The organism is Marinobacter antarcticus (assembly GCF_011049865.1).
GTDB lineage: Bacteria > Pseudomonadota > Gammaproteobacteria > Pseudomonadales > Oleiphilaceae > Marinobacter > Marinobacter antarcticus_A.
In genome coordinates this window covers 1-56,795 of record NZ_DRGY01000137.1, presented here as the reverse complement: position 1 = coordinate 56,795, position 56,795 = coordinate 1, and the positions used below count along the sequence as shown (strand labels likewise).

52 protein-coding genes are annotated in these 56,795 nt (G+C 57.0%); 37 read left to right on the top strand and 15 right to left on the bottom strand.

The window, feature by feature from the left end; translation table 11 throughout:
- On the top strand, positions 1-618 hold a 618-nt coding region (locus tag ENI00_RS16620; protein ID WP_304104767.1), incomplete at its 5' end, for a histone deacetylase family protein.
- 76 nt (positions 619-694) lie between these two features.
- Complete coding sequence (locus tag ENI00_RS16615) at positions 695-967, top strand: HU family DNA-binding protein (protein WP_304104764.1); 273 nt, start codon at positions 695-697, stop codon at positions 965-967.
- On the opposite strand, the gene ENI00_RS16610 is transcribed toward ENI00_RS16615, so the two are convergent.
- From ENI00_RS16610 to gshB, 7 genes are read right to left on the bottom strand one after another with little or no spacing between them, the layout of a single operon-like run.
- The gene (locus ENI00_RS16610; protein ID WP_304104761.1) at positions 948-2,258 is read right to left on the bottom strand and encodes a dihydroorotase; all 1,311 of its coding nucleotides are present in this window, start codon (positions 2,256-2,258) and stop codon (positions 948-950) included. The two genes, ENI00_RS16615 and ENI00_RS16610, sit on opposite strands and share 20 nt — an antisense overlap.
- Positions 2,255-3,277, bottom strand: a complete 1,023-nt coding sequence (locus ENI00_RS16605; RefSeq protein ID WP_304104758.1) for an aspartate carbamoyltransferase catalytic subunit — start codon at positions 3,275-3,277, stop codon at positions 2,255-2,257. The genes ENI00_RS16610 and ENI00_RS16605 overlap by 4 nt, the downstream gene beginning before the upstream one ends.
- Positions 3,278-3,304: 27 nt before the next feature.
- Positions 3,305-3,814 carry a bifunctional pyr operon transcriptional regulator/uracil phosphoribosyltransferase PyrR gene (gene pyrR, locus ENI00_RS16600; protein WP_304104756.1) on the bottom strand — a complete coding sequence of 170 codons (510 nt, stop codon included), beginning with the start codon at positions 3,812-3,814 and terminating at the stop codon, positions 3,305-3,307.
- 15 nt (positions 3,815-3,829) lie between these two features.
- Positions 3,830-4,261: a Holliday junction resolvase RuvX gene (gene ruvX / locus ENI00_RS16595; RefSeq protein ID WP_304104753.1), complete on the bottom strand. Its 432-nt coding sequence runs from the start codon at positions 4,259-4,261 to the stop codon at positions 3,830-3,832.
- Positions 4,254-4,820 carry a YqgE/AlgH family protein gene (locus ENI00_RS16590; RefSeq protein ID WP_304104750.1) on the bottom strand — a complete coding sequence of 189 codons (567 nt, stop codon included), beginning with the start codon at positions 4,818-4,820 and terminating at the stop codon, positions 4,254-4,256. The genes ruvX and ENI00_RS16590 overlap by 8 nt, the downstream gene beginning before the upstream one ends.
- Positions 4,817-5,683, bottom strand: coding sequence for an energy transducer TonB (locus ENI00_RS16585; RefSeq protein ID WP_304104747.1), 867 nt, complete (start codon positions 5,681-5,683; stop codon positions 4,817-4,819). Before ENI00_RS16585 ends, ENI00_RS16590 begins: the two co-directional genes overlap by 4 nt.
- A gap of 45 nt (positions 5,684-5,728) precedes the next feature.
- Entirely contained in the window at positions 5,729-6,682 is a 954-nt protein-coding gene (gene gshB / locus ENI00_RS16580) for a glutathione synthase (RefSeq protein WP_304104744.1), read from the bottom strand.
- Between the two features lie 298 nt (positions 6,683-6,980).
- Between gshB and pilG the strand changes: the two genes are divergently transcribed.
- The 22 genes from pilG (at position 6,981) to ENI00_RS16470 (ending at position 34,542) form a co-directional block, all read left to right on the top strand.
- A complete protein-coding gene (gene pilG / locus ENI00_RS16575; RefSeq protein ID WP_304104742.1) occupies positions 6,981-7,373 on the top strand; it encodes a twitching motility response regulator PilG in 393 nt (130 codons plus the stop codon).
- A 32-nt stretch (positions 7,374-7,405) separates the two neighbouring features.
- Positions 7,406-7,768: a twitching motility response regulator PilH gene (gene pilH / locus ENI00_RS16570; protein WP_304104738.1), complete on the top strand. Its 363-nt coding sequence runs from the start codon at positions 7,406-7,408 to the stop codon at positions 7,766-7,768.
- Positions 7,769-7,788: 20 nt separating this feature from the next.
- On the top strand, positions 7,789-8,334 hold the full coding sequence (locus tag ENI00_RS16565) for a chemotaxis protein CheW (protein ID WP_304104735.1): 546 nt from the start codon (positions 7,789-7,791) through the stop codon (positions 8,332-8,334).
- A gap of 92 nt (positions 8,335-8,426) precedes the next feature.
- Entirely contained in the window at positions 8,427-10,502 is a 2,076-nt protein-coding gene (locus ENI00_RS16560; RefSeq protein ID WP_304104732.1) for a methyl-accepting chemotaxis protein, read from the top strand.
- Between the two features lie 27 nt (positions 10,503-10,529).
- Positions 10,530-11,429 (top strand): CheR family methyltransferase, encoded by a 900-nt coding sequence (locus ENI00_RS16555; RefSeq protein ID WP_304104729.1) that lies wholly within the window; start codon positions 10,530-10,532, stop codon positions 11,427-11,429.
- A gap of 11 nt (positions 11,430-11,440) precedes the next feature.
- Positions 11,441-18,721 (top strand): Hpt domain-containing protein, encoded by a 7,281-nt coding sequence (locus tag ENI00_RS16550; protein ID WP_304104726.1) that lies wholly within the window; start codon positions 11,441-11,443, stop codon positions 18,719-18,721.
- On the top strand, positions 18,721-19,773 hold the full coding sequence (locus ENI00_RS16545) for a chemotaxis protein CheB (RefSeq protein ID WP_304104724.1): 1,053 nt from the start codon (positions 18,721-18,723) through the stop codon (positions 19,771-19,773). Before ENI00_RS16550 ends, ENI00_RS16545 begins: the two co-directional genes overlap by 1 nt.
- A 10-nt stretch (positions 19,774-19,783) precedes the next feature.
- Positions 19,784-20,242, top strand: coding sequence for a chemotaxis protein CheW (locus ENI00_RS16540; RefSeq protein ID WP_304104722.1), 459 nt, complete (start codon positions 19,784-19,786; stop codon positions 20,240-20,242).
- Positions 20,243-20,358: 116 nt separating this feature from the next.
- Entirely contained in the window at positions 20,359-20,850 is a 492-nt protein-coding gene (locus ENI00_RS16535; RefSeq protein ID WP_304104721.1) for a Fur family transcriptional regulator, read from the top strand.
- The gene (gene znuC, locus ENI00_RS16530; RefSeq protein WP_304104720.1) at positions 20,843-21,610 is read left to right on the top strand and encodes a zinc ABC transporter ATP-binding protein ZnuC; all 768 of its coding nucleotides are present in this window, start codon (positions 20,843-20,845) and stop codon (positions 21,608-21,610) included. Before ENI00_RS16535 ends, znuC begins: the two co-directional genes overlap by 8 nt.
- Positions 21,597-22,415, top strand: a complete 819-nt coding sequence (gene znuB, locus ENI00_RS16525; RefSeq protein WP_304104718.1) for a zinc ABC transporter permease subunit ZnuB — start codon at positions 21,597-21,599, stop codon at positions 22,413-22,415. Before znuC ends, znuB begins: the two co-directional genes overlap by 14 nt.
- Positions 22,416-22,526: 111 nt before the next feature.
- On the top strand, positions 22,527-23,594 hold the full coding sequence (locus tag ENI00_RS16520) for a GGDEF domain-containing protein (protein ID WP_304104716.1): 1,068 nt from the start codon (positions 22,527-22,529) through the stop codon (positions 23,592-23,594).
- Between the two features lie 217 nt (positions 23,595-23,811).
- Complete coding sequence (gene folE, locus ENI00_RS16515) at positions 23,812-24,381, top strand: GTP cyclohydrolase I FolE (protein ID WP_304104715.1); 570 nt, start codon at positions 23,812-23,814, stop codon at positions 24,379-24,381.
- Positions 24,382-24,406: 25 nt separating this feature from the next.
- Positions 24,407-24,781 carry a dihydroneopterin triphosphate 2'-epimerase gene (gene folX / locus ENI00_RS16510; RefSeq protein ID WP_304104713.1) on the top strand — a complete coding sequence of 125 codons (375 nt, stop codon included), beginning with the start codon at positions 24,407-24,409 and terminating at the stop codon, positions 24,779-24,781.
- A 23-nt stretch (positions 24,782-24,804) separates the two neighbouring features.
- Entirely contained in the window at positions 24,805-25,242 is a 438-nt protein-coding gene (locus ENI00_RS16505) for a CoA-binding protein (RefSeq protein ID WP_304104711.1), read from the top strand.
- A gap of 102 nt (positions 25,243-25,344) precedes the next feature.
- Positions 25,345-27,612, top strand: a complete 2,268-nt coding sequence (locus tag ENI00_RS16500) for a bifunctional diguanylate cyclase/phosphodiesterase (protein WP_414674277.1) — start codon at positions 25,345-25,347, stop codon at positions 27,610-27,612.
- An 89-nt stretch (positions 27,613-27,701) separates the two neighbouring features.
- The gene (locus tag ENI00_RS16495) at positions 27,702-28,022 is read left to right on the top strand and encodes a hypothetical protein (RefSeq protein WP_304104709.1); all 321 of its coding nucleotides are present in this window, start codon (positions 27,702-27,704) and stop codon (positions 28,020-28,022) included.
- 224 nt (positions 28,023-28,246) lie between these two features.
- Positions 28,247-28,678 (top strand): MerR family transcriptional regulator, encoded by a 432-nt coding sequence (locus ENI00_RS16490; RefSeq protein WP_304104707.1) that lies wholly within the window; start codon positions 28,247-28,249, stop codon positions 28,676-28,678.
- A gap of 6 nt (positions 28,679-28,684) precedes the next feature.
- The gene (locus ENI00_RS16485; protein ID WP_304104705.1) at positions 28,685-31,303 is read left to right on the top strand and encodes a heavy metal translocating P-type ATPase; all 2,619 of its coding nucleotides are present in this window, start codon (positions 28,685-28,687) and stop codon (positions 31,301-31,303) included.
- A gap of 140 nt (positions 31,304-31,443) precedes the next feature.
- A complete protein-coding gene (locus tag ENI00_RS16480; protein WP_304104703.1) occupies positions 31,444-31,893 on the top strand; it encodes a DUF411 domain-containing protein in 450 nt (149 codons plus the stop codon).
- 347 nt (positions 31,894-32,240) lie between these two features.
- Entirely contained in the window at positions 32,241-34,217 is a 1,977-nt protein-coding gene (locus ENI00_RS16475; protein ID WP_304104701.1) for a ribonuclease R family protein, read from the top strand.
- A 112-nt stretch (positions 34,218-34,329) separates the two neighbouring features.
- Complete coding sequence (locus ENI00_RS16470) at positions 34,330-34,542, top strand: hypothetical protein (protein WP_304104699.1); 213 nt, start codon at positions 34,330-34,332, stop codon at positions 34,540-34,542.
- 36 nt (positions 34,543-34,578) lie between these two features.
- Here ENI00_RS16470 and ENI00_RS16465 read toward each other — a convergent pair whose 3' ends face one another.
- Entirely contained in the window at positions 34,579-35,472 is an 894-nt protein-coding gene (locus ENI00_RS16465; protein WP_304104697.1) for an acyltransferase, read from the bottom strand.
- A 163-nt stretch (positions 35,473-35,635) separates the two neighbouring features.
- On the opposite strand from ENI00_RS16465, the gene ENI00_RS16460 reads away from it, so the two are divergent.
- The 4 genes from ENI00_RS16460 to ENI00_RS16445 all read left to right on the top strand — a co-directional run bounded on the left by ENI00_RS16460 (position 35,636) and on the right by ENI00_RS16445 (position 40,125).
- Complete coding sequence (locus ENI00_RS16460) at positions 35,636-36,550, top strand: LysR family transcriptional regulator (protein WP_304104695.1); 915 nt, start codon at positions 35,636-35,638, stop codon at positions 36,548-36,550.
- 221 nt (positions 36,551-36,771) lie between these two features.
- The gene (locus tag ENI00_RS16455; RefSeq protein WP_304104693.1) at positions 36,772-37,983 is read left to right on the top strand and encodes a Bcr/CflA family multidrug efflux MFS transporter; all 1,212 of its coding nucleotides are present in this window, start codon (positions 36,772-36,774) and stop codon (positions 37,981-37,983) included.
- Positions 37,984-38,052: 69 nt separating this feature from the next.
- Entirely contained in the window at positions 38,053-38,550 is a 498-nt protein-coding gene (tpx, locus tag ENI00_RS16450; RefSeq protein ID WP_304104691.1) for a thiol peroxidase, read from the top strand.
- Positions 38,551-38,832: 282 nt separating this feature from the next.
- Positions 38,833-40,125, top strand: coding sequence for an MATE family efflux transporter (locus tag ENI00_RS16445; protein WP_304104777.1), 1,293 nt, complete (start codon positions 38,833-38,835; stop codon positions 40,123-40,125).
- Here the strand turns inward: ENI00_RS16445 and ENI00_RS16440 are convergent.
- Entirely contained in the window at positions 40,111-40,536 is a 426-nt protein-coding gene (locus ENI00_RS16440; protein ID WP_304104775.1) for a thioesterase family protein, read from the bottom strand. The two genes, ENI00_RS16445 and ENI00_RS16440, sit on opposite strands and share 15 nt — an antisense overlap.
- Positions 40,537-40,723: 187 nt before the next feature.
- On the opposite strand from ENI00_RS16440, the gene hmgA reads away from it, so the two are divergent.
- Entirely contained in the window at positions 40,724-42,028 is a 1,305-nt protein-coding gene (gene hmgA, locus ENI00_RS16435; RefSeq protein WP_304104689.1) for a homogentisate 1,2-dioxygenase, read from the top strand.
- A gap of 3 nt (positions 42,029-42,031) precedes the next feature.
- Complete coding sequence (gene fahA, locus ENI00_RS16430; RefSeq protein WP_304104687.1) at positions 42,032-43,333, top strand: fumarylacetoacetase; 1,302 nt, start codon at positions 42,032-42,034, stop codon at positions 43,331-43,333.
- A 26-nt stretch (positions 43,334-43,359) separates the two neighbouring features.
- On the opposite strand, the gene ENI00_RS16425 is transcribed toward fahA, so the two are convergent.
- From ENI00_RS16425 to ENI00_RS16410, 4 genes are read right to left on the bottom strand one after another with little or no spacing between them, the layout of a single operon-like run.
- Positions 43,360-44,661 carry a TRAP transporter large permease gene (locus ENI00_RS16425; protein WP_304104685.1) on the bottom strand — a complete coding sequence of 434 codons (1,302 nt, stop codon included), beginning with the start codon at positions 44,659-44,661 and terminating at the stop codon, positions 43,360-43,362.
- Complete coding sequence (locus ENI00_RS16420) at positions 44,658-45,143, bottom strand: TRAP transporter small permease (RefSeq protein WP_304104683.1); 486 nt, start codon at positions 45,141-45,143, stop codon at positions 44,658-44,660. Before ENI00_RS16420 ends, ENI00_RS16425 begins: the two co-directional genes overlap by 4 nt.
- 27 nt (positions 45,144-45,170) lie before the next feature.
- Positions 45,171-46,187 carry a TRAP transporter substrate-binding protein gene (locus ENI00_RS16415; protein WP_304104681.1) on the bottom strand — a complete coding sequence of 339 codons (1,017 nt, stop codon included), beginning with the start codon at positions 46,185-46,187 and terminating at the stop codon, positions 45,171-45,173.
- A gap of 28 nt (positions 46,188-46,215) precedes the next feature.
- On the bottom strand, positions 46,216-48,552 hold the full coding sequence (locus ENI00_RS16410; RefSeq protein WP_304104680.1) for a cytochrome P450/oxidoreductase: 2,337 nt from the start codon (positions 48,550-48,552) through the stop codon (positions 46,216-46,218).
- A 266-nt stretch (positions 48,553-48,818) separates the two neighbouring features.
- Between ENI00_RS16410 and maiA the strand changes: the two genes are divergently transcribed.
- From maiA to ENI00_RS16395, 3 genes are read left to right on the top strand one after another with little or no spacing between them, the layout of a single operon-like run.
- A complete protein-coding gene (gene maiA / locus ENI00_RS16405) occupies positions 48,819-49,451 on the top strand; it encodes a maleylacetoacetate isomerase (RefSeq protein ID WP_304104677.1) in 633 nt (210 codons plus the stop codon).
- Between the two features lie 33 nt (positions 49,452-49,484).
- Positions 49,485-50,585 (top strand): 4-hydroxyphenylpyruvate dioxygenase, encoded by a 1,101-nt coding sequence (gene hppD, locus ENI00_RS16400; RefSeq protein ID WP_304104675.1) that lies wholly within the window; start codon positions 49,485-49,487, stop codon positions 50,583-50,585.
- 10 nt (positions 50,586-50,595) lie between these two features.
- A complete protein-coding gene (locus ENI00_RS16395; protein ID WP_304104772.1) occupies positions 50,596-52,263 on the top strand; it encodes an MBL fold metallo-hydrolase in 1,668 nt (555 codons plus the stop codon).
- Between the two features lie 56 nt (positions 52,264-52,319).
- On the opposite strand, the gene ENI00_RS16390 is transcribed toward ENI00_RS16395, so the two are convergent.
- Entirely contained in the window at positions 52,320-52,478 is a 159-nt protein-coding gene (locus ENI00_RS16390; protein ID WP_304104673.1) for a YqaE/Pmp3 family membrane protein, read from the bottom strand.
- A gap of 229 nt (positions 52,479-52,707) precedes the next feature.
- On the opposite strand from ENI00_RS16390, the gene ENI00_RS16385 reads away from it, so the two are divergent.
- The 3 genes from ENI00_RS16385 to ENI00_RS16375 are packed head-to-tail and all read left to right on the top strand — an operon-like array spanning position 52,708 to position 55,548.
- A complete protein-coding gene (locus tag ENI00_RS16385; RefSeq protein WP_414674275.1) occupies positions 52,708-54,123 on the top strand; it encodes a succinylglutamate desuccinylase/aspartoacylase domain-containing protein in 1,416 nt (471 codons plus the stop codon).
- A gap of 45 nt (positions 54,124-54,168) precedes the next feature.
- Positions 54,169-55,107 carry a DMT family transporter gene (locus tag ENI00_RS16380; RefSeq protein ID WP_304104670.1) on the top strand — a complete coding sequence of 313 codons (939 nt, stop codon included), beginning with the start codon at positions 54,169-54,171 and terminating at the stop codon, positions 55,105-55,107.
- A gap of 21 nt (positions 55,108-55,128) precedes the next feature.
- Positions 55,129-55,548, top strand: a complete 420-nt coding sequence (locus ENI00_RS16375) for a hypothetical protein (RefSeq protein ID WP_304104668.1) — start codon at positions 55,129-55,131, stop codon at positions 55,546-55,548.
- A gap of 12 nt (positions 55,549-55,560) precedes the next feature.
- Here the strand turns inward: ENI00_RS16375 and ENI00_RS16370 are convergent, their stop codons facing one another.
- Positions 55,561-56,292 carry a MalY/PatB family protein gene (locus tag ENI00_RS16370; protein WP_414674274.1) on the bottom strand — a complete coding sequence of 244 codons (732 nt, stop codon included), beginning with the start codon at positions 56,290-56,292 and terminating at the stop codon, positions 55,561-55,563.
- Between ENI00_RS16370 and ENI00_RS16365 the strand changes: the two genes are divergently transcribed.
- Positions 56,278-56,795 (top strand): aminotransferase class I/II-fold pyridoxal phosphate-dependent enzyme (locus ENI00_RS16365; RefSeq protein WP_304104666.1); only part of this gene is annotated, 518 nt, incomplete at its 3' end. The genes ENI00_RS16370 and ENI00_RS16365 overlap by 15 nt on opposite strands.

Below are 56,795 nucleotides of genomic sequence, written 5' to 3'. Positions count from 1 at the left end.
TTTTGCCTGTTCAACAATGTTGCGGTGGCCGCCGCCCACGCCCAGGCCGAACTGGGATGCGAGCGGGTACTGATTATTGATTGGGATGCCCACCATGGTAACGGTACTCAGGATATCTTCTGGGCCGATCCGGATGTGCTGTTTTTTGACATCCACCGGGGCTCACCTTTTTACCCTGGCAGCGGCGCGCTCACTGACGTCGGTGCAGGGCTGGGAGAGGGCTCTGTGGTGAATGTTCCAATGCCCGGCGGCGCTGGAGATGCTGCCTATCTGAAAGCCCTGCGGGAACTTCTGGTGCCAGCCGCAGATTTCTTTAAACCCGACCTTATACTGGTCTCTGCCGGCTTCGACGCGCACTCATTTGATCTGGCGCTCAACGTGACCTACGAGGGCTTTGCCGCGATGACCGGCGTCCTCCAGCAAATTGCGGACAAACACTGCAATGGCCGCTTGGCTATGATTCTTGAGGGTGGCTACAACACGGAGTCCCTGTCCCGGAGTGTGCACTCGGTTCTGCGCGTAATGGCCGGCGCCGAGCCACCAGAACCCAGAGTCTGCGGTATCGAGGAAGTCGATGCCGCCATCGAATTTCACAAAGGTGCTTTCGAGTCGGATTGACACCGCTAACGACGATAGATTGGGCAACCGCGAGCCTGGCTGCGGTTCTGATGAAAAAATAAAAAAGGAATACCCGATGCGCAAACCTGAACTCGCGGCGTCCATCGCCGAACGCACTGGCCTCACCCGTGAAAAAGCCAGCGAGGTGATTACCACGGTTACGGATCAGATCTCGGCCGCCGCTGCCCGGGGCGAAGACACCACCCTGATCGGCTTTGGCACTTTCAACATTCGCGCCCGGGAAGCCCGAGATGGGAGAAACCCGCAAACCGGAGCGGCTATTCGCATCCCCGCCAGCAAAACCGTCGGCTTCAAAGCAGGCAAGGCCCTCAAAGACGCGTTTCGCTAACCCAGGCCTCCTGCCCGTCCACCAGCGTAAGCCGCACCAGCCCGGGCAACGAGCGGCCCAGCACCGGTGCGTGCTGACCCGCAGAAATCAGGGTCTGGCGGCTCGGGGTCCAATGGGCCTCGGGATCAAACACGCAAAGATCGGCAATCTCATCGCTGCCAATGGTTGCGGTTCGTCCGATGACCGAGGCTGGGCCTGAAGTAAGGCCGCGAACCAGCTCAGCGAGGGTAAGCTCCCCACCCTGAACAAGACCCAAACCTAGCGAGAGCACGCTTTCTATACTGGAAAGGCCGGGCTCGGTGGCGGGCAACGGTGCCTGTTTGGCGGCGCTGTCGTGGGGTAAATGCTGGCTTACGATCGCATCAATCACGCCTTCGCGAACGCCGGCAACGAGAGCCTTGCGATCGGTTTCCGAGCGCAACGGCGGGCGCAGGTGAAAACGACTGTCAAAGCCGGCCAGCGCGTCCTGTGTAAAGACAAGCTGATGCATGGCCACGTCGGCCGTCACCGCAATGCCCCGGCGGCGCGCGTCGGCGATCATTTCAACACTTCGGCCGCAGGAAAGCTGGCTCAAATGCAGCTTTACGCCTGTCTCCTCCGCCAGCAAAAGCATTTCCATGACCGACGCGGTTTCTGCCACCTCCGGAATACCCAATAAGCCGAGGCGGGACGTCACCAAACCATCATGGGCGTAGCCGTCTGCGGCCAACGACTGGTTTTCCGGACGAAACATCACCGTAAGGCCAAAGGTTTGAGCGTAGGCCATGCAGCGGCGGAGTACGCGCGCATTGCGCACACCGCGGGATCCATTGCCAACGGCAACACAGCCGGCTGCAATAAGACCGGCCATATCACTGAGCATGTCGCCTTCCAGCCCCCGGGTTATCGCCCCGACCGGCAAAACCCGGATAGCCGAACTGATAGCGGCGGCTTCCCGGATCAGGTGCGTAACGGCTCTGGAGTCATTAACCGGGGAAGTTTCGGGGGAGGTGCAAACGGTTGTAAACCCGCCCCGGGCTGCGGCGCGGGTTTCCGAGGCCATATTGCCCTTCTGGCCATTACCCGGCTCCCGCAGGTTGCAATACAGATCCACGAACCCGGGCGCGATCACACACCCATGCGCATCAAACGTCTGATCTGCCTCGGCCTGCTCAGCGGCCTCGCCCAAGGCCGCAATGCGCCCGTTACGAATCATTAGCGCAATGTTGGGCGCTTCACTGCCATGGCCGTCCAGCAATCGACCACCGGTAATTTTCAGGCTGGAGCCGGGAGTTGGTTTGCTAGCGCTCATGCCGGGCCTCTTTCAATCAGTTCAGCCAGTTTGTGCTGGCGCTCGGCTACCTGCCCGCCCATGGCCATGGACATCACCGCCATGCGGATGGCAATGCCGTTGGTGACCTGATTCAGAATGACCGACTGTGGGCCATCTGCCACGGCGGATTCAATTTCTACGCCGCGATTAATCGGCCCCGGGTGCATCACAATGCATTCCGGATGCGCCAATGCGAGCTTCTCCTGGCTCAACCCATACAATCGATAAAACTCGCGCTCGCTCGGCAACAATGCCCCCTCCATACGCTCTTTTTGCAAGCGCAGCATGATCACCACATCCAGATCTTTCATGCCTTTGACCATGTCGTACTCAACCGTGCAGCCGAGGCTTTCCACATCGGTCGGCAACAAAGTGCCAGGCGCAATAACCCGGATTTGTTCGGCGCCCAGCTCATTGAGTGCGCGAATCTGGGAGCGGGCAACCCGTGAATGCAGAACATCTCCCACGATGGCGACTTTCAGGCCCTCAAAAGCGCCCTTGTGCTGGCGAATGGTCAGCATATCCAGCATGGCCTGGGTGGGATGGGCATGGCGACCGTCACCGGCGTTGATAATAGCGACCCCGGGGGTGACGCTTTCAGCGATGAAGTGAGGTGCGCCGCTCTGGGCATGGCGCACCACAAACATATCGCTGGCCATGGCCTCGAGGTTCAAAAGGGTATCTGAAAGCGACTCGCCCTTGGAGGTCGCAGAGGTGTTTATATCGAGGTTCAGCACGTCTGCAGACAGCCGTTTGGCGGCAAGTTCAAACGTGCTGCGAGTGCGTGTACTGGGCTCAAAAAACAGGTTAACGACCGTTCGCCCTCTCAGCAGGGGCACTTTCTTGATGCTTCGCTCGCCCACTTCAATAAACGAATCGGCGGTATCAAGAATGTCGGTCAGCAACTCCCTGTTCAAACCGTCCAGAGTCAAAAAATGCCGCAACTGGCCGTCCCGGGTTAGCTGCAAATGATTGGGGGAAGCTGCGTTTGCGGTCATGATTTGCCTGCTGTCGGGTTCGGGGGTTTACTGTCCGGCTTCCTGAAGTTCGATGCGCAGCGGATCCGGGCCGCGAAGTTTCACGCGCTGTTGTGCATCAAGCGCCAGTGTCTGCCCCGCCACATCGGGCTGAACGGGCAGTTCACGCGCACCAAGATCAATCAGGGTGGCGAGTATGATACTGGCTGGGCGGCCATAATCGAACAGTTCATTCATTGCCGCCCGTATGGTCCGGCCACTCATGATCACATCATCAACCAGTATGATATCCCGGCCTTCAGTATCAAATGGCAGGCTTGACGGTGTGACTTTCGGATTCAGCCCAATACGACTGAAATCATCGCGATAAAAGGAAATGTCCAGTTCTCCGAACGGCTCCTCAATCCCGAGACGCTTACCAAGAATGTCTGCCACCCAGACGCCGCCAGTGCGGATGCCGATAAGCACCGGTGACTCTATATCACGTTCTTTGAGCAGGCCTCGTAGCCCCGCTTCCAGCTTATCCATCAGCTGATCCATCTCAAGCAATGCGCTCATTACGTTCTCGCTTTTTTATTCTGTTAGCAGCCGACACCAGGTTTCCAGTATCAGCACCGCTGCGCGATCGTCCACTCCGTGGCGACCATAGTCCCGGCTTCCACCGGCTGCCATTACCTGACCCTTGGCTTCGTAACTGGTCAGGCGTTCATCCACCATCTCGACCAGCACATGGAATCGGCCATGCAGCCGTTTACCGAATTTACGGGCGCGGCCACACATGTCGTTTTCGCTGTCATCCATGTTTAGGGGCAGGCCGACCAACACCAGGTCCGGTTGCCATTCCACAAGCAGTTTTTCCAGCTGACTCCAGTCCGGGGCTCCGTTGTCGGCGGGAATCATCGCCAGGGGCTGGCCCGTACCGAGCATTTCCTGGCCCGTCGCCACGCCAATACGGCGAAGCCCGAAATCAAAAGCCATAATGCTGCGCTGACCGATTTCAGGCATGCCCCACAACCTCACTGAGCTGATTAAGATCAATCCCAATCAGCTTGAGAACAGCGTTGTATCGGTCAGGCCACGGTGTCCGGAACACAATGTCTGTGGTCGCCGGACAGGTCAACCAGGCGTTGCTGCCCAGTTCTTCTTCCAGTTGCCCCTCTCCCCAGCCGGAATAACCCAGAGCCATCAGGAATTCCTCCGGCCCTTCGTTGCGACCAATGCCTGCGAGTATATCCCGGGAGGTCGTCAGCATAACGTCGTCTGTAATTGTCGCGGTATTCTGCCATCCGGCGCCCGGCGAATGCAGAACGAACCCCCGCTCCGTCTCAACAGGACCTCCACTGAACACCGGCAGGTCAAGCTCCCCGCCCGGCAGATCAAGCTGTTCCAGAATTTCGCCCAGATGAATATCCAGAGGCTGGTTGATCATCAGTCCGAGGGCGCCTTCATCCGAGTGTTCGCAAAGGTATATAACCGCTCCGTGAAACCGGGGATCAGCGAGATAAGGCGAGGCCACCAGAAAATGGTGGCGCAGGCTATGAGGAGAATGCTTTGATGCGGTCATCCGGATGTCAGCCCCCGTTGCTGGAAGGACCAGGTACGTATGATTTCAAGTTCGTCCACCTCTTTGCGCATATCATCCGGAAAGGGTGCGAACGGTGCGGCCAGTCTGACGATGCGAATCGCCGCGTCATCAAGCAGGGTGCTGCCGGACGAATGCAAAATGACCACTTCCTTGATCGTTCCATCTTTCTGCATGGACACCAGCATTCGCAGAGTGCCATAAACTCCGGCGCGGCGAGCTTCGGTGGGATAGTTGATGTTTCCCACCCGGGTCACCTTGCTCACCCAGTTCTGCACGTACCAGGCGTTGGTGGATTTCAGGGTGGAGGCTGCCGTTACGCGCATGACCCTGGGTTTGCGCGCATAAGCCTGCTTCTGGGCGTCGAACCGGGCCTCAAGGCTGGCAATCTCCAGGCTGCGCTCCATCAGGCTTTTCTTCTCTTTTACCGGCAACGGCTCGTCTTCCGGCTTGGTGCGCTGCTCCGGTTCCTGAACCTGACGGCTCGACTTGCTTTGCGTCTGCACCACCGTTTTTTCCTGACGGCGAACCGGCTCGGTTTGTGTTTGCGGTTCTGGCTGCACCTGAGCCACTTCCGGCTGGCTGATCTCTGTGGGCTGCGGCGTGGTCATCTCCAGAACTTCTTCTTCGGTGCCACTCCCCTGCTGGTTGGTCTGGGCAAGAAAATCTGCCTTTTCGGGCGCCTGCTCGTCATCAAACTGCGACAGGGTGATTTCCATGGTCTGGGCAGAGGAGCGCGGCGGTTCAGGGGCAAAGGTGATGCCCAGCACCACAACCGCATGCACCACCAGCGCCATGAACAGCGTGAAGGAAAACCTGTCGAAATCGCTGACCTGCACCGCCATTACCGCGCCCGTTCCTGTCGTTGAATCGGATCCATGATTTCCCCGTCAGCCTCTGTTCAGGCGGGCCTCGACGGCATCCATCAATAAGCTCGAAATATCTGTTCCAAAAGCACTGTCCAGCTCCCGAATACAGGTTGGGCTGGTTACATTGATCTCGGTAAGGTAATCACCGATGACATCCAGGCCCACAAACATCAGGCCTTTTTCTTTTATAACCGGGGCCACTCGCGCACAAATCTCACGGTCACGGCCTGTGAGCTCGCGCCCCTCACCTCTGCCGCCGGCCGCCAGATTGCCGCGATTCTCGCCTTGCGAAGGAATGCGCGCAAGCGAGTAAGGCACTGCCTCGCCCTCGATCATCAGAATGCGCTTGTCGCCGTCACTGATTTGTGGAATGAACTTCTGAGCCATGGCCTGATGAGCGCCATAGTTGGTGAGCGTTTCAATTATCACGCCCAGGTTGAAATCGTTCTCCTTGACGCGAAAAATGGAATGGCCGCCCATGCCGTCCACCGGTTTCATAATAATGTCGCCGTGCCGGGCGTAGAACTCCCGGAACCGCTTCGACGACCGGCTGACCAACAAAGGCGGCGTCAAATCCTCAAACTGCGCTGCGAACAGTTTCTCGTTGCAGTCCCGCAGCGTGGCAGCCGGGTTAACCACCAGAGCGCCCTGCTGTTCGGCCGACTCAAGAATGTAGGTGGCGATCAGGAACTCGCGATCAACGGGCGGGTCCTTGCGCATCAGAATCACATCAAGATCACCCAGAGCCATGTCCTGAGACGCACCAAAGCTGTACCAGTCGTCGGGATCGGAGCGCACGGTCAGGCTGCGCGTGTGGGCCATAGCCTTGCCGCCGTCCAGATAAAGATCTGGCAGCTCCATGTATTCGATTTCCCAACCGCGATTTTGAGCCGCCAGCAACATCGCCAGAGAGCTGTCTTTTTTGAAATGGATATCCTCAATCGGATCCATCACGATCCCGAGTCGAATAGTCATAGTACCTCTTGAGCTGTTAAGCGGGTAAAACACGAACTGGCCGGCAGAGTGAACCGGGCAGTCGGTGCTAAGCTGCGAAATCAGATGGTATTGTACCCGAGCCTTGAATGCATCCGGAGAAATCCTGGGGCATTTATGTGATGTTTTGAGCAGAAGTACATTTAGTCACAAAGTAATACTTTTTATCGGGCCATCGATAATCTATAAATGGGCAGGGTTTATAGAAGAATCTTAAGGTTTATGCTAAAAACCTCCGGTCGAAAATAATGACAGTCGCTGAGCGCAAGGCACCTGGACAATGGATGACAACTTCGAGAACTTGAAGATCATGGTGATCGACGACAGTAAAACCATTCGTCGCACCGCAGAAACCCTCCTCAAAAAGGTTGGCTGTGAGGTTATAACCGCAACAGATGGTTTTGATGCCCTGGCAAAAATTGCCGATTCACAACCCGATATCATTTTTGTGGATATCATGATGCCGCGCCTGGACGGCTATCAGACCTGCGCGCTTATCAAGAACAATTCCTCTTTCAAAAAGACGCCGGTCATCATGCTGTCCAGTAAGGATGGGCTTTTTGACAAGGCCAAGGGCCGTATCGTGGGCTCTGACCAGTATCTGACCAAACCGTTCAGCAAGGATGAATTGCTCAATACCATCCGTCATTATGTACCTGTGACGTCACAGTAAACCTGCTGGCACCAAGAAACATCGAGGAACCCATGGCTCGCATTCTGATTGTTGATGACTCTCCTACCGAGGTTAAGAAAATTTCCACCATTCTGGAAAAGCACAAACACAACGTGCTGACCGCCGACAACGGCGCCGATGGTGTTGCCAAGGCTCGCGCCGAAAACCCCGATCTGGTCCTCATGGATGTGGTTATGCCTGGCCTCAACGGCTTTCAGGCAACCCGCCAGTTGACCCGGGCGCCGGAAACAGCGTCCATCCCCGTCATTATAGTGACCACCAAAGATCAGGAAACCGACCGTGTGTGGGGCACCCGTCAGGGCGCCAAAGGTTACCTGGTCAAACCGGTTAACGAAGACGATTTGATCAAGACTATCAACAGTCTGATCGCCTGATCCTCAACCCTGGAGCAAGCATGTCCACCCAGGCCGCACCCTTTGCCGTTCTGACGGATATCGCCCAGCGCAGCCGGTCCATGGCCGCTGGTCTGCCCGAACAACAGGAAGCCGTAGAACTCTGGAACGGCATCGGCTTTGTTCTTGCGGGTGAGCGTTATGTGGCGCCCATGGGTGAGGTCACTGAAATACTGCACGTTCCCAGATTTACGCACATTCCGGGGGTGCGTCCATTTTTGCTGGGCGCGGCCAACGTCCGCGGGCGCCTTCTGCCCCTAGTGGACCTGGCCGGGTTCTTTGACATCCCCCGCTCATCTCGCAGTCAGCGGGACCGGCGGGTTCTTGTGATTGAACAGGGGGATGTATTCAGCGGCCTGGTCGTCGATACCGTGCTGGGCATGCAGTACTTTGCAACGGACAGTTTCAGGGCAGCGCCAACCGGTGTGCCTGAAAACGTTCAACCGTTTGTCGCAGGCGGCTATGAACGAAACGAAGAAGTCTGGAAAGTGTTTTCCGCCGTCGACCTGCTCGAAGACGAACGCTTTCTCGACGTCGCACAGTGGTGAGGGTGATAACCGTAGCAGGACAAATGCCCTGACCACCGGACGCCTTATTAACAACAAATTGCCAAATTCTTGAAGAGGCCGGGAGCCAGAAAATGAAAAACAGAGCCGGAAGAATCGGTGCGGGCCAAGGAGGCAACAAACTCGTTGCCGGCCTGATTGCCTCGCTGATTGCACTCACCGTCCTGCTCGTTGTGGTCCTGTTTATCATTAACAGGGACAGCCAGAACGATCAGGAATACATTGCCAATGCTGCCGAACTCAGGGTGCTTTCTCAGGAAATCGCGAAAAACGCGACTGAGGCTGCCGGCGGCACCGGCGAGGCGTTCGATCAGCTACGCCGCTCCCGTGATGAATTCCAAAAGTCCTGGACCGACGTAACCGAAGGCAATCTGGAAACCGGCCTGCCCCCCAGCGAAATGGCCCTCGACAGCGGTGTTCAAGAGCATTGGGATACGGTACGGGCCAACGCCGACAGCATTTTGACGACCAAAGCCGCGGTGCTCGGCTTGCATGAGGTTGCCCGCACCCTGAACGAGACGATTCCCCAACTACAGGTGGAGTACGACGATATCGTTCAAATTCTGCTGGACAAAGGCGCGCCTGCAGAACAGATCGCACTGGCACAGCGTCAGTCACTGCTGGCGGAGCGTATTGTGCGCTCGGTAAACAACGTACTGTCCGGTGACGAAGACGCCGTTATCGCCGCCGACCGGTTTGGCCGCGACGCCAGCCTGTTTGGCCGGGTACTCGAGGGCCAGTTGAACGGCAATCCGGCCATGGGCATTTCCAAGGTTGACGACGAAGATGCCATTTACGGCCTTGAAGCGGTCGATGAGCTGTTCGCGTTCGTGTCCCAGAACGTCGACGCTATCCTTGAAGCCTCTCCCGACCTCTTCAAGGTGCGCACCGCCTCCAGCGATATTTTTCAGAATTCGGAAATCCTGCTTTCCGAGCTCTCTGTGCTTGCCGAAAATTTCCGCGCCCAGAGCGCCTCGCGGTTAGTCAGCCCCACCCTGGCCTTTGTTATTCTGGCGGCCATGGTTGCCATGGTTGTGCTTATCGGCCTGGCCCTCTACCGGGAAGCCCAGGCGCGTCTGGCAACGACCCAGGAGCAGAACGAGCAGAACCAGAATGCGATCCTGCGACTGCTGGACGAGCTGGCCGATCTGGCCGACGGTGATCTTACCGCGGAAGCCACGGTAACAGAGGACTTTACCGGTGCCATCGCCGACTCCATCAACTACGCGATCGACCAGATGCGCGGGCTGGTACAGGCCATTCGTGGCACAGCGGTACGTGTGGCCTCAGCGGCACAGGAAACCCAGTCTACCGCCATGCACTTGGCCGATGCGTCCGAGCACCAGGCCCAGGAAATTGCCGGCGCCTCTGCGGCTGTTAACGAAATGGCCGTTTCCATCGACCAGGTATCGTCCAACGCTGCGGAATCTTCTGCGGTTGCCGAGCGCTCGGTTGCCATCGCCAAGAAGGGCGCTGAAGTCGTACAGAACACCATCCGCGGCATGGACAACATCCGTGAGCAGATCCAGGAAACATCGAAACGGATCAAGCGCCTGGGTGAATCTTCCCAGGAGATCGGTGACATCGTATCCCTGATCAACGACATTGCCGACCAAACCAACATTCTGTCTCTGAACGCTGCCATCCAGGCCTCTATGGCCGGCGATGCAGGCCGGGGCTTTGCGGTCGTTGCGGACGAAGTTCAGCGCCTTGCGGAACGTTCCTCTGCGGCCACCAAGCAGATTGAAGCGCTGGTCAAGACAATCCAGTCTGACACCAACGAAGCCGTTATCTCCATGGAACACACCACCGCCGAGGTGGTACGTGGTGCTCGTCTGGCACAGGACGCAGGTATCGCTCTCGAGGAAATCGAGAACGTATCCATGAGTCTTGCGGAGCTGATTCAGAACATCTCCAACGCCGCACGCCAGCAGTCATCCTCTGCGGCACACATTTCCAACACGATGAACGTTATCCAGGAAATCACCTCGCAGACATCGTCCGGTACCAACGCAACCGCGAAGTCGATCGGGAATCTGGCAGAAATGGCGTCCGAGCTGCGGTCTTCCGTTGCCGGCTTCACGCTGCCCGAAGAGGACATGATCGATTACACGGAAGAGGAAAACAGCAACGTTCCGGTGGTGGGCTGATTTACAGCCCGGGGCTAATGGCGGTTTATGTCTGAACTTCATAACAGTCCGTTATCTGCCGACAGCACCTGGTTTCTGCGCCGTCTTCCTGCGATGGATGAGGCGCAGTTCAAACAGTGGCAAGCATTGTTAGAACAGCGCACAGGCATGACATTACCGGCGGAACGCCGCTCGTTTCTGGAAACCAAACTGGCCATCCGGATGCGGGAAATAGGCTGCAGCAGTTATCAGGCCTACTACGAAACGACGGTTGTAGGCCCGAATGCCATACGGGAATGGTCAACACTGGTTGATCGGCTCACGGTACAGGAAACCCGGTTTTTTCGGGACCCTGACGCTTTTCGCCTGGTCGCTGACTATGTTCTTACGCGGCCCAGGGAACAGCTCCGGAAGCACGCGCTTGAAGCCTGGAGTGTTGGATGCTCTTCCGGCGAAGAGCCTTACACTCTGGCCATGGTATTAAACGAGTGCATGAACCAGTTGGCATTGCAGCCATTGTACGGGGTAACCGGCTCGGATATCAGTGCTCCGGTGCTGGAGAAGGCGCGGACTGGCCAATTTAATGCCCGCAAACTGTCGGGTGTAGAAGCAAATCTGAAGACCCGGTATTTTCGCCCGGCCGAGCGAAATACCGAAGAAATTGTCGATAGCATCCGGGAACGGGTCTGTTTCACCAGGTTGAATGTGTTGGATCTGGATAGAGCACCCATGCACGGAATGAACATTATCTTCTGCCAGAATCTGCTGATTTATTTCCGTCGCTGGCGTCGACGGGACATTGTCAGGCGACTTGCAGAGCGGCTGGCGCCCGGGGGATTACTGGTTTTGGGCCAGGGAGAGCTGACCGATTGGCAGCCTCCCGGTTTGCAGAGGGTACCCTCGGAACATGTACTGGCGTGGATCAAACGCCAGACTGACGAAGAATAACCGGAGAGGTTATGGGCAATCACCATGACAGCATCGCCCTCGACTGGGTTCGGGGCGAGATACAGGACACGCTGACTCAGGGCCAGCATGCACTGGAGTCGTATGTCGAAAATCGCGACGACACGGCCCGCCTGCGCTTCTGCCTGAACTATCTTCACCAAGTGCATGGCACTCTGCAGATGGTTGAGCTGTACGGTGCTGCCTTGCTGACGGAAGAAATGGAAAAGCTCACCCAGGCGGTGCTGGACAACAGCGTCACCAACGTGGACGAAGCCGTTAACGTACTGATGCAGTCTATTCTGCAGCTTCCGCAGTATCTTGAGCATCTGGGTAGCAGCCAGGACGATTTCCCCATGGTGCTGTTGCCTTTGTTGAACGATCTCCGTGCGGCCCGGGGCGAACCTCTCCTTTCAGACACTTCGCTGTTCAAACCCGATCTGGGTCCATCGCGCATACGGGCTGCCGCCAACGCTTCCCAACGGCTGCAGGATCCCAAAGTACTTGGCCATATTCGCAAGCTGCGCCAGATGTATCAGTTTGCCCTTGCGGGCGTTATTCGTGAAGAAGACCTCAACGCCCAGTTCGCCTACTTGCAAAAAGTCATTCAACGGCTGGTTCGCCTGTGTCAAAAAACCCCTCGCGGGGAACTCTGGAAAGCCGCAGCGGCCTTTGTGGAAACGCTGCAGGCCAGGGCCAATCCGGTCAACGCCGCGGTTAAATCCCTGCTACGGGAACTCGACAGCGAGATCCGCCGCCTTACCGAAGAACATGGGAACATTCTGGCGCAACCAGCGCCGGAAGCTCTGCTGAAACACCTCCTCTATTACGTTGCCCGAGCGCGCGACCTTGACTCCGAAAACGTCCGGGATCTGCGTAATCGCTATCAACTTGAACAGGCTTTGCCCTCCGAAGACGACGTGGATGCCGCCCGAAACCGCGTTGCCGGCCCTGGCCGTGAAGCCATTCACTCCGTCGTTAACGCGCTGAATGAAGAGCTCGCCAAACTGAAAGATCAGTTGGACCTGTTTGTCCGCTCGGAAGCGCGCCAGAACGGCGAACTTGGAGATCTTCTGCCCGGTTTGCTGCAGGTAGGCAACACGCTCGCGGTGCTGGGCCTGGGAATTCCACGAAAAGTGATCACCGAACAAAGCGAACTGATTGAGACGCTGAGTAATCAAAGCGATCTTGTCGATGACGGCACTCTGATGGACATCGCCGGAGCTCTGCTCTATGTGGAAGCCAGTCTCGCCGGTCTGGACAGCGATCCGCAGCCGGAGCGATCCGGAAACACCCGCGACAACCTGCCCGCCAATCAGGGCTCCCGCGAACTCGGGGATGCCAGCAACGCCCTTCTGAGAGAGTCGCGTAACACTCTGGAACAGGTGAAATCGGCTGTTATCAATTTCATTGCGTCCCAGTGGGACATCCGCGAAATTGAGCATGTTCCTGGCCTGCTTCACAGCATCCGCGGTGGTTTGAGCCTGATTCCGCTGGAACGCGTGGTCAGTATGTTGGACTCCGCCGAACGCTACATTTCAGACGTTCTGCTCAGCGACAAGCACGTACCCGATTGGAAACAGCTGGACACCCTGGCCGACGCAATTACCAGTATTGAGTACTACCTCGAGCGTCTGGCCGAAGGCATCAGCGACAACGAAGACATTCTGCGAATAGCCGAAGAAAGCCTTGCCAACCTTGGCTTTCCGGTAGGCGAAGAACCCACCTGGGACAACGAACCTGCTCCAAGCGAAATGCCGATTTTAGCGCAAGCTGAAACCAAAACGTCGGATGGGGATCTTCTGGACGACGAGATTCTTGGTATCTTTGTGGAGGAAGCTGAAGAGGTTCTGCAGACCATCCACGAGTTTTATCCGCGCCTGCGCCAGAATCACGGTGATCGACCAGCTCTGACCGAAGTTCGCCGTGCGTTCCATACGCTCAAAGGCAGTGGTCGTCTGGTCGGCGCACACAGTCTTGGCGAATTGGCCTGGTCTGTGGAAAACATGCTAAACGGAGTGATCGACCAGAGCATCAAGCCGAACGATGACTTGTTCACTCTCATAGACGAAGTCAACGCCCGTATTCCTTCACTTATTGAAGAATTCCGTGAAGGCCAGGTAGCCGGCGACGTAGCCGGGCTGATCGAACGCGCCGAGTCGATGACCAAAACCCGCCGCAGCGACGGCGAGCAAACCGACACTGTTCCCCACAAGCCAGCAGACGTGGCGCCGGCAGACGTTCCGGAGCCTGAGACCTCGTCCGGGAACAGCGCGCACGACGACCTGATTGACGACGAAATTCTCGAGATTTTTATCGAAGAAGCCGGCGAGGTTCTGGACACGGTCCGGGACTACTTGCCCATGCTGCTGCGCCAGCACGACGACCGCAGTGCGCTTTCCGAAGTTCGGCGCGCCTTTCACACCCTCAAAGGCAGCGGCCGCATGGTCGGCGCGCTGATTGTGGGTGAACTGGCCTGGTCGATTGAAAACATGCTGAACCGCGTGATTGACGGCAGCATTTTCATGAACGACGACATTGCCAATCTGCTGGAAGAAACCACCGGCACTCTCCCGGCCTTGATGAGCGATTTTGAGCATCACCAACCGCCTTCAATCGATCCGGCTGGCCTTCAGGCGCGCGCCACCGCTCTTGCAAACGGCGAGATTCCTGACAGCACCACCATGCCCGCCGCTGAAACGGAGAGCGTAACCGGCGCCGAAGCCCCCCCCGAAACGGGTTTTGACTTTGACGTAGACGAGGCCGGCGTTGACCCGGTGCTACTGGATATCTTCGAGAGCGAAACAGAAACTCATTTACAGACTCTCAGAGAGTTTCTGGCGTCGGCGGGCGACAAGGTAAATGTCTCCTATACCGACAACCTGTCCCGGGCTCTGCATACCTTGAAAGGCAGCGCTCATACTGCGGGAATTGCTCCCATTGCGGCGATAATTGCGCCACTGGAGCGTTTGATCAAGGAGTCCCGCGCTCAGAATCTGCGCGCCGACCGGGATGTGTTGTCTCTGATCGATACCGCCTGCGACTTCCTGAAACGGGGGTTGATGCAAATTCGCAGAGATCCCCAGGCGTCACTGCCCGGCACCGAAGCGTTCCTTCAAAAGCTGGCTCAGGTCACCAGGGAAACCCTCCACAGCTACAATGAAAACGCCGGCGACGACCGGCAACAGCCTGCACCCTCCCAGCTCGTGCAACTGTTTCTGAACGAGGGTCTGGACGTTATCCTGGACGCCGATCTTATCCTCGATCAGTGGGCCCTGAACCCACAGGATATCGGGCCGCTCCATCGCCTTAATACCGAACTGGTGCAGCTTACCAATGCGGCAACCAATGCTGGCCTGCCTGACGTTGCCGTGTTGTCGCAAGCGTTGCACGAAGTCTACGATGTGGTCGTTGCCCGGAATGACGCTACGCATGAACAGTTTCTCCCGATTGTTCGCAACGCCCACGAACATCTGATCAACATGATGGATCAGGTGGCCGCCGGACTGGCCACCGAGCCGGGCGACGAACTTGTTGCCGAGCTTGAAGACTTCACCCGGTCCATGGGCGAACAACCCTCACCGGACACCAGCGCCTTCGATCAGGAGTTCACTGATAACCTTGAAGAGATTGATCTCAACTTTGGCATGGGTGGACTGGACGCAATCGAAACCGAAAGCGGCAATGTTGAATCAGAAAATGCTGACGCTGAAGCCCCCGACAGCGAACTTGATGAAGAGATCGCGGAAATATTCCTGGATGAGGCTCGCGATCTCATCAACAGCACGGCCGATGCTCTGCAGATCTGGAGCGAATCTACCCACAACCTCGATATACTGCGCCTGCTTCAGCGGGATTTGCATACGTTAAAAGGTGGCGCACGCCTGGCTGGCATTCCGTCGGTAGGCGACCTTTCTCACGAGCTTGAAAATCTGTTTGAGGGGCTGACCGAACAGCGACTGTCGATTAACGACGAGCTATCAGACCTGCTATTCCGCTGTCATGACCGTTTAGCCGGCATGGTAGACAACATGGAAGCGAAAGAGCTTCCTCGCCCGGCGCCTGATCTGATTAGTGAAATCGGCGCTTATATGGACGACGCAGCCGGCTCACACCCCGCCATGGACATAGCAGTGTCAGGGCCCGAGAAGGCTGAGGAAGCCTTCGAGCCGGAAGAGGCAACGCACGATGCCTATCTTTCGGACATGGACCCGGAGCTTACCGGCATCTTCCTCGAGGAGGCCTACGACCTTATAAACTCCACAGGCAGTGCGCTGCATACCTGGAGTGAAGACCCGTCCAATCATTTAATAGCCGCAGAGCTGCAACGGGACGTTCATACCCTCAAGGGCGGCGCTCGGATGGCCGGGGTGGACGCCCTTGGCGATCTTACCCACGTACTTGAAGATCTGTTCGAGAAAGTGGCTGAGGGCCAACTGGAAACCAGCAGTGCCATGCTCAACCTGCTGTTCACCTGCCACGATCGTTTGGCGCAGATGGTGGATCAGGTCGCTACCCGGAAGCCCTGCGACCCTGCCAGCGAGCTGGTGGATCAGGTTGAAGCGATCCTCCGTGGCAACGAGCTTTCCGGTATTTTCCTGAATGAAGGCCGCGATATCCAGGGCGCTATCCGCGAATGTCTTGACCAGTGGCACGAAGCTCCCGATGCAATGAACGGCGTCGCGCAGTTACAGCACGAATTGCACACGCTCAAAGGTGGTGCACGGTTATCGGATGTTGATCCTGTCGCAGATCTGGCTGAGCATTGGTCGGACGCGCTCGATACGCTGATTTTCAACCCCGGCAACCAGGTCCCTCTGTTGGCGCTCAGCGATCGCGGCCTGGCCGATCTGACGTCTATGCTCAGTGCGCTGGAGCTAGGCACCGAGCCGGCTCCGGATCCCGAGCTTCTTGCGGCCTTCAATAGCGCACAAAACCCTGACATCAGCAGCCAGACACCGCTACAGGAACAACCCGCAGAGGCAGATCAGGAAACAACTGACCCGGAGATTCTGGAAATATTTCTGGAAGAGGCCGGCGAAATCATGGATCAGCTGGATCAGCTCCTGGATGACTGGCGCAAAGAACCTGCCAATAACCATTTTAATCAGGAAATCCAGCGCGCGCTGCACACGCTCAAAGGCGGCGCTCGTTTATCACAGCTTTCTGCGTTGGGCGACAGAGCTCACAGTTTTGAAACTCGCCTGATCGAACTGGGCGGCAACGCACCCAATGACGATCAGTGGCAGGCCATCGCAAACGATCACGACGGTATCGCTGCCCTGGTGGCCAACGTGCGTGAGCGCTTCGAATCTGACGTAGCGGTTCAGGAACCGCTGAATGAAGCGACGCAAGAGACGCCAGAGGCGCACAATCTCCCCGAGATTTTAGCAGAACCTGCGCCCAAACCTGCACCGGCCAAAGTTCGGAACAAAGGCGCGGATGCGCAGCGAACCGCCGCACAGGAAACCATCCGGGTATCCGCACCCTTGCTGGACGAGTTGGTTAACCTGGCGGGTGAAACCAGTATTACCCGTGGCCGGCTGGAACAGCAAAGCAGTGATTTTGGCCACACCCTGGACGAAATGGCCGCCACCATCGAGCGTTTGCGCGAACAGCTACGCCGGATGGAAATTGAGACCGAAACCCAGATTCTCTTCAGCGCTGAAAAAGAGCACGGTCCTGATTATGGGGACGACTTCGACCCGCTGGAAATGGATCGGTACTCCTCCATTCAGCAACTGTCCCGGGCCCTGACCGAGTCGTCTTCAGATCTTGCAGATCTGCGCGAGACGCTGTCTGACCGGGTTCGGGATACGGAAACGCTGCTGGTTCAGCAATCCCGCATCAACACGGAACTTCAGGAAGGTCTGATGAAGACCCGAATGATTCCGTTTGCCTCCATGGTGCCGCGTCTGCGCCGGATCATTCGCCAGATTGGCGGTGAGCTGGGCAAAAAAGTTGACTTTGATGTACGCAACCCCGAAGGCGAGATGGATCGCAATATCCTGGAGCGCATGATCGCGCCGCTGGAGCACATGTTGCGCAACGCCATCGACCACGGCATCGAAAGCCCGGACGAACGCCGTAAAAACGGCAAAGCCGAAACCGGCCAGATTACTCTGTCGCTGGTCCGCGAAGGCGGCGATGTGGTGCTGCGCATGATAGACGACGGCGCCGGTATCCCTTCGGCGGTTGTTCGCGACAAGGCAATCAGCCAGGGCCTGTTGCGGGAGGATGAAGATCTCTCCGAACGTGAAATCCTGCAGTTCATTCTGCAACCGGGGTTTTCGACCGCACAACACATTACCCAGATTTCCGGCCGCGGCGTTGGCATGGACGTGGTCGCCAGCGAAATCAAACAGCTCGGCGGTAGTCTGGACATAGAATCACAGGCCGGCCGTGGCACCGTATTCACCGTGCGATTGCCGTTTACGGTCTCGGTAAACCGCGCACTGATGGTATCCACGGGTGAGGACTTTTACGCCATACCTCTCAACACCATTGAAGGTATTGTCCGGGTCAGCACTTACGAGCTTGAGGAGTATTACAAGCCGGACGCGCCACTTTACGAATACGCAGGTCAACAGTACCGGTTGCAGTATCTTGGCAGCCTGTTGAACAGCGACCACCAACCCAAACTTCAAGGCCAGGCCCTGCCACTGCCGGTGATTCTGGTTCGCGGCGCCGAACAACCTATGGCGCTGCAGGTGGATAATCTGATGGGTAGCCGGGAAATCGTTGTTAAATCCCTCGGGCCACAGTTCAGCACTGTTCGCGGCGTATCCGGCGCCACCATCCTTGGTGACGGTAATGTGGTCGTGATTCTTGATCTGCCGGCCATGATCCGTTCCGACATATTGTCTGAACGCCAGCGTCTGGCCGATCTGGAAAAGGCACGGGAGTCTGCCCGCTACGAAGAGCGCGCGACCGTCGTCATGGTCGTGGACGATTCTGTCACCGTTCGGAAGGTGACGTCTCGCCTGCTGGAACGCAACGGCATGGAAGTGATCACCGCCAAAGACGGCCTGGATGCGGTTGCGCAACTGCAGGATCACAAGCCGGACATCATGTTGCTGGACATTGAAATGCCGCGCATGGACGGTTTTGAAGTGGCCAGCTTCGTGCGGCACGATGATAACCTGCGCGATATGCCTATTTGCATGATCACCTCGCGAACCGGCGAGAAGCACCGTGAGCGGGCACTGGCTATCGGGGTCAACGAATACCTCGGCAAGCCGTTCCAGGAGACTGATTTGCTGAAGACAATCGAACGGCTGACCGGTAAGCAGTGATGACCGGCCATCGCGGTCGGATGCACGTGGGTATTGTGTCGGATGTTGTTCTGCAGCGACATCGCCTGCAGGCAGCGGCCGCCAAATTCGGCCTTGAGGTCTGCTTCTCTGGCGACCCTCATAGACTGCAGGATCAACCCGTTCTGCCAGACGCCGGGCTTTGGCTGGTCACCCTCGAAGACGAGGCCGACCACCCTGCTCTGTTCGATTGCTTGCTGGAAAATACCGATGCGCCGGTTCTGTTCGGGTTGGATCAGGCCCCGGCGCCCGGCAGTGCCGAGTATGTTCGCTGGGAACGCCGACTCTTAGGCAAGTTGGAGCAACAATTGGGAGAGCTTGCGCAGCTTGATTCGCAAGCCAGCCTGGAACAGCTCGCAGAACAGACTCCTGAAAACGCCGTTTCATCGGAGCTGCCGCATTGGTTAACACCCGCAGCACCTGACTCTGTCGCAGAGGAAATCTGGGTATTATGCGCCTCTTTGGGTGGGCCGGCTGCCGTAAAGGCGTTTCTGGATCATCTACCACCAGGCTTGCCCGTTGGGTTTATCTACGCTCAGCACATTGAGGGTCATTTTGCCGAGGTCCTCACGCGGGTGCTTGGCCGGCATGCGCATTACACACTTCAGCATGCCGAGGAAAATTATCGGGTAAAAAACGGTGACGTGGTACTGATGCCGGTTGAGCACGAATGGGCTTTTGAAAGCACCGGCGTACTGACCGAACTGGACACGCCCTGGCCTGGGCCTTATGGGCCCTGTATTGACAAGGTGTTGCTGAATACCGCAGACCGTTATGGCGCACAATGCCATGCAATTCTGTTTTCCGGCATGGGGAACGACGGTGCGATTGCAGCGCCTTTGCTGAAAGCCTACGGTAGCCAGATCTGGGTTCAGGAAAGCACCAGTTGCGCCAACAGCTCAATGCCGGATTCCGTCGCCGCCACTGGCTGCGCCAGTTTTTGCGGTACACCAGAGCAACTGGCCGGGGAACTGGTCAAAACCATTGAAAAATCCTGTCTGCTCAAAGGCCGGCAGAAACGGGACACCGCATGAGGACACATCAATGAAAGACAACAGCCAAACCCTCTCCTGCGTTATGATCCCCGTAAGCAGGCGGCAGCTTTTACTGCCCAACGTCTCCATTGCCGAGGTGGTCGATTACGCCAGTAACGATGCCGGCACAGGTGCGCCGGATTGGCTGGCCGGTAGGCTGGAATGGCGCGGGCTGTCTCTGCCGGTGATCTCTTACGATGCGGCCAACGGTGGCACCCTGTCCGTGCCCGGTGAAAACCGTGGTCGTATTGTTGTGATCAACACCATCAGCGGCCGCAACACGCTCCGTTTTATGGCTCTGATCACCCAGGGTATTCCCAGCCAGGTTCGCATTACCGATGATCAGATCAAACAGTTGGAAGGCGAAAATGGGCCCGCTGATCTTATGCAGGTCGATGTGGATGGAGAAACCGCCTGGATTCCCAACCTGGATTACCTGGAGTCTCTCGCCAGCGAATCGGGAGTGTAAACGCAGCATCAAATATCCTATCTCGGCAAAACCCGGGTTATTGACCTACTGTGTGGCGGGACGATCCTCGCAACTGTTATAATGTTGCACTTTTTTGCAAATGCAGGATCCCAACCATGTCTGCCCGTGCACTTCCGTATCGCCCCCACAATCATGATGCCTGTGTCAGTCAGGCACTGGCCGAAGCCAGATCAATCTGTCAGCAGCAGAATGCCCGCCTGACACCCACCCGCGAACGGGTGCTGGAACTGATCTGGCAATCCCACAAGCCCCTCGGGGCTTACGATGTGCTCGCAAAACTGACCTCCGAAGGCCACAGTGCCGCGCCACCCACGGTGTACCGGGCACTGGATTTTCTGCAACAGCACGGTTTGGTGCATCGCATAGCCTCGCTGAACGCGTTTACCGGTTGCGCCCACACAGGCGAACACCATACGGGCCTGTTTCTTATCTGCCGTACCTGCGGCAACGTTCTGGAATTGACCGATACAGGCGTATCGGATGCCATACACAAAGCCGCCAGCGCCGAGGCCTTTCGTACTGAAGCCATTACGCTGGAAGTGGCCGGGATTTGCCCCGCCTGTCAGGCAGAACAGAACCATGAGTGACGCGTTGGTTGCCATTGAAAATCTTACCGTCCGGTTTGATGACCGGTTGGCTGTTGATCGGGTAAATTTGTCCCTGCATCGTGGCGACATTATTACCATTATCGGCCCGAACGGCGCGGGCAAAACCACGTTGATCAAGGCCATTCTGGGCGTTCAGGCAGCCACCAGTGGTCGCATAATGCGCGCGAAAAACCTGGTTATCGGGTACGTGCCTCAGAATCTGAGCCTGGAATCAACGCTGCCGCTGAGCGTCAAACGCTTCATGCTACTCAGTGGGCAACCCTTGGCCGAATGCGAGTCTGCACTGGCAAGAACCGGTGTCAGCCACCTGATCAGCACCTCCGTTCATCATCTTTCGGGGGGTGAGCAACAACGCTTGCTGCTGGCCCGAGCTCTGGCTCGAAAGCCCGATCTTCTGGTGCTTGACGAGCCGGCCCAAGGCGTGGATATCAACGGCCAGGCCACACTTTATGATTTGATCCGCCAGCTACGGGATGAGCTCAATTGTGGCATTATCATGATCTCCCATGATCTGCACCTTGTGATGGCCGCAACCGACAAGGTTATCTGCCTGAACCAGCATGTCTGCTGCAGCGGGCACCCTGCGGATATTTCCCACGATCCGGCTTTTATTGAAACGTTCGGCCAGCCCGTGGCCGAATCCCTGGCGGTCTACCACCACCATCACAACCACAGCCACGATCTGCGCGGCAACGTGGTTGGTGACGGCCATGAAGGATGCCAGCATGACCATCATTGACGCCGTACTGAACGACTTCTTCTGGCGCGCGCTCATTGGCGGTCTGGGTGTGGCGCTGATCGCCGGCCCCCTGGGCTGTTTTGTTGTGTGGCGCAGAATGGCCTATTTCGGCGACACTCTGGCGCATTCGGCGCTGCTGGGCATTGCCCTGAGTTTTCTGATCAGTGTTCCTCTGAATCTCGGGGTTATCATTACCAGCGTCATTCTGGCCGGGGCCCTGATGCTGTTTTCTCGCAATAAAACGCTCGCCACGGACACGCTACTCGGCATTCTTGCCCACAGCGCCCTGGCCATTGGCTTGGTCGCGCTCAGCTTTATGCCGGATGTCAGACTCGACCTGACCGGCTTGCTGTTCGGCGATCTGCTCGCCGTGAACCGCAACGACCTGCTGTGGATCTATGGCGGTGCCGTTGTGATTATGACGCTGCTATGCGTTCTTTGGCGCGGCCTGCTAATGAGCACCATCCATGAAGAACTGGCGCGGGTAGAAGGCGTGCCGGTTGAACGCCTTCGCCTGGTACTGATGCTGATGTTTGCACTCGTGATCGCCGTTGCTATGAAAATGGTGGGCGTTCTGCTGATTACGGCCTTGCTGATCATTCCGGCAGCAACAGCCCGCCGGCTGGCTCGCACACCGGAACAGATGGCGGCCATGGCAGTCGTGTTCGGGTTTATTGCGGTGGCCGGCGGCCTGAGCATGTCGTGGCATCTGGATACACCGGCCGGCCCCTCTGTCGTGGTGACGGCCTTTGCGACATTTCTCGTAGTCTATGGCAGCGCTGGCCGGTTTTCAGTGGCCCGTTGACCAAAACGGATAACATCAATAAAACAACACTCGAGCTTTACCGGGTGAATACCCATGCTAAACTTTAGTTCAGGTCCGGCAGCGGCTCTATTCAGACAGCAGGAGCATGCTGTGAACGCGTTCTCCAACGTCGATTCCAAGTCAACCAACCCGACGATTGCCGTGCTTGGCTTCAAGCGCCAGCTCGTCTATCACCTCCATTTCTGGGCATTCATAGCCGTGGTCCCGCTTGTTGTCGTGCAGTGGCATCACAGTCATTTCCTGCTCGTTGGCCTGCTGATTCTCTTCTGCGCTAACGCGCTTCTGGTCATCGGTCTGTTGCGCTTTTACGGTATCTACTTTCTTCAGGGCCGTTTGTTTCCTTTGCTAGCCGTGGTGTGCGCCGCTTACTCAACGGCTATCAATGGGCACGCGGGCTTATATTGGGCTTACCCGGCCGCATCCGCTTTGTTTTTCCTGTTACCTTTGCGGGAAGCGATTGCCAGCAATATCATTTTTGTCAGCGTTATGGCCGTGGTGTCTTTCGTGACGTTTCCCGAAGCGGATTTCTGGCGAATTACCTTCTCGTTGGGTCTTAATTGCCTGTTTTCCATGATTTTCGCGTGGTTGGTTGGCAAGCTCCAGGATGAACTCACCCGGCTTGCAACCACCGATCCACTGACCGGCTGCCTGAACCGGTCACAGCTGGCCGACATTCTGAACAGCCAGATTCAGCTGCAGGAGCGTTATGGCCGGGCCTCAAGCCTGATTCTGCTGGATCTGGATTACTTCAAAACCATTAATGATCAGTGGGGACATCTTGCCGGCGACAAGGTTTTGACGGAGTTGGCGGAGCGGTTGCGCAATCGACTCAGAGAAACCGACCAGCTTTTCCGTATTGGCGGCGAGGAGTTCATGATTATGCTGCCCGAGACCGGCCAGCGAGAGGGTAATCTTCTGGCCAATCAACTTCTGACCAGCATTAGCGCTCGACCGTTTCTGGAGGATATCAGGATAACCGCCAGCGCCAGCATCGCACAAATCAGCAAGGGCGAAACCTGGTCGGTATGGCTGAACCGCGCCGACCAGGCGTTGTACGGCGCTAAATCCCGAGGCCGCAATCAGGTGGTGAGTGCCGCTGGCCAACTGGCACCCGATGGCCGCAACCCGGATGACGCTCTGACACCCGTTGCCAGCTAGTAAAATGCCTGGCCCTAACGAGAACTTGCGCTGATCCCGGCACATCCAGAGCCTGGCCGCTGCCTTAAATAAACTGCAAATCGACACTGGTCTTTTCTCACAGCATCATCGTAAACCGTAGAGATGCCGAGCAAATTCACCTAAGCTTCTCACTCAAGCTTCGCGCTGACATCACCCCGTACCCTAACCCGCACTACCTAGAGAGCCGGAAAAGACTATGACCAAACTCCTTGACGACCTCGCGGGGCATTACCGCGCCATCATCAACGGGCTGGGCGAAGACACCAACCGTGAAGGTCTGCAAGACACCCCCATGCGCGCTGCCAAAGCCATGCAGTTCCTGACCCGAGGTTACCATCAGGACCTTGACGAACTCGTTAACAACGCCGTGTTCGAATCCACAATGGACGAAATGGTTGTGGTTCAGGACATAGAGCTCTACAGCATGTGCGAGCACCATGTACTGCCCTTTATTGGCAAATGTCATATAGCCTATTTGCCCCAGGGCCGTGTTCTTGGCCTGTCCAAGTTTGCGCGCATCGTAGACATGTATGCCCGCCGCCTGCAGATCCAGGAGAACCTGACACGCCAAATCGCCGAAGCCGTGGAGAGCGTCACCGACGCCAAGGGCGTGGCGGTGGTAATCGAGGCACAACACATGTGCATGATGATGCGCGGGGTTGAGAAACAGAATTCAAAAATGAAAACCTCCATGATGCTGGGTCAGTTCCGCAAATCCCAGGCAACGCGCGCGGAATTTCTGAATTTGATCAGCAGCAATCGTTGATCCCCGTGATTCAAAAGGAATCGACATGACGAAAGTGTCCTGCAATCACCAGGCAAGGGTGCAGATCAAAGACTTGTTGCTGCGCGCCTACATCGGCATTAAAGAAGAAGAAATCAACAATCAGCAGGACGTTATCATCAATGTCTGCCTGACCTACGATGCGACTGAAGCGATCAATCGGAACGAAATTGCGGCCGCGCTCAATTACCGCACCATCACCAAGCAGATTATCGGTCACGTTGATGGCAACCGCTTTGCGCTTCTTGAGCGCCTGACACACGAAGTGCTCAGTATTGTTATGGAGCACGGGGCTGTGCAGTGGGCTCAGGTAGAAATCGACAAGCCCCACGCGCTACGCTATGCCGAATCCGTGTCCGTCTGTCTTGAAGCACACCGTTAATTCAACGCAGGTGATTCGTTAAGATGCCAAGCAATCAACCCGATCAAATGCGCGCCGTTCTTGAAAGCGTACGCACCATTGCGCTGGTAGGTGCCAGTGAGAAAACCAACCGGCCTTCCCATGAAGTTATGGAATTTCTACAGGCGCACGGATACCGGGTTATTCCCGTAAATCCCCGCCTGGCGGGCCAAACGGTATTGGGTGAGTGTGTCTACTCCGACATTGCGTCCCTGCCAGAGCCGGTCGACATGGTAGATTTGTTTTTGGCCCCTGAGCGCACGGACGCAGTGATTGATCAGGCCATCGAGTTGAAATTCCCTGTGATCTGGTTGCAGATCGGCGTTATCAACGAAGCTGGCGCCGCTCGCGCTGAGGCCGCCGGGTTGACCGTCGTGATGGACCGCTGCCCCAAGCAGGAAATTTCGCGCCAGGGTATACCCGTCGTCGGCTCCCGAGCCTGAACCCTCGGGCTACACGTTATTCACTCCGGGAAGATTGATTTATTATTATCGACCTGCAGCCGTTACACTGGTGAATTGATTTTGTGGTAAACGGAGCATTTCTTGGAACACGCCCTCTATAAACGCCGACTCCTGGTCAAGTGTCTGCTGCATCCCGTGTTTCCGGCAGTGATCTTCCTCGTGTTCCTCGGCATGGCGGCAGGGCTCCGTTACGGCCTGATTCACCAGTACACAAGCCAAGTAAGGGCCAACCTCGAAAACGAAGCTCGCACGATGGCCAGCGCGCTGGAATGGGAATTCACGGTTCATGCGGATGCCATCCGGCGCATGGCTAGCCGCTTGGCAAGTGATCCGGAAACGCCGGAAAGCGAATGGCGCCGGGATGCCGACAGTTACCTTCAAGATTTCCGCATTTACCAGGCCATCGAATGGATAGACAAAGACTTCATCATTCGCTGGCTGGAGCCGTTGGCTTCCAACGAGAGCGTGCTTGGCTACAACGCGGCCTTTGACAAACGACGCTACAATGCTCTGGTGGCAGCGACGAATTCCGGAAACTACGATGTGTCGGGGGTGGTAGAGCTGCGCCAGGGCGGCAAAGGCATTGTTATTTATGCGCCAGTGGGCACCGGACCGGGTAATCATGGCTTTGTAGCCGGCGTGTTCAAAATGGAAGCCCTGGCGCGCCAACTGATGGCAAGCCGCGAGCCGGCCATGTTCGGGATAGAGATTCGCAGCAAGGGCGCGCCGGCGTATACCCTGAGCGATTTTGAAGGCGCAGGCAGTGCCATGTCCTACACCGTGCCGGTAAAACTTCCCGCAGTGGATTGGCAACTGACGCTCAAGCCATCCCCCGCTTGGGTTGAAAAACAACACAGCCCCTGGCCGCTCTGGACGTTCATTACGCTTCTCTTCATGGGCCTGCTGACCAGTCTCACAGCGCTTCTTCTTCAGCTCATCCTCAAGCGCAATCAGGCCCTGTTGGTAACCCGGCGGGAACTGGATGAGGAAATTACCCAGCGCAAAACGATTCAGCAGGATCTTGTGCGGCTAGAATCCACCGATGCGCTCACCGGGTTGGCGAACCGGCGTTTCTTCATGGAGGATCTGGCCCACACCCTGAATATTGCAGACCGTCAAAAGCATCAGGTAGCCATGATGATGCTCGACCTCGACCGGTTTCAGACACTGAATGACTCCCTCGGACACCAGTTCGGCGATGAGCTGCTGGTTCAGGTTGCCGGACGACTGGATCAGCTCACTGATGAGGGCGTTACGGTGGCTTATTCCGGCGGTGACGAATTCATGATTTGCCAGCAGCACGTGGAAGATATTGACGACGTTATTTATATGCTGGGGCTGATCAAGCAATGCTTCGAAACGCCGTTTGTTGTTCAGGATGAAGCCCACAGCGTTACCGCCACGCTGGGCGTTGCGGTGTATCCTCACAGCGGCCTGAACGCTGATATTCTCTTGCGCAATGCGGACATTGCCCTGTATCGCGCCAAGGAGCAGGGCCGCAACACCTATCAGTTTTACACTGAAGGTATGCAAGAACGCGAGGTGATGCGCTTGGAACTGGAAAAGGAGCTTAGCCAGGCCCTTGCCAATAACGAATTTGTGCTGCATTACCAGCCTCAGTTGAATCTGCACAGCGGTGAAATCAACAGCGTAGAGGCGCTTATTCGCTGGCATCACCCTCGCCGTGGCCTGCTGCCACCGGGAGAGTTTATTCCACTGGCGGAAGAAAGCGGCCGGATTACCGAAATCGGGTGTTGGGTGGTGACGGCAGCTTGTCGGCAATTGGCGACCTGGAAAGGAACCCGCTTCGACCATCTCAGAGTGGCTGTAAACCTGTCCGGGCGTGAGCTCGACGATGAGCATCTGGTTGATCGTATAAGCGATGCTCTGGAGGCCGAGGGCGTTCCGGCCGATCGGCTTGAACTGGAGCTGACTGAGGAAATTTTCATTCAGAACATTGAGCACAATCTGGGCCAGCTGACGCGCCTCCACGAGCTTGGTGTGCATCTGGCGATTGATGATTTCGGTGTCGGCTATTCTTCATTGGCTTATCTGAGGGACTTTCCGCTGGATCTTCTGAAGATCGACCGCTCGTTTATTACGGACGTCACTGAGCGTCATGATGACGCGGTCATCACCCGAGCGGTTATCAATCTTGCCCACAACCTTGGCCTACAAGTGGTTGCCGAGGGTGTGGAAACTCAGGCGCAGCTGAACTTTCTCAAGAGCCACGGTTGCAACCTGGTTCAGGGCTATCTGATCAGCCGAGCTGTTCCTGCGGCCGAACTGGAAAAAGCTCTGTGCAGCGGCGTTCTGGAACAGGGCGCTCTGGCGGAGTTCAGTTTGTAATCCCTTTCTGCCACCCCAACATAGCCATTAGGCTTTTCAGATAGGCAATTCGGGTGGGCTCTTCCGTTGAACGTTTCAGGTGAAATTTTATGGCTAAGGGTTATCTGACGTCGGAACAGGACAACACGCTTCGCCGGTGGGAGCGCTGGAATCGGAATTATTTCATTTTCGCGTTTGTCGCTCTGGTTATCATTCTGGTTTTCAGCAGCCAACTGGGGCTTTCCAGTGATGAAAGCTGGGGGCCACTGGGCGCTTTGATCGCGGCTCTGGTCGCACCTATTGTTATTCTGCAACTGCGCCTGACTTGTCCGGCCTGCGGCCACAAAATTGGCTGGCAAGCCAAACTGATGGCGCCTGATCAATGCAAACGTTGCGGTACCTTCCTTCGGGCGAAAAGCGCCTCCTCTTGAAAACCTTTGACCTGTGAGTTGCTCACAGGTTTTAGGCTATCCTTAAGTTTTAAACACGCTCGGCTGTCCTGATTGGGTGATAGCCGCGGCGATGTGAGAGGCTTGTCCGAAAACCGCTGTGAATACGTCCTTGTACGCTTGCTCTGCGCCATCCATGGCTCCGAGCATTTTCGGACAAGCCTCTCACACCGTCGCTCGTTAACAATTGGCGGATGCTGCTTGATATGAAAGTGAAAGAGATCGCTACGTCTGCCGGGGTGAATCCCGACACGGTTCGTTTTTACACTCGAGAAAGGCTGCTTAAGCCCTCTCGAAATCCGGATAACAACTATCAGCAGTATGGCTCTGAGGATCTTAAGCGGCTGCGTTTTGCTCGCAAGGCCCGTCAGCTTGGGTTTTCGCTGCCGGAGGTTCGGCAGATTCTGGATCAGGCGGACGATCATCACTCGCCCTGCCCGATGGTTCGGGATGTGTTCCAGCAACGCCTGGCCGCGGTCGAGAAAGAGATTCACGAGCTGGAACAGTTACGCAAGCGCATGAAGACAGCGCTGTCCGCTTGGCAGGATATGCCAGACGGCACGCCGGATGGCCATACCATTTGCCGGTTGATTGAGCACTGGGACGACGGCAAACCCGATACGCAGGCTGAGGAGTAAATGACGATGAGCGAGGCACCTGTATTGCAAACCACTCTCAGTATTTCCGGGGCGTCCTGTCAGGGCTGTGCGAAGAAAATCCGCAATGCGCTGGAGCCGCTGACAGGTGATGTCGATCTGATTGAGGTCAATCTGGAAGATCAGACAGTGGCATTGCCGGACGGCATTGACGCCACGGAAGCGGCCCGAATTGTGACGGAAGCAGGTTATCCGGCAGACCCCGTGGCTGAGGCTCACATCGAGACTGAAAAGCCTGCAAGTTCCAGCTCTTCCGAGTCAAACGTTTCGAATCCCGGAGGGAATGCAGAGGCTGGTAAAAAAAAGACGGATGCGAAAGTGGCGGAACCGGCTCAAGGCGACGATCAGGTGCATCTTGCGATAACCGGTGCTACCTGTGCTTCTTGCGTTAATACCATTGAGAAAGCGCTGAAGTCGGTTTCAGGCGTTACCCACGCTCACATGAACCTGGCGGACAATACGGCCACCGCAACGGGTAAGGTCGATCCACAAGCTCTGATCAAAGCGGTGGAAAGCTCCGGTTACGGCGCCGGCGTCATTGAAGATGCGGATGCCGCAGACGAGCAAAAGCAGGAGGAGGACAAAAAGCAGTACAAAACCCTGCTGGTGAAGATGGCCATCAGTCTGGGCCTGGGCGCAGGCCTGATGGTCTGGGGCATAGGGTTCGGCTCCATGACGGTAAACGCGGCAAACCAGGGCGTCTGGCTGGGCCTCGGCTTGCTAACGCTGGCGGTGATGGCCGGTACCGGCGGGCACTTCTACGTGGGTGCCTGGAAGGCCTTCCGGCACCACAACGCCAATATGGACACGCTGATTGCGCTGGGCACAGGTACCGCCTGGCTCTATTCCATAACGGTGGCCAGTATCCCCGACGCCTTACCGGAGATGGCTCGGCATGTGTATTTTGAAGCCTCGGCGATGATCATCGGCCTGATCAATCTTGGTCAGGCGCTGGAACTGCGGGCCAAGGGCAAAACTTCCGAGGCGGTTCGCCGGTTGCTGGATCTGCGGGCGAAAACGGCTCGTGTGATCCGCGACGGGCAGGAACAGGACATCCCGGTAGAAGACGTGCGCAAGGGCGATCACATTCGCGTTCGCCCCGGTGAAAAGCTGCCGGTCGACGGCCAGATCGTCGAAGGCAGCACCCGCATTGATGAAAGCATGCTCACGGGTGAACCCATGCCCGCGAGCAAAGCGGTGGGTGATGAGGTTTCAGCCGGCACCATGAACACCCACGGCGGAATTGTCTACGAGGCAACCCGGGTGGGCAGCGAAACCGCACTGGCGCAGATTATTCGCCTGGTGAAGAAGGCCCAGGGCTCAAAACCGGCCATTGGGCGCCTGGCAGATAAAATATCGTCGGTGTTCGTGCCCAGCGTTATGCTGATTGCCGTGGCCGCCGCGCTGGTCTGGTACAACGTGGGGCCAGAGCCTGCAATTGTGCACATGATGGTGGCCGCCACCACGGTGCTGATTATCGCCTGCCCTTGTGCGTTGGGCCTGGCCACGCCCATGTCAGTGATGGTCGGTGTTGGCAAAGCGGCAGAATACGGCGCTCTGATTCGCCAGGGGGATGCCCTGCAAACCGCCGGCAAGCTGGATCTGGTGATTCTCGACAAAACCGGCACCATCACAGAAGGCCACCCGGCGGTCACCAGCGTGTTCGCGACGAGCGGCGATGAGCAGCAATTATTGGCGCTGGCCGCAGGTCTTGAGCAGCACTCCGAACACCCGTTAGCGGAAGCCATCGTAAACAAGGCCAAAGAACAAAGCGCACAGCCGCTCAAAGTTACCGGTTTTGAAGCCTTGAACGGCAAAGGCGTGGCCGGTGAATTTGAAGGCGACAAGATCCGCCTGGGCAACCGCCGCTGGCTGGAAGCCGAAGGCCTGTCGCTGAGCGGTCTTGCCGACGCAGAAAAAGCCATTACAGAAGAGGCAGGAACACCGCTATTCCTGGCCCGGGGCAGCGAAGTGCTGGGCGTGATCGGCGTTGCGGATGCGATCAGAGCCGATTCCCAAACTGCCATTCGGCGCCTGCACGAAGCCGGTATCAAGGTGATGATGGTTACCGGCGATATAGACGCCACGGCCAAAGCCATTGCCGCCAAAACAGGCATCGATGACTACCGCGCCGAAGTTCTGCCGGAAGACAAAGCCGACGTGGTGAACGAAATGCGCGGCAAAGGCTACACCGTAGCCATGGTGGGTGACGGCATCAACGACGCACCAGCCCTGGCCGCAGCCGATGTGGGTTTTGCCATTGGCACGGGCACAGACGTTGCTATCGAAAGCGCCGCCATCACCCTGATGCGCGGCTCCCTGCACGGCGTACCCGATGCCATCGAAATCTCCCGGGCCACCGTGAAAAACATTCACCAGAACCTCTTCGGTGCCTTTGCCTACAACAGCCTTGGCATCCCTATCGCCGCTGGCCTGCTGTACCCCATCTGGGGCATATTAATGAGCCCGATTCTCGCGGGCGCTGCCATGTCACTGTCTTCGGTGACCGTCGTCACCAACGCCAACCGGTTGCGCCTGTTCAAAACCAGTCGCAAACCCGATCCGGATCACGCCCACGGGCAAAAGCCAAACCAGGAGCGGAACTGATGCAAACAATACTGGTCAATGCCGGAGGACTTGTCCTGATGGCTGCCATCGTCTGGTGGTTCTGGCTTTCATCGCCGGATACCGACACCCCCCAACAAAATCACAGCGGTCACTGAACGCAGCACAAAGAGAGCAACATCATGAAAAAACAGATTCTCGGACTGGCCCTCAGCGCCACCTTCGGCTTCAGCACACCCCTATTGGCGGCGGGCGCTGCACAGAGCATACATGTTTACAAATCGCCCACCTGCGGCTGTTGTACAGCCTGGGTTGATCACCTGAAAAGCAACGGCTTTGACGTGGAAACCACCGAAACCAACGATATGAACCGCGTCAAAATCGATGCTGGGCTCACCCGTAACCTGGCCAGTTGCCACACCGCCTTTGTGGGTGACTACGTGATCGAAGGCCATGTACCCGCTGACGACATTCGTCGGCTGATCGCCAGCGCCCCGAAAGCCAAAGGCCTGACCGTCCCCGGCATGCCCGCCGGCTCACCCGGCATGGAAATGGGCGACCGCAAAGATCACTACGAAGTATTGATGTTCAACGACCAAGGCCAGACCAAGGTATTCTCCGAGTACAACTAGTTAGTCAGCCGTGCTTTTTATAGCTGCACTCTTAGTTAGTTGCACTCTTAGTTAGTTGCACTCTGAACCAAGCAGGCCCCTCTCAGCATAAATCCGGGCTGGCCTACAAATCACAGAGCCAGGCTAGCATCGCTGCAAGCGCTTCGTGGGGCTGGAAAAGGCGGTAAAGAAAGTTCGCAGTGGCAGCTTAACCCTGCCGCGGCTGGACAAACCCGATAACGAAATAGGACGCTTGGTTGATCACTTTGAAAAAATGACGGCAATTAACCACACGTAAGGGGTCTGACTCGCATCGACATAAACGTTATACTCCGCCCCATCATTCATTTTTTCAGCCAGGTTACCCCATGTTCAACGCCGACGCTCTCAGCCAGTTGCGCCAGCTAAAGTCTGATATCGAGGAAAGCAAAGTCGTCTCCACGGGGACGGTTAAGGCCACCAACGGCCGGTTCGGATTTGTCGCACTGGATGAAGGACGGGACGTGTTCCTGCCCCCCGAAGAAATGCAAAAAGTGCTGCCCGGTGACCGGATTAATGTTACCGAGCAGGAACTGGACAAAGGCAAAGTCCAGGGCCTGGTCGACGGCCTCATTGAAAGCCGATTGAGCACCTTTGTCGGGCGCTATCTTGTTAAGGGAAAAGGGCATTTTGTTGTGCCTGAAACGCCCGGCATCAATCGCTGGATCTTCATCCCCCCGAACGAACGGATGAATGCGCAGCCAGACGACTATCTATACTGCTGCATACACAAGCATCCGATTCACGATGGCAAAGGCCAGGCGAAAGTACTCCGGGTTATTGGTAAAGCCGGTGAACCGGGTATTGAACGCGCGCTGACCCTTGCCACCTTTGATCTGGCAGACGCCTGGCCCGCTGCCGTGGTGCAACAGGCGGAGAGCCTCGATGAAGCGGCTATCGAGGCCCGCGAAACCGGGCGAGAAGACCGAACTGACCGGGCGTATGTCACCATCGACAGCCCCGCTACCCAGGACATGGACGACGCACTGCTCGCGGAGCCCAACGCCACAGGATGGGCACTATCCATCGCCATCGCCGATCCCTCCGCGATTATTGAGCCGGAAAGCGCGGCTGAACTCGAGGCGTTCAACCGGGCGACCGCCATTTATTTCCCGGGTGAGCCTTTGCCCATGCTTCCCGATACGATCAGCACACGGCTGTGCTCGCTGATGCCCGACATGAAGCGCTTGGTGCTTGTGTGTGATCTGCAGGTCAATAACGACGGCAGCCTTGGCGATTACAGCTTCCATCAAGCGGTGATTCGCTCTCATGGAAAGCTCAGCTACGATCTGGTTTCAAACCTGATTGAAGGCCGGGAAGACGAAGGCATCAAAGCCCTGTCGGACTCGGTTGCCAACAGTCTTGATCAGCTGCACCAGGCCGCAACAGCGCTGCGCAAGTGGCGCAGTGAACACGCATTGCTGAGTGGCGACAGGCCTGAATTCCGGCTCCGGCTTGACGAAAACCGGCGTATTCGCGCGATTGAGCCGTCTGTGCAAAATGAAGCGCATCGATTGGTGGAAGAATGCATGGTTGCCGCCAACCGCTGTGCAGCGAATTTTCTCGCCAAACAGCCATCTGGCCTGTTCATCCAGCACCCGGGGTTCCGAGACGACCGCGCAGACAACATTCGTACCCTGGTGGAAGGTTATGCGCCGCACCTTGCGGACATAGACGCCAAAACACCCGAAGGCTTCAAGACGCTGATGAGGCAAACGACAGCGCTGGAGGCCGAGGTGCCGGTAAAAGGCGTTCTTTCACGCCAACTGGCCCGCGCAGAACTGGCGTTTACCGCGGCACCCCATCAAGGCATGGGGCTTGATGCCTACACCACTTTTACGTCTCCTCTGCGCAAGTACTCAGATCTCTATGTGCATCGGGTGATCAAAGCAGCGCTTTGGGATACGCCGATGAAGGCCCTGAGCCCGGACCAACTGCGGGCACTTCAAAGCGCACAGCTCAAGGCCCGCCAGGCAGCCAACAGCCTTGAAACCTGGCTTCGGAGCGACTTTGCCAAAACCCTGGGAGAAGAACCCATGGATGGCGTGATCAGCCGAACAATCCCCGCTGGTTTTTTTGTTCGCCTGAACGCCAATGGGCTGGAAGGGTTTGTCAGTTGCAAGGATCTGAACGGCAAGTACAGCTTCAACCCGGTCACGTTGCGCCTGATTCACAACAAGAATGGTCGTATTTTCCAGGTGGAGCAGGGTGTTAAAGTCAGCTTTTCAGGTGTTGAAGAAGAGCGCCGGCAGGTTAACTTCAAGCTGGTGAGCGCGGAGGAAATTCCTCTGGCCGCCAACGCCTGAGTTTGTTGAGCGGTGATTGAGGTTGTTGAAAAACCCCTTTGATTATTGAAAAACCACAGCAACAGGCGCATCGTATCAACAGGGTACTCGAATCCTTCAAAGGAGGTGCGCCATGCCCATCAGTGCAACTGAATTTCTGAAAAAACACGGCTTCGACGATGACGACGAAAGCCCCGATCACAGCCTACGTCACAATGCGCTGGAGCACGCCAAGCATCTGCGCAGACCCCATGCCGGCACGCCTCACGATTGGGAAGACTGGGAAAAATATCAGCAAGAACACCCGGATGAGGTTGAAGCAAGCGATGAAGAGAGCGATCTTTAGAGGGCACCCTTCAAGCAGAGTGCCCGACAAAGAACGCTACGGCCGGAGCATTTCCTCCAGACGTTCATCTTTTGCTTGCCACTGCTCTGCCAACCAGTCTTTCACATTGCGTCTGTGCTTGGCATCGGTTGAATAGTCCCGCCCTTTCAAATGCTCGGGAATGGTGACGGTTTGAATATCCATTTTCACCTCGCGCACCCGCCCGCACAGAAAATCCCAAAACGAAGGCGCACCACCGGGATAGGCAATGGTTACGTCAACCAGGGTTTGTATCGAATCGCCCATGGTGTCCAGAACAAAGGCGGCGCCACCCGCTTTCGGTGTCAGCAAGTGTTTGTAGCGTGATTTCAGCTGATCGCGCTTGGCCGGGGTATATCGAGTGCCTTCAACAAAGTTCATCACACTCACCGGCGTATAACGAAACTTCTCACAGGCACGGCGAGTGGCTTTCAGATCTTCCCCGCGTTTTTCCGGATGCTTGATCAGATACTCTCGCGTGTATCGTTTCATGAACGGAAAATCCAATCCCCACCAGGCAAGCCCGATAACCGGCACCCACACAAGCTGTTGCTTGAGGAAGAATTTGAGAAACGGTGCCCGACGGTTGAACGCCCGCTGCATGGCCAGAATGTCCACCCAGCTCTGGTGATTACTCAGCACCAGATACCAGCTTTCACGACGAAGATTTTCCGCGCCTGTAACCTGCCACTTAGTGCTTTGCGTCAGCTTCATCCAACCGGTATTGCACGCCACCCAGGATTCCGAGACCCAGATGATGAATCGGGTGCACAACACCCGAAAACCTTTATGGGGAATAATGAGTTTCAGCAACGCCGGGATATAGAGCAACAGACACCAGAAAAGTGTGTTGATTCCCAACAGTAAGGAATTGAGTACGCCGATAACGGGAGCGGGAAGGAAGCTGAGCATGAGTTTCCTGTATTGATTGTGTGGTCAGTGGTGGACAATCATACCAATCACCACAGGCGATGGGCAGTGGTGGATCACGTCAACATACCCTCATTTTTTATCATGAATTTTTTGATGTTGAACCCGGTTCCGGGAATGGTGGTTCTGGATTACACTCTCATCCATGAACCTTATTGATACATTCAATCTCGACATTCGCGCGCTTCATACGTTTGTCGTTGTTCTCGACGAAGGCAGCGTTTCTCGCGCAGCTGTGAAGCTCGGGGTTAGCCAATCGGCGGTCAGTCACACCCTGGAGCGCTTGCGCAAAGCCCTTGGGGATCCTTTGTTCGTCAAGTCCGGGCGCGGCATTGTGCCCACGCGATACGCATTCCAGACCGGCCCCCATGTACGCCAGATTCTGTACGATATGCACTCGCTGGCCTCCGGCGGCCCGCCGTTCACGCCGGAAACCACAGAATTCACCTTTACCGTGGCGGCCAACGACTACGAACGGGATCTGCTGCTGCCGCCGCTGATGCAGCGGTTGCGACAACAGGCCCCGGGCATTCTGCTGCAGGTAATTCCGTCGGGCATTCCCAGCGCGGAAATGCTGCGTAAGGATGTCTGTGACCTCATCATCTCGCCCCATGCTCCGGAAGCCACCGACATCATGCAGAGAGGCCTGATGGGCGATCGCATGGTGGTTTTTTACGACCCGAAAAAGCGTGAGGCGCCCCAGAGCGTGACCGATTATTTGAAGGCTGATCACGTGTCATTGGTGTTCGTCAGCGGCGAGCAGCCTGCCTTGGAAGCCGGGCTTTCAGCCCGCGGACTGACCCGTCGAAACGTTATTTCTGTTTCCAACTTCTCCGGCCTGCCCGAGTTTCTCCGGGGCACCGACATGTTGGCAACCGCACCGGAACGCATGAGCAAACACTTACTCCGGGATTTTGAATGGGTGCCTCTACCCTTCAGTTTCAAGCCCTTTACACTGCTGATGGTTTGGCACCGCCGCAATCAGAACGACCCGGCCCACCTTTGGTTAAGAAACCAGGTTAACGCTGTGGCGGCCACCATGAATGGCCTGAGCGAGTAACCCATTAATTTTTTTCATACATCCTATGAGCAGCACTGCCGTTATTTTTTGTCCAAACAACCTCTAGAATCCTTCCGAAGTTGATTGCAGATGTGGGACAGGCTTTCCAAAACTGTGCGGAGCCATGGATGGCGGAGCCCAAGCGCCACATGGACGTGCTTGAGCGGGTTTTGGAAAGCCTGTCCCACGCCTGCCTCTCCCAATACATGCATGGATAGAAAATGCTCGCACTCACCAGTATATGGACCACCATACTGCTCGCCGCCGCCGTCGCTCTGGGGCCATTAGCCACCGATATGTATCTGCCGGCGTTGCCGCAGATCGGCAGCGATTTTGGCAGTGGTACCAGCCAGGTTCAGCTAACGCTGAGCCTGTACATGGTCGGTTTTGCCATCGCACAACTGGTGTGCGGCCCGCTGGCCGACCGGTTCGGCCGCAAGCCCATCATGGCGGGCGGCTTCGTGCTGTTTGCCCTGGCCAGCATCGGCTGTGCGCTGGCCAGCAATATAGAAACCCTGATTCTGTGCCGCTTTCTGCAGGCACTGGGTGGCTCAGCAGGGCCCGTTTTGGGTCGCGCGGCCATCCGGGATATCTACACGCCCCGTGAAGCCGCAAAAATCATGGCGATTCTTGCCAGCATCATGGCCCTGGCACCGGCCGTGGCGCCAACACTCGGCGGCCTGATGGTGGCAACCCTGGGCTGGCCCTCCATTTTCATAACGCTGGGTGGTTATGCGCTGGTCATGGCCGTCGTCGTCACCTTCGGCATTCCCGAGCCCATGCGCCCGGAATACCGCCAGCCCCTGAGGCTCCGCAGCCTGATTCGAAATTACCGCGCCATCGGAACCGACATCAGCTTTCTTGGTTATACGCTGACCAACGCGTTGATATTCTCCGGGCTGTTTGCGTTTCTCTCCGGCTCGTCGTTCGTGTTGATTGATTTCCTCGAAATACCGCCGCAACAGTTTGGCCTGTATTTCGCGGGCATCGTTGCTGGGTACGTCGCCGGCAACCTTTTGGCCATTCGACTTGGCAGCCGCATGGTGCCGGATCAAATCCTCGTTCGCGGCCTGCTCATCGCCGTTGTCGCAGGTGGCCTGATGGTTGCTCTGGCTCTCGCAGAGGTGTTCAGTGTGTGGGCGGTGATCCTGCCGCAGGCACTGTTTATGGTCGGCACTGGCATGGTTCTGCCCCAGACCATGGCGGGTGCCATGGCCAATTTCCCGCGCATGGCCGGCTCCGCTTCGGCGCTGTTCGGGTTCGCTCAGATGTCCGTCGCCGCTGGCGCCGGCATGCTTGTGGGCCACCTGCACAACGGCACCTCACTGGTGATGGCGACCATCATTGCCATCTGTGGTGTGTTGTCTCTTGCCAGCTACCTGCTGCTGGTTCAGCGCCACCCCGCGCCCGGATTTGAGCCACAAGCAGGATGAAAACCCATCCAAAGTGGACGAAAAAGAGTAAGCTGTTTATGAACATTAACCGATAACAAGGAGCAATTCATGAGCACAGTCACACTTGACGGCAACCCGATTGAACTGAGCGGCACCTTTCCACAAAACGGCGACACGGCCCCGGCTTTAACGTTGACCAACGCCAGCCTGGAAGACGTAAAACTCGATAGCTGGGCGGGAAAGCGCAAAATCCTGAACATCATCCCCAGCATCGACACTGGCGTGTGCGCCGCGTCAACTCGTAAGTTCAACGAAAAAGCCGGCGCTCTGGACAACACCGTAGTACTGGTTGTCTCCGCCGACCTGCCCTTTGCAGCTGCCCGCTTTTGCGGTGCAGAAGGCCTGGAAAACGTCATTACACTTTCCTCCTTCCGCAATTACAGCTTCCAGCAGGACTACGGCGTCAGCATTCAGAATGGCCCATTGGCCGGGCTTTGCAGCCGCGCCGTGGTGGTTCTGGATGAAAACGACAAGGTTATCCACAGCCAACTTGTCAATGAAATCAAAGACGAGCCAGACTACGAAGCAGCACTGAAGGTTCTTTAAGGTTACAGCTACTCTCAGCGTAAAAACTGAGCAGGCCTCACCCAGGCCGACGCCTTGCGGGCGGGCCGGCTTCATCGGACTGTGCATTGCCATGGATGGCAATGCCAAGCCCCCAGGGACGGGTTCACGGCGTGTCCGGGGAAGCCGGCCCGCCCGCAAGGCTACCCCCAACATCAGAACTCGAACCTGTTAAACTTCAGCACCAATTCAAGACCAAGGCATTATCCCCAACCCGTGAGCAAAGAACCCGAAACCGTCAGCCTCCCCCGCCAGCTCTTCACCATGACCTGGCCTATGTTGTTTGGCGTACTCTCGTTGATGACATTTCAACTGGTCGACAGCGCCTTCATTGGCCAGCTTGGCCGGGATCCGTTGGCAGCGCTTGGTTTCACACTGCCCATGCAGCAGCTCATCATCGGGTTGCAAGTGGGCCTGGGCATCGCCACAACCGCGATAATTTCACGAACTCTTGGTGTGGGCGACGAACTCAGGGCATTCCGCCTCGGCGGGCTCGTTATTACCGTTGGCAGCGCACTGGTTTTTCTGCTCTGTATCGCCCTGTGGCTTTTGCAAAGCCCGATCATGACGGCACTCGGCGCCGATGATGCTCTGCTTCCATTGGTGCGCAGCTATTGGGTGCCCTGGCTACTCTCTGCCTGGATTGGCGCGTTTCTTTACTTTGGATACAGCATCTGTCGCTCCCATGGCGACACCAAACTGCCGGGCTACATGATGATGGCTACCAGCCTGGCCAACATCGGCCTGGACCCACTGTACATTTTTGTTTTCGACTGGGGGTTGCCCGGCGCCGCCTGGGCCACCGTGACCTCCTTCGGCATTGGCTGCCTGTTTATTTACCCGAAGCTTCTGAAACGTGGCTGGGCCCGCTTTGATCTTCGCGAACTTGCGCTTGGCCGTGCCCTGAAACAACTCAACAGCATTATGGCGCCGGCCATGGTAAGCCAGCTCATGCCACCCGCGTCAGCCATGCTGGCCACCGCTCTGGTCGCCGGCTACGGCTCGGCCGCGGTCGCTGCCTGGGGGCTTGGCACGCGCCTGGAGTTTTTCTCCATTGTGGTGGTGCTGGCACTCACGATGTCCATGCCACCGATGATCGGGCGCATGCTGGGCGCAGGAGACATTGAACAGATCCGCAAGCTGGTGCGGCTTGCCGTACGCTTTGTGGTGGGCTGGCAACTGGCCATCGGCCTGCTTTGGCTTATCGCCTCCGGCCTTGTTTCTGACCTGTTCAGCAGCGATCAGCAAGTACAGGATATTCTCGGGGCTTATCTTGTGCGGGTGCCGCTCAGCTACAGCGGCCTGGGCGTATGCATGTTGATGGTATCCGTGTGCAACGCCCTTGGCCTTGCCATGAGGGCGTTGCTGGTTTCAATCCTGCGGCTGTTTCTTTGCTTTTTGCCACTGCTGTGGGTGGGCAGCCAACTCAACGGCATTTTCGGCCTGATGAGCGGTGCCCTGGTAGGCAATCTGTTCGCCGGCATCATGGCGTATTATTTCTACCGCACCGGAATGGCACAGTTACGCACGCCCGACACCGGTTCAGGCAAAACGTAATCGAAAACTTTCGGGGATGGGTACCACCTTCTTTTGTTGGTAGTTAAAAAATACGAAACCGTATTTTGCCAGCGCCACCGGCTGACCGCTTTGTGCCTTGGTCACCCGAAATACAAAGTCACCACCGTATTTATTGAAATCCATCAATCCGACTTCAAAACGCAGCATTTCCGGAAAAAACGACTCCGCCTGATACATGGTCGCAAGATCGGTCACAATGATACCGATACCGTCGCTGCTGGCCTCCGACACATCGTAGCGCACCAAAAACTGGGCGCGCGCCTCGGAAAGCATGGAGATCAAAGCGTCGTTGCTCAGATGATTGGCGCCGTTAATGTCGGTAATACGCACCGGAATGCGGGTTTCAAAGCAGAATACATCGCCGGGAAAAGCCAGTTCAATTCGGGCCACTTCGGATACCTGTCTGTCAGCGTGTTGGGGGATGGGGCGAGAGGGCATGATACGCCGCGGGCTCGCCAATGGCGCGTTACCGTCGGGTTTGGAAACCGTCCTGCTTTATAACTTGACCTTGTTCATGGCACAAATTACTTTAATTGAAATGACTTCAAGCGCAATCGTTGCACGCAAAGAGGTGAACATGCCACCACAGCCTTCGTCCGATGCCCTTATCTACCAGTCCGGTTTTGGTAATGAATTCAGCACCGAAGCCCTGCCTGACGCATTGCCGGTGGGGCAAAACTCCCCGCAGAAAGTCCCTTACGGCCTGTACACGGAGCTGCTCTCGGGCACGGCGTTTACGGTTCCCCGCGCCGAATCCCGGCGCACGTGGATGTATCGCATCAAACCCTCCGCGAACCACCCCGAATATCATCGATTGACCAAACAGGTCACGGGCCGGGAACCGGGGCCAATCAACCCCAATCGTCTACGCTGGAATCCTTTTGACGTCCCGTCCGAACCCACCGACTTCCTGGACGGCTTAACCACCATCGCGGCAACATCCCCCGCCGAGCAAACCAGCGGCGTCAGCGTCCATCTTTATCAAGCCAATGTTTCCATGACACGGGCGTTCTTCAATGCCGACGGAGAATGGCTGATCGTGCCGCAACAGGGTGGTTTGAAAATTACCACTGAGCTTGGCGTGCTGGCCATCGAGCCAGAAGAAATCGCGGTGCTGCCACGCGGGCTCAAATTCCGCATCGAGTTGCTTGACGCCAGCGCCAGCGGTTACATCTGTGAAAACCACGGCTGTGCTTTGCGGTTGCCGGATTTAGGCCCAATCGGCAGCAACGGGCTGGCCAGTCCGCGAGATTTTCTGACACCGGTCGCGCGTTACGAAGACCTTGATCAGCCCGAGATTCTGGTGCAAAAGTTTCTCGGCGAGCTGTGGGCCACAGATCTCGACCACTCGCCGTTTGATGTCGTGGCATGGCACGGCAATAACGTACCGTACAAGTACGATTTGCGCCGCTTCAACACGCTCGGCACGGTCAGCTTTGATCACCCTGACCCGTCCATTTTCACGGTGCTAACCTCGCCCGGCACGGCTCAGGGCCAGGCCAATATCGATTTCGTGATTTTCCCGCCGCGCTGGATGGTAGCGGAAAACACCTTCCGGCCGCCCTGGTTTCACCGCAACCGGATGAACGAGTTGATGGGGCTGATCAAGGGCGCGTACGACGCCAAAGCCGAGGGCTTTGTTCCCGGTGGCGTTTCTCTGCACAACTGCATGAGCGCCCATGGCCCCGACAACGCCAGCACCGAACAGGCCATTGCCGCTGACCTGGCGCCCCACAAGATCGATCAGAGCATGGCGTTCATGTTTGAAACCGGCAGCGTTCTGCGCGCCAGCCGCCATGCGCTCGATTGCCCGCAGCGACAACAAGACTACGACGCCTGCTGGGCAGGTATGGGCAAAACGTTCGACCCAGGGAGCCCCTGAACAATGACAACGCAGCCGCAAAAGAGTTGGGTCAGTTCTGCCAACGACCATCCTGACTTCCCGATTCAGAACCTGCCGTTGGGGATTTTCAGTCGTCCCGATCATAAACCCCGGGGCGGCGTTGCCATTGGTGACCGGATTCTCGATCTGCAAGCCGCACTGGACGCGGGCTTGTTCACCGGTGACGCCGTCGCCGCGGCGGAAGCCGCCAGCCAAGAGCAGCTAAACTCTTTCTTCGCGCTGGGCGCGTCCAGCCGCAAAGCCTTACGAACAGCATTGTTAAGCTTGCTGGACGAACACAGCGAGCAGCAGGCGACCATGCGGGCCCTCGGCGACGGATTGCTTGCGCCGATGAAGCATTGTGAGTTGCACCTGCCGGCCCACGTAGGCGACTACACCGATTTCTACGTGGGCATTCATCACGCCAACAACGTCGGCCGTTTTTTCCGGCCGGACAATCCATTGCTGCCCAACTACAAACACGTGCCCATTGGTTACCACGGCCGTTCCTCAACCATCTGCATCTCGGGCACGCCTGTGCGCCGACCCAATGGCCAAACCCTGCCAGCCGGCCAGGAGACCCCAAGTTTCGGCCCCAGCAAACGGCTGGATTACGAACTGGAGCTGGGGATCTGGCTTGGGCCGGGCAACACCATGGGCGAGCCTATCCCTATTGGTGAGGCCAGCGCTCATATAGCCGGGTTCTGCTTGTTGAACGATTGGTCAGCCCGCGACGTTCAGGCCTGGGAATACCAACCCCTTGGTCCTTTTTTGGCAAAGAATTTTGCCAGCAGCGTATCCCCTTGGGTCATCACACCCGAAGCGCTTGAGCCATTCCGCAAAGCCCAGCCCGCGCGCCCAGACGGCGATCCGCAGCCACTGCCCTACCTGCTTGACGATGCTGATCAGGCGGCGGGCGCCTTCGATGTGGAACTCGAGGTGTTGCTGCTCACGGAAGCCATGGGGGAACGAGGCTTGCCGCCTCAGCGACTGGCGCTGAGCAATACGCTGAATATGTATTGGACCGTCGCCCAGATGGTCGCGCACCACAGCGTTGGCGGCTGCAAGTTGCAAGCCGGTGATCTGTTCGGTTCCGGAACCCTGTCCGGTCAGAGCCCTGATGCGGTCGGCAGCCTGCTGGAAAGCACGAACGGGGGCAAACAGTCGCTCACATTGGCCAGCGGCGAACAGCGCACTTTTCTGGAAGATGGCGATGAAGTCATCCTGCAGGCGCGCTGCCGGCGTGACGGCTATCCGACCATTGGGTTTGGTGAATGCCGGGGCAAGGTGCAACCTGCGCGTTAGACCCGCGTCTGCGCCCGGCAGCCTTGTCAGAACATCATCGCTGGCAACCAGAGGGAAAGAGCCGGTACGGCGACCAGAATCACCAGCCGGATGACATCCGCGATAATGAAAGGCAGGATGCCTCGCACCACCGTGCGCTGAGTCAGGCCAGGTTGTGTGGCCTGCACAACGAATAAATTCATACCAATGGGCGGCGTGATCAGTCCGATTTCGGCAACGGTCACCACTAGAATGCCAAACCAGACCATGTCGAATCCCAGCGAGGTGGCAACCGGCGCGAGGAACGGCACGGTCAAAAGAATCATGGACATGGCGTCCATAAAACAGCCCAGCACGATATAGAACAGCAGGATCAGTATCAAAGCCGCTGTTGGCCCCATACCGCTGCTCTCAATGCCCGCAATAAGCGCGCTGGGAAGGCCAGTTGTTTCGAGAAAATAGTTGAACAGTGACGCGCCGATCAGGATGAAAAAGATCATGCCGGTCAGCCCGGCCGTCTCACGCACCGATTCCCAAAGCGTACGCCAGTTCAGTTCCCCGGAAATCAGCGCGAGAATGAACGCCCCTACCGCACCAACGGCGGCGGCTTCCGTCGGTGAAAACCAACCCAGGTAGATACCACCGATCACCAGTGAGAACAGCAGCAGCACGCCCCAGACCCGCCGGAGACTTGCCAGCCGTTTAGCCCACCCGGATTTGACGGCCGGTGGCGCCAGTTCGGGCTTCGTGCGCACGCGCACCACAATGGCCAAACCGTACAGAACAGCCCCGAGGATGCCGGGCAAAATGGCCCCGATGAAAAGCTGACCAATGGATGTCTGGGTCAGAATGCCGTAGATCACCAATAAAATAGAGGGCGGTATCAGCACCCCGAGAGTGCCACCGGCCGCGATAGACGCGGAAGACAGCGACCCGTCATAACCGTGCTTCTCCATCTCCGGTATTGCGACGCGACCCATGGTGGCAACGGTGGCAAGCGACGAACCACAGATGGCACCGAAGAGCGCACAGGCACCCACAGCCGTCACCGCCAAGCCGCCTCGAATATGGCCCAGAAAGCTGTTAACCATGTCGAACAATGAACGCGACAAACCGGCTCTCGCCGCGAAAACCCCCATCATCACAAACAACGGCACGACGCTGAGTGAATAGGGAAAAATGGCCTCAAAAGGGGACGAACCCAGAATGAACCCGGCGCCGGCCAAGCCGTTCAGCAACCAGAAGCCAACGACGCCTGAAAGCGCCATGGCCACCGCAACAGGAAAACCGAACGCAATCAGCAGCAGCGTTGCTCCAAAACCGATAAAGCCCATGGTGGCTGGCGTCATTCCGATGCCTCTAGCCGGGGTGTGGGAATGATCGCTAACGCCGCCGCGACGATGGACAGGGCAACGCCATACAGCAGCGGAATCCAGAAATAGAAGATCGGGATACCCAATTGCTGGGAGCGGTCGCCAAACATCAGTTTTTGCTGGAAGGTCTCGTAACAGTAGTGGAACATCAGTGTCAGCAGCGCGATGGCGGCGAGCCCGGCGATCGTGCGAAGCAGCGTTTCCAGCGCCCGGGGAAAGGACTCGACCAACAGGTCAACGCCAACGTGGGCGCCCGTTAAAAACGCGTAGGGGATCACAAGCCAGGCACCCCCCACAACGCAGAGCTGAACGAGATCAACGACGCCGGGAATGGGCATGCCAATCTGGCGACCAACAACGTCGCCCACAGTGAACAGCGCAGCCGCAGCGTACGCGGCCACGCCCGTTGCGGCTGATACGATAACCAGCGCGCGCAACGGCTGAAGTACATAGTTCATAGGGCTATCGCCAACACCAGTGTCGTTTTATTGTTGTTTCTCGTTGAGCAGTTCTGCCATGCGCTCATAGATTTCACGCGCATTATCAACGCCCTGCTCCGTGGTCTTTTCGATGTAGGCATCCGTGGTCGGTTGCAATGTCTCGCGCCAGCGCTTGCGCTCAGCATCGGTCAGCTCCGTAATAACGTGATTCGCTTCCACAGCTTCCTTTCGGCCAGCCGCATCCCACTTGTCCCACCAGTCACCGAATTTGGCAACCAGCGGAGCGCCCGAAGCATCGTCGATGCAGGTCTGTACATTGGCGGGCAACGAATCGTATTTACGCTGATTCATCACAAAAAAGAACGGCACCGTATAAAAGCCGGCATCCAGGTGATATTTCAGCACTTCGTTCAGACCGAAGGATTTAATCGGGTCCCAGGGAAAGACCGTGCCATCAATAACGTGCTTCTGAATATTCTCGTAAACCGCGCCAGGGGGCAGGCCCTGAGGCGTTGCCCCCAAAGCCGTAAGCGCGTCTGAAATGGCCGGGCTGGGGGTTCTCAGACGAAGCCCCACCATGTCCTCCATGGTTTCCACTTTCTTTTCCGAGGTGTGAATAAGGCCGCCATTGTGCGCGTGGAGCGCAAGTACCTTGAGCCCCTTGTACTCCGGTGCCAGGTATTCAGGATAGAGCTCCCACAATGTTTCGCTGGCGGCTCCGGCATCGCGAGTCAGAAAGGGCAGCTCTATTAACGATGTGCGCGGGAACCGGCCCCGTGGAATGCCGTTCAGCCCGTGCGCAATATCCACAACGCCCGCGAGCACCTGTTCCTGCTGTTTGGCAACGTTGCCAAGCTGAGTGCCGCCCGGGTAGATCTCAAACTGTACTTCGCCACCGGTACATTCGGTAATCTGTTTTGTCCAGGGCACGATAAAATCCGTATGAATACCGTGCACAGCGGGCAAAAAGTGGCTGAGTTTGAGGGTTGTCTGTGCCGATAACGGCGCCGCCAACAGCAACGAAACACTGGCAAGAGCTGAGAGTTTGAGTACATTTTTCACAATGTTCTTATCCTTATTCTTGTGTTTATCAAATAGCCAAAAAAATCGTTCCTTTGCGGGCTCGGGAGCAGCACGTCATCATTCGGTGATTCTGTGCCCGCTCCGACGCGGTCAATACTTTGTCTCTATGATCAATATCACCGGCGGTCACCGCTACCTCGCAGGTGCCGCAGAGCCCTTCCTCGCAGTCGCTGGGAATATCGGCACCCACCGCCCGCAAGGCCTGAAGCACCGTTTGATCCGGCGCAACCTGAACCGTCAGTTCGGAATCTGTCAGCACCACGTCGAAACCGATCTCCCGAGCGGGGTCCAGAACCGCGCCGGTGGCGGTAAAGTGTTCGATGTGCAGTCTCTCGGGTTGGTCCGATGTAGCGTCCTCGATCGCGTCCAGCAAGCGCTCCGGGCCACACGCGTAGATCTGTTCAGCACCGGCGTTGTCAACCAGGTTGGTGAGTGACAGGCGTTGATTCTCGCTGGCAGAGTATAAGTGTAACCGGTCGCCGTGGTCACGCTCCAGGCGGCTCAATAACGCCATGGTCTCTCTGGCTCGACCGCAGTAGTGGATAACGTAGTCTTTGCCCAGGAGCTTGAGGCGATCTGCCATCGCAATGATCGGTGTGATGCCAATGCCTCCGGCGATCAACAAATAAGAGCTTGCCGTTTCATCCAGGCGAAAGTGGTTCTTCAAGCCTCGAATTTTAATCAGGGAACCGGCCTTGACCGTCTCGTGGATAAAATCCGAACCTCCGCGCCCGGCGGCCTCCTTCAGAATGGACACCTGCAAACGGTAGGGATCTGCCGGGTCGCCGCACAATGAATATTTGCGGGCAAAATCGCCGACAACCACATCAATATGAGCACCCGGGCTCCATCGCGGCAGCTTGCGGCCGCGGGGATCTTCCAGCACCAACCGGACCACGCCCTCGGCTTCGGCCACCACCTCGGCTACCCGCACCGGACGTGCGGCGTCGTTTGGCGTTGGTGCACCAATGGTGAATGGGTGAACACGCGTGAGTACACCCGGATCGCGCCGTTCAGGATTCTGGTGTTGATCCCAGCGAACCCAAAGGTGCTCAGGGCCACGGAACGAGGTGTTGGGTACGAATGTGAAGGTCTGATCAGGGACCAGTTCAAGCTGCGGCAGGCGACGAGTGAACGCCTCAAGGAAAATGCGCATTTCCATCCGCGCCAGATTCTTGCCCATGCATTGGTGGGCGCCATAACCGAACGTAAGATGATCTGTGGTGTTGTCCCGATAAATATCCAGATCGTCGGGATTCTCGAAGTGGCGATCGTCGTGGTTGGCCGATGCGCTGATAATAAGCAGCTTGGCGCCTTTGGGAATCTCCGTATCGCCCACACGGGTATCGTTCATGGCGATGCGCCGCCAGGCTGCAACAGAGCCCGAATAGCGCAGGCATTCTTCCACCGCGTTGGGTATCAGAGCGGGGTTGTCACAAATGTCGTTCCATACTTCGCGGTTTTCCAGAAGCAGCCGGAACATGTTGGCCGAGGCGTGGGCTGTGGTTTCATGGGCCGCGACTATGCCCGCCATCATCATGGAGTGAAGATAGGAATCCGTCACAACGTCCGGAAGCTCTTTCTGCTTGCGGATGGCGTATTTCATCCATCCATGCCCTGACGGGTCCTGGCGCATTTTTTCCAGCACCTTACCGGCATACTGCCAAAATTTCCCGACCGCTTCTGCGACGGCAACCTGTTCTTCTTTTGACGGACGCCCCCAGGTGTTTACGGTATGGGCGATGGAATATTCGCGCAGGGTGTCCATGTCTTCTTCGGGAATGCCCAAAAAATGCAGAGCAACGGTCAACGGGATTTCCCACAGCATCTCGTCAACGAGATCGGCCTCGCCTTTATCGATAATCCGGTCCAGGTATTGCTGTGTCAGACGTTGGAGCATTGGCTCGTGATGCGTTAGTTCATCGAGTGTGAACGATTCCATCAGCGCACGCCTGCGCTCCATGTGGGCTGGTTCATCCTCATTTACCAGCGTTCGATTTATTGCGTAATCGTAGCGCTTGAGCGTGTCCTGAGCCTCTTGCGACACCGGTGTTATTTTTTCCAGCGCAATGGCTGGCGAGAACACGTGGTTGTTGCGGAATATCTCTTTTACGTCTGCATAACGACTCACCACCCAATACCCCAGTTTCGGGCTATAGAACACCGGTTCCTGATCCCGCGACCAGCGCAGGGCTTCCGGAGGATCTTGCTGATAAGCGCTCTCGAAAGGGTCGAAATCGGCCGCTTCAGGCGAAACAGGACACCCATTGGGCGCGGTCATGAAACCGCCCATCGGACACTGCCCTGCCGGGGGAGAAGAGCTCGAGAAAGGATGGTCCGCCATAGCAACTCCTGAGCACGCGCGAGACGTCGGAACTAGGTTCAAACTTTCCGTGGAAACACATGCACGTTAAACATAAAAACTAAGTTAAACCCTAACGATGGTCAAGCAATGGCTAACCTCTATTTTTTTGTACGCCGATAAACGTTTTGCCGTTACTTGACACACGCAGGGTATGGACGCAGATTACAAATTGAGTAAACGCGCTGTGGATACATTCGCTGCAGCCAGGCGGCGCGCAAGTTCTCTCCTGAAATGTGGCAGGCTCGATGGATCTCTACACCTACTACCGTTCCACGTCTTCCTATCGCTTGCGCATTGCGCTGGAGCTCAAAGAGCTGGACTATCACTCCATACCCATCAATCTGGCGGGAAATCTCAGCGAGCAATTCACGCCTGAATATCGGGCCATTAATCCACAAGGCCGGGTACCGGCACTGCGGGTGGAACTCAATCAGGTACTGATTCAATCGCCGGCGATCATCGAGTATCTCGAAGAGTGCTTCCCCCAGAGGCCGCTGTTACCGACCAGCCCTCTGGAACGTGCCAGGCATCGCGGTGTTGCGGCGTTGATCGGGTGTGACATTCACCCGCTGCACAATGTGTCGGTGCTGAGCCGGTTGCGTCAGTTGCACCTCCCGGAGACGGAGATCGACAACTGGATCAGGCACTGGATTAGCCTCGGGTTCGATGCCGTCGAGGCGCTGATTGATGATCAGGGTTTTTGTTTTGGCGCCTTCGGGCTGGCGGACGTGTATCTGTTGCCCCAGGTTTATGCCGCGCGGCGTTTCGCAATTGATCTGAACCGCTACCCGAAAATAATGCGAGTTGAGCGCCTGGCGCTTGAACATCCGGCATTCCAGCGTGCGCATCCCGACGCTCAAGCGGACAAACCCGCTTGAGCAAAGGCAGGAATAAGACCAGGGAGTGCGACTATGGCTGATCTGTTTGACAACCCCATGGGCCTGATGGGTTTTGAATTCATCGAGTTTGCGTCACCCACCCCCAATATCCTGGGGCCTCTCTTTGCCATGATGGGGTTCACCAAGGTGGCCAATCATCGATCCAAGAAGGTTTCGCTTTACCGTCAGGGTGAGATCAACCTGATTCTCAACAGCGAACCCAAGAGCGTGGTGTCCTACTTTGCGGCGGAGCACGGGCCCTCGGTATGCGGCATGGCGTTCCGGGTCAAGAACGCCCAGGCCGCTTACGCCCGCGCCCTGGAGTTAGGAGCCCAGCCAATGGACATACCCACCGGGCCGATGGAATTGCGGCTGCCCGCTATCAAGGGCATTGGTGGGGCTCCGTTGTACCTGATTGACCGTTTCGGGGAAGGCACGTCAATCTACGATATCGACTTCCTGTTTATTGACGGTGTTGATCGCAACCCCAAGGGCACCGGCCTGAAAGTGATCGATCACCTGACCCACAACGTGTACCGGGGGCGCATGGCCTACTGGGCGAATTTTTACGAAAAGCTGTTCAATTTCCGCGAATTCCGGTACTTCGACATTAAAGGCGAGTACACCGGTTTGACCTCCAAGGCCATGGCTGCGCCAGACGGCATGATCCGCATTCCACTGAACGAGGAATCCTCCCGGGGCGCCGGGCAAATCGAAGAATTCCTCATGCAATTCAACGGTGAAGGCATTCAACACGTAGCCTTCAGCACAGACGATCTGTTGGGCACCTGGGATGCGCTGAAAGCTCTGGGCATGCGGTTTATGGCCCCACCTCCCACCACTTACTACGAAATGCTTGATGAGCGTCTGCCCGGGCACGGCGAGCCGGTTAACGAACTGCAGGTTCGCGGGATACTGCTGGACGGCACCTCGATAGACGGCGATCATCGCCTGTTGTTGCAGATTTTTTCGGAAACCTTGATGGGGCCGGTGTTTTTTGAATTTATCCAGCGCAAAGGCGACGAAGGTTTCGGGGAAGGCAACTTCAAGGCCTTGTTTGAATCGATCGAGCGTGACCAGGTTCGCCGGGGCGTGCTGGGTGTAAAGACTGGTGGAGATGATGGCTTTGAATAACGATCCCTCTATGGCGATTCGCCCTGCGGCCACTTTGGCACTGGTGCGGGATGCGTTTGCTGACTCTGATCGCTCTGATAAGAGCGGTGCTGGCATCGAGATACTGCTGTTACAGCGCACCTGGGACGCGGTGTTTTTGCCCGGCTATTACGTCTTTCCCGGCGGCGCCGTAGATCAGGAAGACGCCCGGGGGCGCCCTCATGCGGCCGGCCCTCAGGACACCGAGATCAGCCACACCATGAGCCTGGGCGAAGGCGGCACAGACTATATGTTAGCCGCGGTTCGTGAGTGTTTTGAAGAAGCCGGTGTGCTCATCGCGGTGGATGCCGACAGGCGCGCGGTGAATGCCGATCACGCCGTTCATGGCGATCGTAAAGCCGTGTTCAGTGGCGCCTTGCCGCTCGCCGAATTATGCCAGCGGCACACGCTGACGATCCCCCTCGACAGACTGGCCTACCTGAGCCATTGGGTTACCCCGCCCGGCGCTCCCCGGCGTTTTGATACCCGGTTCTTTGTAACAACAGCGCCAGAGAATCAACCCGTAAGTCCCGATGGCGAGGAAACCATCCACCACCTCTGGGTCAGCCCGGCCAAGGCCCTGGAAGCGCATCGGGCCGGTCAGCTATTAATGACTCTGCCGACCATAAGAACCCTGCGGGTACTGCGTGATTTTGACACCACCGAAACCTTGATGCGTTACGCCTGGGCGAACCCACCTGAGCCCTACCCGAGCCAACCCTGGCCGGCCCTGAAGCGCGGTCAACCGGTGGTTCTGGAACCCGGTGCGCCAGCTTACGATGAGGCAGCCAAGCTGGACCCGGAAGGCGAAGGCACTACAGTATCCGACATTATCCCCGGTGACGCGGTAGAGGTGGCGGCCGGCGTAATTCGCCTGACCGCACCTAATCCGGGCATGATGACCGGGCCGGGCACCAACACCTACATCCTGGGGCACAAACGGTTCACGGTGCTGGATCCTGGCCCCGACATAGACAAACACATTGAGCGGATTATGGCGGTGACGGGTGGCCAGATAGAGTCGGTGATCGTCACTCACACCCACCTTGACCACTCCCCGGCCACGCGCGCCCTGAAAGAAAAAACCGGGTGTCGGGTGTATGGCAGACCGGCGCCGGCCGGCGCCTCACAGGATCAGACGTTTACGCCCGACGAACAGCCCGAGCATGGAGCTTTGATTAAAACCGATGCCGGTACGTTAAAAGCGCTGCACACACCCGGGCACGCCTCCAATCACCAGTGCTACCTGCTGACAAACCAAGCCTTGCTGTTTTCCGGGGACCACGTCATGCAGGGCTCCACGGTGGTCATCAACCCGCCCGACGGCGACATGAAAGCGTATCTGGAATCACTGTATGATTTGCTGGCGGAGCCGGTTCGCTATATCGCACCCGCGCACGGCTTTTTGATGAGCCACCCGGAAGCCGTCATTGATTACCTGATTACCCACCGTTTGGCACGGGAACACAAGATATCGAGAGCGCTCGGAGAGCTATCGCCTGTGGCGCTGAAAGATCTCACCGGCAAAGCCTACGACGATGTGCCAGCCGAGATTCACGGTGTCGCCGCCCGTTCTGCACTGGCCCACCTGCTGAAACTGGAGGCCGATGGCCGAGCCACCCAGAAGGACGGGCTCTGGCAGGCTACGCCGACAACCTGAGCCGCGTCTCCCGGAAGGCCCAGCGCCTGCCGGGAGCTATTTATTTCTGCCGAATACTATTTCTTGGCAATAATATACACCGCATGCACGATGCCCGGGATGTAGCCCAGAAGGGTCAACAGGATGTTGATCCAGAAGTGTTTCCCTATACCCACCTGCAGGAAAACACCCAGCGGCGGTAACAAAATAGCAATAATAATTCGCAAAAAGTCCATATTGTTCTTTCTCCTCGTCGGATATAACCAAGTCACTTGCACACGCTGGTTGCTGCAAGAATTTTGAACGAACACTTTACGCAAATTCGCCGAAAACACATGGCAACACCATGAATATGGCATTAAACCTTTGTCACGGCCATATCCACGAACGCTGCTCAGCCTTTATTCTTGGGCCTTTGTTTATGACCTGCGAGGAATCATGCTGTTTTACAGGCCGAACATGTTTATGAACGCCAGATCCTTCTTCTGCGCACTGTTGCTGGCGTTGCCCGCCACGGTAATGGCAGAACCTCCCGCGGATCAGAAACAGCAGAAACCAAAAACCTCGGGGGAAATCCTGCTGGCAGAGCTGGCGGAAGACGAGAGCGTCTCGGATGTAGAGCACTCAGAGCCTCGACGCACCCCCGGCAAAGCGCCTGCGCCGGAAAAAGCCCCCATACCCGGAAAAGCCATACCCAAACCCGCGCAAGAACCCAAAAAGGTCGCACCTAACATCGACCTGAAAGAGGTGGCACCAGCGCCGACTTCTGAGCCACCTACTACCGCAGAGACTACCGTAGAGAATACCGCAGAAAATAGCGCAGAGATGCCCGAAGAGAACACCGCGGGCACTGCGGGCTCTATGGAGACTACGGAAACGACGGAAACGGCACCCGAATCGCCGGCGAAACAGCCGCAACCGGCCAAGAATCTTGTTCTGCTCGGCAGTGAGGTTCTGCCCGGCACCTCAACCCGTCTGGCCTGGTCATCGGGCATTCAGATAGCCGGGCTGGCGCAGCCCACGCCGGTTCTGGTGGTCAATGGTGTCAACGCAGGCCCTACGCTATGTCTGACCGGCACGATCCATGGTGACGAGCTCAACGGCATCGAAATTATCCGCCAGACCATGTATGACCTTGACCCGGAGAAACTGACTGGCAGTGTTGTGGGCATTCCCATTGTGAACCTGCCCGGGTTCCAGCAAGGCAGTCGTTATCTGCCGGATCGCCGGGATCTGAACCGGCACTTCCCCGGCCGTCCCAATGGCAGCTTGGCAGACCGTATTGCCCACTCACTGTTCGAAAAAATTATCCGGCACTGCGACATGCTGGTCGATATCCATACCGGCTCTTTGAAGCGAACCAACCTGCCCCAGCTTCGTGCGGATATGAATAACCCCATCGTTGCGGAGTTTACGCGGGGCTTTGATCGCATGGCGGTGGTGCACAGCAGCGGATCACCGGGAATGCTTCGCACCGCAGCGGTCAACGCGGGCATTCGTACGGTAACGCTGGAGGCCGGCGAGTCCCATCGCATTCAGGAACATCAGATTGATGCCGGCGTAAACAGCCTCAACAGTCTGATGGAAAAGCAGGGCATGATTTCCCGAATGTTTGTGTGGGGCGACCCGGAGCCGGTGTATTACGACTCAGCGTGGGTGCGGGCAAACGACGGCGGCATTCTGTTCAGCCAGGTTGAGCTGGGCGCAAAGGTATCCGAAGGTCAAATTCTCGGTTACATTTCCGACCCGATTACCAACGCCCAATACCCCATTCACGCCAGCAGCGATGGCCGTATTATCGGTATGGCTGTGGACCAGGTGGTTATGGCGGGTTTCGCCGCCTACCACATTGGTACAGAGGCAAAAGTCCCGGGAGAATAGTATCCTATCGTTTTGCGCTTTCGCGAAAAGCTGACAGGAGCTAACGTGTCTTCAGGAAATAATTCGGCCAGATCTGCCACCCTGACCTATGCAGGGCTCGTTCTGACGCCTCTTTTCTGGGCGGGTAACGCGGTGGTTGCGAGGGGCACGGTGGACAGCATACCGCCCCTTTCCATGGCCTTCTGGCGCTGGATGATCGCACTCGCCATTCTGTTACCGTTCGCGCTGCCCGGTATCTGGCAGTATCGCGGGGTGATCCGTCAGCATCTCAAGGCCATGCTGGTTTTGGCCACGTTCAGCGTCGGCGCTTTCAATTCCCTGCTGTACGTGGCGGCGGTAACCACAACGGCGACCAACATTGCCCTGATTAACGCCACCATTCCGATTTTCGTATCCCTGTTAGCCTGGATTATTCTGGGGGATCGCACCCGGCCAATTCAGATGTTAGGGATTGGTCTGGCAATACTGGGCATTCTCACCGTGGTGGCACGGGGAGACTTATCGGTGCTTACCGGCCTGGAAGCCCAGCCGGGTGACCTGATCATGGTGGCTGCCGTGTTCAGTTGGGGCCTGTTTTCCGTGCTATTACGGCGCCAGGCAGTGCCGCTGCCCGGGTTTGTTTTCCTTAGCACCCAAATTCTGCTTGGCACCCTGGTTATCCTGCCGTTTTATCTGGGCGACCTGTTGTTCTTCTCAGGTGGCTTTGAGCTGACCCGGGGAACCGCTTTGCCGCTTGCGTACTTCGCCATCTTTCCGGGGATTCTCGCCTACGGCTTCTGGAATTACGCCGTGCACAGCATCGGTCCCTCAAGGGCGGCCATTTTTATCTATCTGACGCCGGTTTTTGCTTCAATCCTGGCCAGCGTTTTTCTCGGCGAGTCACTCGGACTGTTCCATATTATTGGCGGCGCGTTTATTCTCGCAGGCCTGTTACTGGCCACTCGAGCAGGCCGACAAGCACCGAATCACAGCAAACTTTCATGACCAACGCATAAGGAGCCCATCATGCTCAAGAAGCCCACTTTCGGATTTCGTCAAACGCTAGCCTCGTCGCTGCTGGCTTTGTTTATTGCGACACTCGGCTTCGCCGCTCATGCCCAGAGCAATGAGCCCGTTCAAGTGACAACGCCGGACACCACCAAGGACGCCACCATAACCGGGGCCACAGGCTCTACCAGCAACTCTGATGGAGGCACGTCCGGTGGAAGCACATCTGATGAAAGCACGTCAGGGATTTGCGTGCGCCCGGAACAATGGCTTTATGCCCAGACCTACAAAGAAGGCCAGTTGGCAAGCCACGGCGGCAAGGTGTGGCGGGTCATCAAACAAAACAAAGGCGACATGCCTGGCATGAACACACCGCCGCGCTGGGAACTTGTTGAGGGCCATTGCTCAGTGATTGATCCGGAACAGCTTGATCCCTAGCCTTTCGGTTGGCTAGCGGGCAGGCAAAACCGCTTCGATGCGCCGCAACACATCCGCCAGTACCGCTTTCGGGCAGCCGATGTTGAGGCGCATAAAACCACTGCCCTGCTCCCCGAACGAGATGCCTGGGCTCATGCCAACACCGGCGCCTGCCACAAACAGTTCTTTCAGGGCCGCGTCATTCAGCCCCAGGCCGCGGCAATCGAGCCATATCAGATACGTCCCTTCCGGTGCCTGGGCTCGAATGCCGGGCAGCCGGGAGTTGACGGTTTCCAGCACAAAATCGCGATTCTTCTGTAAATACGCCAACAGGCCGTCCAGCCAGGGCGCACCGTCACGATAGCCGGCTTCAAATCCCGCCGTGCTGAACGGATTACACTGGGGCAAGTGCATGGAATCAAACACCGCTTTGATGGCATTCCGTTGCTTGCGGTCTGGAATTACCAGCGCAGAGAGCCCAAGCCCCGGTATGTTAAAGCTCTTGCTCGGCGCAACCGCCGTAATCAATGAATCACCCGGCCTGGCGAGCGAGGCCAACATACGGTGCCGAGGCTTGTCGGCGAAGGTGAGGTCGCAGTGGATCTCGTCGGAAATGATCACCAGATCGTGGCGGCGAGCGATATCCAGAACGGCCTCCAGCTCCGGCTCCGACCAGATCCGCCCAACAGGGTTGTGCGGCGAGCACAGCATCAGTAACCGAGTATTCGGGCGCGAAGCACAGGTTTCCAGATGTTCGATATCCATCCGGTCTACGGATATACCCTGTTCCCCGAAAGCCTTTTTCAGTCGATGATGGACTGGTTCCGTGACCGCCATGGTTGGGACATACACCGGGAGTGGATATTGATGGCGCCGGGCGTTGTGCCGTCGCTTCACGCGGCTTGCATGGCCTACGCGGCCCCCGGCGAGGGCGTGATTGTGCAGCCGCCGGTGTATCCGCCGTTCTTCAGTTCTGTTCGCCTCAGCGGCCGTGCGGTGATCGAAAACCCGCTGATTCTGAATGAGGAAACCGGGCAGTACCGGATGGATATCGAACATCTGGAAGCCTGTGCCTCGCGCCCGAATGCCCGCCTATTGATGCTGTGCTCGCCGCACAATCCTGTTGGGCGGATCTGGTCGGAACCGGAGCTGGAGGCCGTTCTGGATATCGCTCGCCGCCACGATCTGGTGATCATTTCCGACGAGATCCACTGCGACCTCACCTTCGCCGACAAGCCTCGGCACCGTATGTTGGCCTCGCTCGCCAG

Bases quoted from the DNA above. Each gene is read 5' to 3' on its own strand.
- folE (WP_304104715.1), top strand. From the start codon at position 23,812: ATGACCAAACTCCTTGACGACCTCGCGGGGCATTACCGCGCCATCATC.
- ENI00_RS16560 (WP_304104732.1), top strand. From the start codon at position 8,427: ATGAAAAACAGAGCCGGAAGAATCGGTGCGGGCCAAGGAGGCAACAAA.
- ENI00_RS16465 (WP_304104697.1), bottom strand. From the start codon at position 35,472: ATGCTCAGCTTCCTTCCCGCTCCCGTTATCGGCGTACTCAATTCCTTA.
- ENI00_RS16495 (WP_304104709.1), top strand. From the start codon at position 27,702: ATGGCTAAGGGTTATCTGACGTCGGAACAGGACAACACGCTTCGCCGG.
- pyrR (WP_304104756.1), bottom strand. From the start codon at position 3,814: ATGAGCGCATTGCTTGAGATGGATCAGCTGATGGATAAGCTGGAAGCG.
- hmgA (WP_304104689.1), top strand. From the start codon at position 40,724: ATGCCACCACAGCCTTCGTCCGATGCCCTTATCTACCAGTCCGGTTTT.
- ENI00_RS16460 (WP_304104695.1), top strand. From the start codon at position 35,636: ATGAACCTTATTGATACATTCAATCTCGACATTCGCGCGCTTCATACG.
- ENI00_RS16385 (WP_414674275.1), top strand. From the start codon at position 52,708: ATGAACGCCAGATCCTTCTTCTGCGCACTGTTGCTGGCGTTGCCCGCC.
- ENI00_RS16585 (WP_304104747.1), bottom strand. From the start codon at position 5,683: ATGGCGGTGCAGGTCAGCGATTTCGACAGGTTTTCCTTCACGCTGTTC.
- ENI00_RS16615 (WP_304104764.1), top strand. From the start codon at position 695: ATGCGCAAACCTGAACTCGCGGCGTCCATCGCCGAACGCACTGGCCTC.
- ENI00_RS16590 (WP_304104750.1), bottom strand. From the start codon at position 4,820: ATGACCGCATCAAAGCATTCTCCTCATAGCCTGCGCCACCATTTTCTG.
- ENI00_RS16420 (WP_304104683.1), bottom strand. From the start codon at position 45,143: ATGAACTATGTACTTCAGCCGTTGCGCGCGCTGGTTATCGTATCAGCC.
- hppD (WP_304104675.1), top strand. From the start codon at position 49,485: ATGGCTGATCTGTTTGACAACCCCATGGGCCTGATGGGTTTTGAATTC.
- fahA (WP_304104687.1), top strand. From the start codon at position 42,032: ATGACAACGCAGCCGCAAAAGAGTTGGGTCAGTTCTGCCAACGACCAT.
- ENI00_RS16425 (WP_304104685.1), bottom strand. From the start codon at position 44,661: ATGACGCCAGCCACCATGGGCTTTATCGGTTTTGGAGCAACGCTGCTG.
- ENI00_RS16555 (WP_304104729.1), top strand. From the start codon at position 10,530: ATGTCTGAACTTCATAACAGTCCGTTATCTGCCGACAGCACCTGGTTT.
- znuC (WP_304104720.1), top strand. From the start codon at position 20,843: ATGAGTGACGCGTTGGTTGCCATTGAAAATCTTACCGTCCGGTTTGAT.
- ENI00_RS16455 (WP_304104693.1), top strand. From the start codon at position 36,772: ATGCTCGCACTCACCAGTATATGGACCACCATACTGCTCGCCGCCGCC.
- znuB (WP_304104718.1), top strand. From the start codon at position 21,597: ATGACCATCATTGACGCCGTACTGAACGACTTCTTCTGGCGCGCGCTC.
- ENI00_RS16370 (WP_414674274.1), bottom strand. From the start codon at position 56,292: ATGGATATCGAACATCTGGAAACCTGTGCTTCGCGCCCGAATACTCGG.
- ENI00_RS16485 (WP_304104705.1), top strand. From the start codon at position 28,685: ATGAGCGAGGCACCTGTATTGCAAACCACTCTCAGTATTTCCGGGGCG.
- ENI00_RS16565 (WP_304104735.1), top strand. From the start codon at position 7,789: ATGTCCACCCAGGCCGCACCCTTTGCCGTTCTGACGGATATCGCCCAG.
- gshB (WP_304104744.1), bottom strand. From the start codon at position 6,682: ATGACTATTCGACTCGGGATCGTGATGGATCCGATTGAGGATATCCAT.
- maiA (WP_304104677.1), top strand. From the start codon at position 48,819: ATGGATCTCTACACCTACTACCGTTCCACGTCTTCCTATCGCTTGCGC.
- ENI00_RS16410 (WP_304104680.1), bottom strand. From the start codon at position 48,552: ATGGCGGACCATCCTTTCTCGAGCTCTTCTCCCCCGGCAGGGCAGTGT.
- ENI00_RS16470 (WP_304104699.1), top strand. From the start codon at position 34,330: ATGCCCATCAGTGCAACTGAATTTCTGAAAAAACACGGCTTCGACGAT.
- pilG (WP_304104742.1), top strand. From the start codon at position 6,981: ATGGATGACAACTTCGAGAACTTGAAGATCATGGTGATCGACGACAGT.
- ENI00_RS16550 (WP_304104726.1), top strand. From the start codon at position 11,441: ATGGGCAATCACCATGACAGCATCGCCCTCGACTGGGTTCGGGGCGAG.
- folX (WP_304104713.1), top strand. From the start codon at position 24,407: ATGACGAAAGTGTCCTGCAATCACCAGGCAAGGGTGCAGATCAAAGAC.
- ENI00_RS16445 (WP_304104777.1), top strand. From the start codon at position 38,833: ATGACCTGGCCTATGTTGTTTGGCGTACTCTCGTTGATGACATTTCAA.
- ENI00_RS16540 (WP_304104722.1), top strand. From the start codon at position 19,784: ATGAAAGACAACAGCCAAACCCTCTCCTGCGTTATGATCCCCGTAAGC.
- ruvX (WP_304104753.1), bottom strand. From the start codon at position 4,261: ATGCCTGAAATCGGTCAGCGCAGCATTATGGCTTTTGATTTCGGGCTT.
- tpx (WP_304104691.1), top strand. From the start codon at position 38,053: ATGAGCACAGTCACACTTGACGGCAACCCGATTGAACTGAGCGGCACC.
- ENI00_RS16545 (WP_304104724.1), top strand. From the start codon at position 18,721: ATGACCGGCCATCGCGGTCGGATGCACGTGGGTATTGTGTCGGATGTT.
- ENI00_RS16535 (WP_304104721.1), top strand. From the start codon at position 20,359: ATGTCTGCCCGTGCACTTCCGTATCGCCCCCACAATCATGATGCCTGT.
- pilH (WP_304104738.1), top strand. From the start codon at position 7,406: ATGGCTCGCATTCTGATTGTTGATGACTCTCCTACCGAGGTTAAGAAA.
- ENI00_RS16490 (WP_304104707.1), top strand. From the start codon at position 28,247: ATGAAAGTGAAAGAGATCGCTACGTCTGCCGGGGTGAATCCCGACACG.
- ENI00_RS16610 (WP_304104761.1), bottom strand. From the start codon at position 2,258: ATGAGCGCTAGCAAACCAACTCCCGGCTCCAGCCTGAAAATTACCGGT.
- ENI00_RS16390 (WP_304104673.1), bottom strand. From the start codon at position 52,478: ATGGACTTTTTGCGAATTATTATTGCTATTTTGTTACCGCCGCTGGGT.
- ENI00_RS16505 (WP_304104711.1), top strand. From the start codon at position 24,805: ATGCCAAGCAATCAACCCGATCAAATGCGCGCCGTTCTTGAAAGCGTA.
- ENI00_RS16605 (WP_304104758.1), bottom strand. From the start codon at position 3,277: ATGACCGCAAACGCAGCTTCCCCCAATCATTTGCAGCTAACCCGGGAC.
- ENI00_RS16475 (WP_304104701.1), top strand. From the start codon at position 32,241: ATGTTCAACGCCGACGCTCTCAGCCAGTTGCGCCAGCTAAAGTCTGAT.
- ENI00_RS16480 (WP_304104703.1), top strand. From the start codon at position 31,444: ATGAAAAAACAGATTCTCGGACTGGCCCTCAGCGCCACCTTCGGCTTC.
- ENI00_RS16375 (WP_304104668.1), top strand. From the start codon at position 55,129: ATGCTCAAGAAGCCCACTTTCGGATTTCGTCAAACGCTAGCCTCGTCG.
- ENI00_RS16395 (WP_304104772.1), top strand. From the start codon at position 50,596: ATGGCGATTCGCCCTGCGGCCACTTTGGCACTGGTGCGGGATGCGTTT.